Source organism: Bradyrhizobium sp. USDA 376, from assembly GCF_054063675.1.
This window is the reverse complement of record NZ_JBSSGN010000001.1, coordinates 2,306,397-2,361,880: the sequence shown is the minus strand read 5'-3', so window position 1 is coordinate 2,361,880 and position 55,484 is coordinate 2,306,397. Positions and strand designations below refer to the sequence as shown.

The 55,484-nt window shown below is 65.0% G+C and carries 54 protein-coding genes and 2 pseudogenes (2 of these 56 cut by a window edge); 25 read left to right on the top strand and 31 right to left on the bottom strand.

Annotated elements, in window-relative coordinates:
• The 3 genes from ACVJ19_RS11160 to ACVJ19_RS11150 form a co-directional block, all read right to left on the bottom strand.
• On the bottom strand, positions 1-241 hold the 5' portion of the coding sequence (locus tag ACVJ19_RS11160) for an acetyl-CoA carboxylase carboxyltransferase subunit alpha (protein ID WP_453949104.1). The gene continues 722 nt to the left of window position 1, outside the view; 241 of the gene's 963 nt are visible here — the first part of the coding sequence; its start codon is at positions 239-241; the stop codon falls past the left edge of the window.
• A 305-nt stretch (positions 242-546) separates the two neighbouring features.
• Positions 547-1,506 (bottom strand): site-specific tyrosine recombinase XerD, encoded by a 960-nt coding sequence (gene xerD, locus ACVJ19_RS11155; protein WP_453949105.1) that lies wholly within the window; start codon positions 1,504-1,506, stop codon positions 547-549.
• A gap of 17 nt (positions 1,507-1,523) precedes the next feature.
• Positions 1,524-1,670 (bottom strand): hypothetical protein, encoded by a 147-nt coding sequence (locus ACVJ19_RS11150; protein ID WP_035669499.1) that lies wholly within the window; start codon positions 1,668-1,670, stop codon positions 1,524-1,526.
• 171 nt (positions 1,671-1,841) lie between these two features.
• Between ACVJ19_RS11150 and ACVJ19_RS11145 the strand changes: the two genes are divergently transcribed.
• From ACVJ19_RS11145 to ACVJ19_RS11135, 3 genes are all read left to right on the top strand, one after another.
• The gene (locus tag ACVJ19_RS11145) at positions 1,842-2,465 is read left to right on the top strand and encodes a shikimate kinase (protein ID WP_453949106.1); all 624 of its coding nucleotides are present in this window, start codon (positions 1,842-1,844) and stop codon (positions 2,463-2,465) included.
• Complete coding sequence (aroB, locus tag ACVJ19_RS11140; protein ID WP_453949107.1) at positions 2,462-3,604, top strand: 3-dehydroquinate synthase; 1,143 nt, start codon at positions 2,462-2,464, stop codon at positions 3,602-3,604. The genes ACVJ19_RS11145 and aroB overlap by 4 nt, the downstream gene beginning before the upstream one ends.
• A gap of 67 nt (positions 3,605-3,671) precedes the next feature.
• Positions 3,672-5,024: a hemolysin family protein gene (locus tag ACVJ19_RS11135; protein ID WP_453949108.1), complete on the top strand. Its 1,353-nt coding sequence runs from the start codon at positions 3,672-3,674 to the stop codon at positions 5,022-5,024.
• 129 nt (positions 5,025-5,153) lie between these two features.
• On the opposite strand, the gene ACVJ19_RS11130 is transcribed toward ACVJ19_RS11135, so the two are convergent.
• Positions 5,154-5,426, bottom strand: coding sequence for a BolA family protein (locus tag ACVJ19_RS11130; RefSeq protein WP_453949109.1), 273 nt, complete (start codon positions 5,424-5,426; stop codon positions 5,154-5,156).
• 105 nt (positions 5,427-5,531) lie between these two features.
• On the opposite strand from ACVJ19_RS11130, the gene ACVJ19_RS11125 reads away from it, so the two are divergent.
• A complete protein-coding gene (locus ACVJ19_RS11125; protein ID WP_453949111.1) occupies positions 5,532-6,161 on the top strand; it encodes a J domain-containing protein in 630 nt (209 codons plus the stop codon).
• A 366-nt stretch (positions 6,162-6,527) separates the two neighbouring features.
• On the opposite strand, the gene ACVJ19_RS11120 is transcribed toward ACVJ19_RS11125, so the two are convergent.
• From ACVJ19_RS11120 to cobS, 7 genes are all read right to left on the bottom strand, one after another.
• Positions 6,528-6,935, bottom strand: coding sequence for a hypothetical protein (locus ACVJ19_RS11120; protein ID WP_453949112.1), 408 nt, complete (start codon positions 6,933-6,935; stop codon positions 6,528-6,530).
• Between the two features lie 216 nt (positions 6,936-7,151).
• Positions 7,152-8,264 (bottom strand): NADH:flavin oxidoreductase/NADH oxidase, encoded by a 1,113-nt coding sequence (locus ACVJ19_RS11115; RefSeq protein WP_453949113.1) that lies wholly within the window; start codon positions 8,262-8,264, stop codon positions 7,152-7,154.
• Positions 8,265-8,403: 139 nt separating this feature from the next.
• Entirely contained in the window at positions 8,404-9,099 is a 696-nt protein-coding gene (locus ACVJ19_RS11110; protein ID WP_453949114.1) for a hypothetical protein, read from the bottom strand.
• Positions 9,100-9,294: 195 nt separating this feature from the next.
• Positions 9,295-10,365 carry an esterase-like activity of phytase family protein gene (locus tag ACVJ19_RS11105; protein WP_453949115.1) on the bottom strand — a complete coding sequence of 357 codons (1,071 nt, stop codon included), beginning with the start codon at positions 10,363-10,365 and terminating at the stop codon, positions 9,295-9,297.
• Positions 10,362-12,269, bottom strand: coding sequence for a cobaltochelatase subunit CobT (gene cobT, locus ACVJ19_RS11100; RefSeq protein WP_453949117.1), 1,908 nt, complete (start codon positions 12,267-12,269; stop codon positions 10,362-10,364). Before cobT ends, ACVJ19_RS11105 begins: the two co-directional genes overlap by 4 nt.
• Positions 12,266-12,676, bottom strand: coding sequence for a GNAT family N-acetyltransferase (locus ACVJ19_RS11095; RefSeq protein WP_453949118.1), 411 nt, complete (start codon positions 12,674-12,676; stop codon positions 12,266-12,268). Before ACVJ19_RS11095 ends, cobT begins: the two co-directional genes overlap by 4 nt.
• Positions 12,677-12,679: 3 nt before the next feature.
• Complete coding sequence (cobS, locus tag ACVJ19_RS11090) at positions 12,680-13,678, bottom strand: cobaltochelatase subunit CobS (protein WP_172786549.1); 999 nt, start codon at positions 13,676-13,678, stop codon at positions 12,680-12,682.
• A gap of 295 nt (positions 13,679-13,973) precedes the next feature.
• On the opposite strand from cobS, the gene ACVJ19_RS11085 reads away from it, so the two are divergent.
• Positions 13,974-14,633, top strand: a complete 660-nt coding sequence (locus ACVJ19_RS11085) for a DedA family protein (protein WP_453949119.1) — start codon at positions 13,974-13,976, stop codon at positions 14,631-14,633.
• Between the two features lie 193 nt (positions 14,634-14,826).
• Here the strand turns inward: ACVJ19_RS11085 and ACVJ19_RS11080 are convergent, their stop codons facing one another.
• The 3 genes from ACVJ19_RS11080 to ACVJ19_RS11070 all read right to left on the bottom strand — a co-directional run bounded on the left by ACVJ19_RS11080 (position 14,827) and on the right by ACVJ19_RS11070 (position 17,214).
• Positions 14,827-15,072, bottom strand: coding sequence for a PilZ domain-containing protein (locus ACVJ19_RS11080; RefSeq protein ID WP_026312067.1), 246 nt, complete (start codon positions 15,070-15,072; stop codon positions 14,827-14,829).
• Between the two features lie 414 nt (positions 15,073-15,486).
• On the bottom strand, positions 15,487-16,833 hold the full coding sequence (locus tag ACVJ19_RS11075; protein ID WP_456739379.1) for a DUF2235 domain-containing protein: 1,347 nt from the start codon (positions 16,831-16,833) through the stop codon (positions 15,487-15,489).
• A 246-nt stretch (positions 16,834-17,079) separates the two neighbouring features.
• Positions 17,080-17,214, bottom strand: coding sequence for a hypothetical protein (locus ACVJ19_RS11070; protein ID WP_260387632.1), 135 nt, complete (start codon positions 17,212-17,214; stop codon positions 17,080-17,082).
• A 323-nt stretch (positions 17,215-17,537) separates the two neighbouring features.
• Between ACVJ19_RS11070 and ACVJ19_RS11065 the strand changes: the two genes are divergently transcribed.
• The 5 genes from ACVJ19_RS11065 (at position 17,538) to ACVJ19_RS11045 (ending at position 20,537) form a co-directional block, all read left to right on the top strand.
• Positions 17,538-17,834, top strand: a complete 297-nt coding sequence (locus tag ACVJ19_RS11065; protein ID WP_453949120.1) for a hypothetical protein — start codon at positions 17,538-17,540, stop codon at positions 17,832-17,834.
• A gap of 245 nt (positions 17,835-18,079) precedes the next feature.
• Positions 18,080-18,358 (top strand): DUF1488 domain-containing protein, encoded by a 279-nt coding sequence (locus ACVJ19_RS11060; RefSeq protein WP_453949121.1) that lies wholly within the window; start codon positions 18,080-18,082, stop codon positions 18,356-18,358.
• Between the two features lie 130 nt (positions 18,359-18,488).
• On the top strand, positions 18,489-18,920 hold the full coding sequence (locus tag ACVJ19_RS11055; protein WP_453949122.1) for a hypothetical protein: 432 nt from the start codon (positions 18,489-18,491) through the stop codon (positions 18,918-18,920).
• Between the two features lie 59 nt (positions 18,921-18,979).
• Positions 18,980-20,109, top strand: a protein-coding gene (locus ACVJ19_RS11050; protein WP_109866565.1) for an IS3-like element ISRj2 family transposase whose coding sequence is annotated in 2 segments (ribosomal slippage) — positions 18,980-19,232 and positions 19,232-20,109 — 1,131 coding nt in all. Because the reading frame shifts where the segments join, the coding sequence is not laid out codon by codon here.
• Between the two features lie 149 nt (positions 20,110-20,258).
• Positions 20,259-20,537, top strand: coding sequence for a hypothetical protein (locus ACVJ19_RS11045; protein ID WP_453949123.1), 279 nt, complete (start codon positions 20,259-20,261; stop codon positions 20,535-20,537).
• 265 nt (positions 20,538-20,802) lie between these two features.
• Here the strand turns inward: ACVJ19_RS11045 and ftsZ are convergent, their stop codons facing one another.
• The 3 genes from ftsZ to ACVJ19_RS11030 all read right to left on the bottom strand — a co-directional run bounded on the left by ftsZ (position 20,803) and on the right by ACVJ19_RS11030 (position 23,487).
• Complete coding sequence (ftsZ, locus tag ACVJ19_RS11040) at positions 20,803-22,062, bottom strand: cell division protein FtsZ (protein WP_453949124.1); 1,260 nt, start codon at positions 22,060-22,062, stop codon at positions 20,803-20,805.
• A 52-nt stretch (positions 22,063-22,114) separates the two neighbouring features.
• Positions 22,115-22,525, bottom strand: a complete 411-nt coding sequence (locus tag ACVJ19_RS11035) for a hypothetical protein (RefSeq protein ID WP_453949125.1) — start codon at positions 22,523-22,525, stop codon at positions 22,115-22,117.
• Positions 22,526-23,145: 620 nt separating this feature from the next.
• On the bottom strand, positions 23,146-23,487 hold the full coding sequence (locus tag ACVJ19_RS11030) for a hypothetical protein (protein WP_453949126.1): 342 nt from the start codon (positions 23,485-23,487) through the stop codon (positions 23,146-23,148).
• A gap of 336 nt (positions 23,488-23,823) precedes the next feature.
• Between ACVJ19_RS11030 and ACVJ19_RS11025 the strand changes: the two genes are divergently transcribed.
• From ACVJ19_RS11025 to ACVJ19_RS11015, 3 genes and pseudogenes are all read left to right on the top strand, one after another.
• The gene (locus tag ACVJ19_RS11025) at positions 23,824-24,084 is read left to right on the top strand and encodes a hypothetical protein (protein WP_453949127.1); all 261 of its coding nucleotides are present in this window, start codon (positions 23,824-23,826) and stop codon (positions 24,082-24,084) included.
• Positions 24,084-24,378, top strand: a pseudogene (locus ACVJ19_RS11020) (hypothetical protein). Before ACVJ19_RS11025 ends, ACVJ19_RS11020 begins: the two are co-directional and overlap by 1 nt.
• 237 nt (positions 24,379-24,615) lie before the next feature.
• On the top strand, positions 24,616-24,894 hold the full coding sequence (locus ACVJ19_RS11015; protein ID WP_453949128.1) for a DUF1488 domain-containing protein: 279 nt from the start codon (positions 24,616-24,618) through the stop codon (positions 24,892-24,894).
• A gap of 194 nt (positions 24,895-25,088) precedes the next feature.
• Here the strand turns inward: ACVJ19_RS11015 and ACVJ19_RS11010 are convergent, their stop codons facing one another.
• Together ACVJ19_RS11010 and rpmB are read right to left on the bottom strand one after the other, a co-directional pair.
• Entirely contained in the window at positions 25,089-25,457 is a 369-nt protein-coding gene (locus ACVJ19_RS11010) for a hypothetical protein (RefSeq protein WP_453949129.1), read from the bottom strand.
• A 244-nt stretch (positions 25,458-25,701) separates the two neighbouring features.
• A complete protein-coding gene (gene rpmB / locus ACVJ19_RS11005; protein ID WP_212347519.1) occupies positions 25,702-26,010 on the bottom strand; it encodes a 50S ribosomal protein L28 in 309 nt (102 codons plus the stop codon).
• Positions 26,011-26,520: 510 nt separating this feature from the next.
• Here rpmB and ACVJ19_RS11000 point away from each other — a divergent pair.
• The 6 genes and pseudogenes from ACVJ19_RS11000 to ltrA all read left to right on the top strand — a co-directional run bounded on the left by ACVJ19_RS11000 (position 26,521) and on the right by ltrA (position 35,315).
• A complete protein-coding gene (locus ACVJ19_RS11000) occupies positions 26,521-27,375 on the top strand; it encodes a DUF3108 domain-containing protein (RefSeq protein WP_453955112.1) in 855 nt (284 codons plus the stop codon).
• 832 nt (positions 27,376-28,207) lie between these two features.
• A complete protein-coding gene (locus ACVJ19_RS10995) occupies positions 28,208-31,582 on the top strand; it encodes a helicase-related protein (protein WP_453949130.1) in 3,375 nt (1,124 codons plus the stop codon).
• A 10-nt stretch (positions 31,583-31,592) separates the two neighbouring features.
• A pseudogene (locus ACVJ19_RS10990) lies at positions 31,593-31,862 on the top strand (RNA-binding S4 domain-containing protein); the annotation flags it as partial.
• Between the two features lie 132 nt (positions 31,863-31,994).
• Positions 31,995-32,333 carry a ferredoxin FdxA gene (fdxA, locus tag ACVJ19_RS10985; protein ID WP_018643465.1) on the top strand — a complete coding sequence of 113 codons (339 nt, stop codon included), beginning with the start codon at positions 31,995-31,997 and terminating at the stop codon, positions 32,331-32,333.
• A 345-nt stretch (positions 32,334-32,678) separates the two neighbouring features.
• Positions 32,679-33,461 (top strand): CarD family transcriptional regulator, encoded by a 783-nt coding sequence (locus tag ACVJ19_RS10980; protein ID WP_453949131.1) that lies wholly within the window; start codon positions 32,679-32,681, stop codon positions 33,459-33,461.
• A 477-nt stretch (positions 33,462-33,938) separates the two neighbouring features.
• Positions 33,939-35,315, top strand: coding sequence for a group II intron reverse transcriptase/maturase (ltrA, locus tag ACVJ19_RS10975; protein WP_028144467.1), 1,377 nt, complete (start codon positions 33,939-33,941; stop codon positions 35,313-35,315).
• A 275-nt stretch (positions 35,316-35,590) separates the two neighbouring features.
• Here the strand turns inward: ltrA and ACVJ19_RS10970 are convergent, their stop codons facing one another.
• From ACVJ19_RS10970 to cyoA, 7 genes are read right to left on the bottom strand one after another with little or no spacing between them, the layout of a single operon-like run.
• The gene (locus ACVJ19_RS10970; protein ID WP_453949132.1) at positions 35,591-36,124 is read right to left on the bottom strand and encodes a response regulator transcription factor; all 534 of its coding nucleotides are present in this window, start codon (positions 36,122-36,124) and stop codon (positions 35,591-35,593) included.
• Positions 36,114-37,514, bottom strand: coding sequence for an ATP-binding protein (locus tag ACVJ19_RS10965; protein ID WP_453949133.1), 1,401 nt, complete (start codon positions 37,512-37,514; stop codon positions 36,114-36,116). Before ACVJ19_RS10965 ends, ACVJ19_RS10970 begins: the two co-directional genes overlap by 11 nt.
• The gene (locus tag ACVJ19_RS10960; RefSeq protein WP_453949134.1) at positions 37,486-38,334 is read right to left on the bottom strand and encodes an SURF1 family protein; all 849 of its coding nucleotides are present in this window, start codon (positions 38,332-38,334) and stop codon (positions 37,486-37,488) included. The genes ACVJ19_RS10965 and ACVJ19_RS10960 overlap by 29 nt, the downstream gene beginning before the upstream one ends.
• Complete coding sequence (cyoD, locus tag ACVJ19_RS10955; RefSeq protein WP_453949135.1) at positions 38,331-38,711, bottom strand: cytochrome o ubiquinol oxidase subunit IV; 381 nt, start codon at positions 38,709-38,711, stop codon at positions 38,331-38,333. The genes ACVJ19_RS10960 and cyoD overlap by 4 nt, the downstream gene beginning before the upstream one ends.
• Positions 38,708-39,337, bottom strand: a complete 630-nt coding sequence (gene cyoC, locus ACVJ19_RS10950; RefSeq protein WP_453949136.1) for a cytochrome o ubiquinol oxidase subunit III — start codon at positions 39,335-39,337, stop codon at positions 38,708-38,710. The genes cyoD and cyoC overlap by 4 nt, the downstream gene beginning before the upstream one ends.
• A complete protein-coding gene (gene cyoB, locus ACVJ19_RS10945) occupies positions 39,338-41,335 on the bottom strand; it encodes a cytochrome o ubiquinol oxidase subunit I (RefSeq protein ID WP_453949137.1) in 1,998 nt (665 codons plus the stop codon).
• Positions 41,336-41,347: 12 nt separating this feature from the next.
• The gene (cyoA, locus tag ACVJ19_RS10940; protein ID WP_453949138.1) at positions 41,348-42,508 is read right to left on the bottom strand and encodes a ubiquinol oxidase subunit II; all 1,161 of its coding nucleotides are present in this window, start codon (positions 42,506-42,508) and stop codon (positions 41,348-41,350) included.
• Positions 42,509-42,689: 181 nt separating this feature from the next.
• Between cyoA and ACVJ19_RS10935 the strand changes: the two genes are divergently transcribed.
• Positions 42,690-44,018: an MFS transporter gene (locus tag ACVJ19_RS10935; protein ID WP_453949139.1), complete on the top strand. Its 1,329-nt coding sequence runs from the start codon at positions 42,690-42,692 to the stop codon at positions 44,016-44,018.
• Between the two features lie 329 nt (positions 44,019-44,347).
• Positions 44,348-45,601 carry an IS110 family RNA-guided transposase gene (locus ACVJ19_RS10930; RefSeq protein WP_453949141.1) on the top strand — a complete coding sequence of 418 codons (1,254 nt, stop codon included), beginning with the start codon at positions 44,348-44,350 and terminating at the stop codon, positions 45,599-45,601.
• Positions 45,602-45,873: 272 nt separating this feature from the next.
• On the opposite strand, the gene ACVJ19_RS10925 is transcribed toward ACVJ19_RS10930, so the two are convergent.
• On the bottom strand, positions 45,874-47,361 hold the full coding sequence (locus ACVJ19_RS10925; protein ID WP_453949142.1) for a M48 family metalloprotease: 1,488 nt from the start codon (positions 47,359-47,361) through the stop codon (positions 45,874-45,876).
• A 32-nt stretch (positions 47,362-47,393) separates the two neighbouring features.
• Complete coding sequence (locus tag ACVJ19_RS10920; protein WP_453949143.1) at positions 47,394-48,245, bottom strand: thermonuclease family protein; 852 nt, start codon at positions 48,243-48,245, stop codon at positions 47,394-47,396.
• A gap of 324 nt (positions 48,246-48,569) precedes the next feature.
• Between ACVJ19_RS10920 and ACVJ19_RS10915 the strand changes: the two genes are divergently transcribed.
• The 3 genes from ACVJ19_RS10915 to ACVJ19_RS10905 all read left to right on the top strand — a co-directional run bounded on the left by ACVJ19_RS10915 (position 48,570) and on the right by ACVJ19_RS10905 (position 51,436).
• Complete coding sequence (locus ACVJ19_RS10915; protein WP_283023014.1) at positions 48,570-49,775, top strand: ABC transporter substrate-binding protein; 1,206 nt, start codon at positions 48,570-48,572, stop codon at positions 49,773-49,775.
• Positions 49,776-49,892: 117 nt separating this feature from the next.
• Positions 49,893-50,684, top strand: a complete 792-nt coding sequence (locus ACVJ19_RS10910; RefSeq protein ID WP_349630474.1) for an enoyl-CoA hydratase — start codon at positions 49,893-49,895, stop codon at positions 50,682-50,684.
• 2 nt (positions 50,685-50,686) lie between these two features.
• Positions 50,687-51,436 (top strand): hypothetical protein, encoded by a 750-nt coding sequence (locus ACVJ19_RS10905; protein WP_453949144.1) that lies wholly within the window; start codon positions 50,687-50,689, stop codon positions 51,434-51,436.
• 213 nt (positions 51,437-51,649) lie between these two features.
• On the opposite strand, the gene ACVJ19_RS10900 is transcribed toward ACVJ19_RS10905, so the two are convergent.
• From ACVJ19_RS10900 to ACVJ19_RS10890, 3 genes are read right to left on the bottom strand one after another with little or no spacing between them, the layout of a single operon-like run.
• The gene (locus ACVJ19_RS10900; protein ID WP_453949145.1) at positions 51,650-52,468 is read right to left on the bottom strand and encodes an enoyl-CoA hydratase/isomerase family protein; all 819 of its coding nucleotides are present in this window, start codon (positions 52,466-52,468) and stop codon (positions 51,650-51,652) included.
• A gap of 41 nt (positions 52,469-52,509) precedes the next feature.
• Positions 52,510-53,670: an acyl-CoA dehydrogenase family protein gene (locus ACVJ19_RS10895; protein WP_130365954.1), complete on the bottom strand. Its 1,161-nt coding sequence runs from the start codon at positions 53,668-53,670 to the stop codon at positions 52,510-52,512.
• A gap of 18 nt (positions 53,671-53,688) precedes the next feature.
• The gene (locus ACVJ19_RS10890) at positions 53,689-54,753 is read right to left on the bottom strand and encodes an acyl-CoA dehydrogenase family protein (protein ID WP_453949147.1); all 1,065 of its coding nucleotides are present in this window, start codon (positions 54,751-54,753) and stop codon (positions 53,689-53,691) included.
• 246 nt (positions 54,754-54,999) lie between these two features.
• On the opposite strand from ACVJ19_RS10890, the gene ACVJ19_RS10885 reads away from it, so the two are divergent.
• Positions 55,000-55,484, top strand: the 5' portion of a protein-coding gene (locus ACVJ19_RS10885; protein ID WP_453949148.1) for an SDR family NAD(P)-dependent oxidoreductase. It continues 301 nt past the right edge of the window; only the first 485 of its 786 coding nucleotides appear in the window; the start codon lies at positions 55,000-55,002; its stop codon lies off the right edge, out of view.

Below are 55,484 nucleotides of genomic sequence, written 5' to 3'. Positions count from 1 at the left end.
GGCCCTTGATGAAGTCGTTGAAATGCGGCCGCTGCGGATGCCGCGCGACCAGCGTCTTCTGCCACGGCGTCAGGTTCGTGTAGAGGTCCGCCAGCGCCTGCGCCGCCTTGTCCTCGATCCGGCCGACCTCGTCGCTGATGTCGGTGCCGGTGGCGGCGAGCGCGCGCAATTCGTCGACCTTGGAGTCGAGCTCGGCGACGGGCTTTTCGAAGTCGAGATAGCTGCGCATCTGGTCTTGCATCAACTCAGTATAGGGGGACGGGGCGAGGCGTCGAAGCGGATTTGGAGCCGAGGAAAGAAGTGTAGCGTCTTCAACGAGTTGGCTTGTGTGCTCGTGGCAGCCGGCCAAATCAGTCGTGAGGCCCCGGCTCTTTCTGCGGAGATGTGGCCGAAGTCAAGGCGGTTTCCTTCACCTCTCCCGCTTGCGGGAGAGGTCGGCGCGAAGCGCCGGGTGAGGGTTTTCTCCCCTTGGGGGTTCTTCGTTGTGGAGACACCCTCTCCCCAACCCTCTCCCGCAAGCGGGAGAGGGGGCGCACCTCCCGCGACCTACTTCTCCGCCAGCGGGTGCAGGTCGCGCACCAGGCTCTTCAGCCGCTCCTCGACCACATGGGTGTAGATCTGGGTCGTCGAGATGTCGGTATGGCCGAGCAGGGTCTGCACGATGCGCAAGTCGGCGCCGTTGTGCAGCAGATGGCTGGCGAAGGCATGGCGCAGCACATGCGGGGAGACCAGCCGGGCCTGCAGGCCGGAGGCCACCGCGAGCTCCTTCAAATCGCGGGCGAAATGCTGCCGCGTCAGATGTCCGCTCTCGCCGAAGGAGGGGAACAGCCATTTCGAGGCGGCGAGGCTGTCTTTCTTCTTCTCCGTCTTCGCAGCTTCCGTCGTGCTGAGATAATCCGCCATCGCCTGCCGCGAGGCGTCGTTGAGCGGCACCAGGCGTTCCTTGTTGCCCTTGCCGCGTACCACGATCATGCGCGCGTCGCGCTTGGCCGCCGAGCGCGGCAGCGCCACCAGCTCGGAGACGCGCAGGCCCGTGGCGTAGAGCACTTCGAGCAGGCAATAGAGCCGCAACGCCCGCAGTCGTTTCGACGGTGATACCTCTTCCGCCTCGCTCAATTCCTTGGCGCGGCGGAGCATGCGGTCGACATCGGCGATCGACAGCACCTTCGGCAGGCCGCGGCCGCGCTTCGGGCCGGACAGGATCGCCGCGGGATCGTCACCGCGGATGCGCTCGTTCAGCAGGAAGCGGTAGAGGTGCCGCATCGCCGACAGCCGGCGCGCGACACTGGTGGATTTGAAGCCGCGGGTGTCGAGGTCGGCGAGGTAGTCGCGCAGCGTCTGCGTTTCCGCGTCTGCGAATGTATGGCCGACGCGGCCGAGAAACTCCGAGAAATCGGTGAGGTCGCGGCGATAGGCGTCGAGCGTATTGGGCCCGGCGCCTTGTTCCGCCGCGAGCATGTCGAGGAACAGGCCGGTGAGCCTGCTGTCTGAGGGCTTTGCACGCATGCCCCGGAGCCTAGCTGCTATTTCTTGAGAAACTTATCCGGTGGGATCGTCACGGTCATTTCCCGCGGCTTCGGGTTGACGAAATTCGCCAGCGCGAAGACCACGCCATAGACGATGCCGGCGATCACGGCGACAACCGTCAGGAAGCGGAACAGGCTGGGCATCGTTCTGGGGTCTCTGTAGGGGCTTGGCGGGCAAATTAACCAATGAAATCATCCAACATGTTCGCCGTTTCGTGGCAAGAGTCCACTGGCGAGGCCCCCTTCGGGGTCGTATAGGTGGCCAAAGCGTGCCGCCTTTGGCGGCAGATTGAGCGAGATTTAGAGCTGAGATTTATGTCCGACGCCGCGTTGCCGATTCCCGCTTCGCCTGAGGCCGACATCCTGTCGGCGCTCGGGGCGCGCTCGATCGTGCTCGTCGGCATGATGGGGGTGGGTAAATCCACCATCGGCCGCCGCATGGCTATCAGGCTCAAGCTGCCCTTCGTCGATGCCGACACCGAGATCGAGGCGGCGGCCGGCATGACCATACCGGAGATTTTCGAGCGCCACGGCGAGGTGCATTTCCGCGACGGCGAGGCCCGGGTGATCGCGCGCCTGCTCGAGGGCGGCCCGGTGGTGCTGGCGACCGGCGGCGGCGCCTTCATGCGCGAGGAGACGCGGACCCGCATCGCCGCCAAGGCGATCTCGATCTGGCTCAGGGCGGACCACGACGTCATCATGCGCCGCGTGCGCCGCCGTGCCGACCGCCCGCTGCTCCAGACCGCCGATCCCGAAGGAACCGTGACGCGTCTCCTGACCGAGCGCGAGCCGATCTACGGCAAGGCCGACCTCACCATCGCCTCGCGCGACGTGCCGCATGACAAGATCGTCGAGGAGTGCATCGAGACGCTGCACGCCCATCTTTGCGGCGAACAGTCCGCCCCACCACCTGCCGACGTTGCGAGTGCGATAAGATGACTGCGCCGTTGAAACATTCCGATCCGGTCAATGTCGACGTCGCGCTCGGCGATCGCGCCTATGACATCGTCATCGGCCGCGGGGTGCTGTCTTCGCTCGGCGAGCGCGTCGCCGCCTTGCGCCCCGGCGTGCGCACGGCCATCGTGACCGACCGCACCGTTGCAAAACATTGGCTCGAGCCGACCGAAGCATCCCTCGCAGCTAGCGGCATTCCGACCTCGCGCATCGTCGTCGAGGAAGGCGAGATCTCGAAAACCTATGCGGGGCTGGAAAAGGTCAGCGAGGCCCTGATCGCCGCGAAGATCGAGCGCAACGATCTCGTCATCGCGCTCGGCGGCGGCGTGGTCGGCGATCTCGCCGGCTTTGCCGCGGCGATCCTGCGCCGCGGCGTCGATTTCGTGCAGGTGCCGACCTCGCTGCTGGCGCAGGTCGATTCATCCGTCGGCGGCAAGACCGGCATCAACTCGCCGCAGGGCAAGAATTTGCTCGGCGCCTTCCACCAGCCGGTGCTGGTCATCGCCGACACCGCCGTGCTCGACACGCTGTCGCCGCGCCAGTTGCGCGCCGGCTATGCCGAGGTCGCCAAATACGGCGTGCTCGGCGACGAGGCCTTTTTCAGCTGGCTGGAAAAGAACCATTCCGACATCTTCAAGGGCGGCTCGGGGCGCGAGCACGCGATCGCGACCTCCTGCCGCGCCAAGGCCGGAATCGTCTCACGCGACGAGCGCGAGACCGGCGAGCGCGCGCTGCTCAATCTCGGCCACACCTTCGGCCATGCGCTGGAGGCCGCGACCGGTTTCTCCGACCGCCTGTTCCACGGCGAGGGCGTCGCCATCGGCATGACGCTGGCGGCGCAGTTCTCGGCGAAGCTCGGCATGATCGGCGAGGCCGATGCAGCGCGGGTCGAGCGGCATCTCATTGAGGCGGGCCTGCCGACCCGCCTGCAGGATATCGCGGGATTTGCCCAGGAAGGGCTCGCCGACGCCGACGCGCTGATGGCCCTGATGGCGCAGGACAAGAAGGTCAAGCGCGGCAAACTCACCTTCATCCTGCTGGAGGCCGTGGGCCGCGCGGTGATTGCCAAGGACGTCGAGCCGGCGCCGGTGCGCGACTTCCTGAAGGCGAAATTATCGCAGTGATGGCAGGATCGTCTCGATCTGCCGCCCGAGAGGCGGCGCGGAAGGTCAAGGCGGTCGCGAGGCAAACATGAGTTCGATCTCGATCAATCTGCTGCTTGCGGTCCTCCTGCTCGCCGCCAACGCGTTTTACGTGGCGGCGGAATTTGCTCTCGTGAAGAGCCGCGGCTTTCGCGTTAAGGCGATGGTCGAGCAGAACCGCTTCGGCGCGCGTTTGCTGCAGGCCATGATGGGGAACATCGAATCCTATCTCGCCTGCTGCCAGCTCGGCATCACCATGGCCTCTCTCGGGCTTGGCTGGATCGGTGAGCCGACCGTGTCTGCGCTGCTGAGCCCGATCCTCCGTCCCCTCGGAATGCCGGAGGCGACGCTGCACTTCACCTCGTTCATGGCGGGTTTCCTGGTTTTCTCCTCGCTGCACATCATCATCGGCGAACAGGTGCCGAAGACGCTTGCGATCAGAGAGCCGATGCCGGTCTCGCAGTGGATTGTCTATCCGCTTCATGCCTCCTACCTGGTGTTCTATCCGCTGAGCTGGTGTCTCAACACAGCTTCGAGCGCGATCTTGCGCCTGATCGGAGTCCAGGAGTTTTCGCAGCACGAGATCCTGACCGATTCCGAGATCGAGGGTCTAGTCGAGGAATCCGCCGTGCACGGCAAGATCGAGAGCGGTGAGGCCGAGTACATTCACAACGTCTTCCGCCTCGGCGAGTTGACCGTGTCCGATGTGATGGTTCACCGCACCGCCATGGTGATGATCAACGCCGACCTGCCGCCGGAGGAGTTGGTGCGGGAGGTGCTGGCCACCGAATACACCCGCATTCCGCTGTGGCGCGACAAGTCGGAGAACATCATCGGCATTCTGCACGCCAAGGATCTGTTGCGGGCCATCCGCGCGTCGGAAGGCGATACCTCGCGCATCGACGTCGCCGCCATCATGCTGCCGCCCTGGTTCGTGCCGGAAATGCGGCCGATATCCCAGCAGCTCAAGGCGTTCCGCCGCCGCAAGACCCATTTCGCGCTCGTCGTCGACGAGTATGGCGAGGTTGAAGGCCTCGTGACGCTCGAAGACATTCTGGAGGAGATCGTCGGCGATATCTCCGACGAGCACGACGTGGTAGTCGCCGGCGTGCGTCGCCAGCCCGATGGCTCGGTCGTGGTCGACGGCTCGGTGCCGATCCGCGACCTCAACCGCGCGCTGGACTGGCATCTGCCCGATGAAGAGGCAACCACGGTTGCCGGCCTCGTCATTCACGAGGCGCGCTCGATCCCCGACCGCGGCCAGAGCTTCACCTTCCACGGCTTCCGCTTCCGCGTTCTGCGCCGCGAGCGCAACCGCATCACCGCGCTCCGTATTTCACCGGTGCCGCGCGAGGCCGAGATGGAAGAACCCAGGCCGAGACGGGCCGGGACGTCGTTCTAGTTGTGCTTACATTGCCAACTTGCAGCGTCATTCCGGGGCGCCCGAAGGGCGAACCCGGAATCTCGAGATTCTCAGGGGCGCAATTGCGCCCCATAGTTCGATGCTTTGCATCGCCCCGGAATGACGGAGCTAGCCGCCTTCCCCCGGCGCCTGCGCGTGGATCGCGAGGGCGTGCACGCCGCCGGAAAGTTCCGCGGCCAGCGCCGAATTTATCATGCGATGGCGCTCGACCCGGGTCTTCCCTTTGAAGGCATCAGACACGATATAAACCCGAAAGTGCGTCTCGCCGCTCGGCCGATGGCCGGCGTGGCCCTCATGCAGATGTGACTCGTCGATGACCTCGAGGCTTTCCGGCGTGAAAGCTTCCTGCAACTTGTTGCTGATAGTGTCTTTCATAACCATGAGTGCCATTAAGGCGTACGATCGCGCCCCGTCAATGCCCGGGGTTTCATGCTAAATGCAATGTCAAGACTTGAAGGTTTTTGCATTGCGTAGTCAAAGTCAGCCATGCCGATCGATTCATCAAAGTTCTTCGACTCCATCCGCGTGAAGCCGCGAGGCAAGCAGCCGGAGGTGAAGCCGCGCGACACCGTGGTCAACTGCGAGTGGGCGGGCTGCGCGAACAAGGGCGCGCACCGCGCGCCGAAGGGGCGCGAGAACCAGCGCGAGTACTGGCACTTCTGCCTCGACCATGTGCGCGAGTACAACCAGAACTACAATTTCTTCTCCGGCATGAATGCCGACGCCGTCGCGCGCTACCAGAAGGATGCGCTGACCGGCCACCGCCCGACCTGGAAGATGGGCGCCAACGGCGGCAAGAAGGGTGCGGAAGAGATCGACATGGCGTCCGATCCTTTCAGCATGTTCAGCGAGATCAACGGCCGCGCCAACTGGCGGAAGGGCCCGGACGCCCAGCCCAAGGCCGAGACGCGCAAGGTCATGAATGCCGAGCGCAAGGCGCTCCAGGTCATGGGTCTCGGTCCCGACGCCACGCTCGCCGACGTCAAGAGCAAGTACAAGGCGCTGGTCAAGCAGCACCACCCCGACGCCAACGGCGGCGACCGCTCGACCGAAGACCGCCTGATCGAGATCATCAAGGCGTATAATTATCTGAAGACGGTGGTGCGGGAGGCCTGAGGCCTCGCGTAGCGTTCTCTCGGAGGAGCGGAAGTCGCAGCCACACCCTCGGTGTCGTCCCGGCCTAGTGCGCAATTGCGCACGGGGGGCCAGGACCCATAACCCCAGGGAGTAGTTTGGCGAAGACCCGTAGTGAAGATCTTCCTGCGGTACCAGCACCTACATTCAACGATAGATCACGCGGTATGGGTCCCGGCTTTCGCCTGGCGAAAGCCAGGACCCATTACCCCAGGGAGGGGTTTGGCGAAGGCTGGTTGTTCGGGATTAGCACCATTCGCAATCGATAGATCACGCGGTATGGGTCCTGGCTTTCGCCAGGACGACGGCGGAATATCAGGCGCGCTCTGCGTGCCCCTCACCTTCCCCCTACTTCCGCATCCGCGCCTTGGCGCCGGCGACGATCTGCATGGCGACGCCGGCGGTCCAGCCGAACAGGACGAGCCAGGTCCAGACCATGTGCGGGTCGAGGCGGAGCACGATGACGGCGACGGAGGCGAGCGCGGTGAGCGTGGCGCAGAGCGTGCCGGCCGAGCTCAAAAATTCCGCGGCGTCGATGGCGCTGTGCGCGTCGTCGAAGGGCATCTGCGGTGTGTCGATGCCGAGATAGAAGCCGACCGCACCGAGCGCCATCATCAGCATCAGGAACCCCTGCGTGGTCAGCGGTGCGATCGCCGATCCGACATAGGCGCCGACGAACAGCCCGCACGCAGCCCCCGCCATCGCGAGGCCCACGCGCTCGAACACGTGGGCAGCTTTACGAACACCAAACCGCATGGGCAGCCTCCGTGAGGCGTTGATTGCGCAGAGGGTAGGCCAGTTTCGGGGGGCGTGGAAGCTGAAGAGGTTTACGGATGCGTGAGGGGTAACTCTTACGGGGGCGCGACGAGCTTCGCTCGCGCATGAGATTCTCGCCGCACCTGTACCCCCTCACCCGGATTGCGCTTGCGCGCAATCCGACCTCTCCCCGCAAGCGGGGAAAGGTGAAGAGAGTCACCGCGCCCCGAACGTGGTCTTGCCGAACAGCGCCTTCTGCGTCGAGGGCTGCGAGCGCCAGTATTGCGGCGGGGCCTCGACTTCGCCGCCGAGCTCGGCGGCGGCGTGCCAGGCCCAGCGGGGGTCGTAGAGCATGCCGCGGGCGAGCGCGACCATGTCGGCCTTGCCGGATGCTACGATCTCCTCGGCGTGCTTTGCCTCGGAGATCAGGCCGACGGCGATGGTCGTCACTCCCGTCTCGCGGCGGATCGCTTCCGCGAACTGCACCTGATAGCCGGGGCCGAGCGGAATCTTCTGCAGCGGCGAGACGCCGCCGGATGAGGCGTCGATCCAGTCGATGCCGCGCGCCTTCAGCGCTTTGGCGAATTCGATGGTCTGCGCCAGATCCCAGCCGCCCTCGACCCAGTCGGTCGACGACACCCGCATGCCCACGGGCTTGTCGTGCGGGAACACGGCGCGCACGGCGTCGTAGATTTCGAGCGGAAAGCGCATGCGGTTTTCGAGCGAGCCGCCATACTCATCGGTGCGCCGGTTCGAGATTGGCGACAGGAACTGATGCATGAGATAGCCGTGCGCGCCGTGCAGCTCGATGGCATCGATGCCGAGGCGGTCGGCGCGCCTGGCGCAGTCGACGAAGGCATCGCGGATGCGTTTCAGGCCCGCACTATCCAGCGCGAGCGGGGCGGCCTCACCCTCCTTGTGCGGCAGCGCCGAGGGCGCCACCGTCTGCCAGCCGCCTGCGCTCGCCGGAATCAGCTGGCCGCCGTCCCAGGGCCGCGCGCTACTGGCTTTGCGCCCGGCATGGGCGAGCTGCATGCCGATCGCGGTGGAGGAATGCTTGCGCACCGAGGTGAGGATCTGCTTCAGCGCGGCCTCGCAGGCATCGCTGTAGAGCCCGAGGCAGCCCGGCGTGATGCGGCCGATCGCCTCGACATGGGTCGCCTCGATGCAGAACATCGACGCGCCCGACAGGCTGAGATTGTTGATGTGGGTGAAGTGCCAGTCGGTGGCGACGCCGTCGTCGGCCGAATACTGGCACATCGGCGACACCACGACGCGGTTCTTCAACGTCAGGCCGCGCAGCTTGATCGGGGAAAACAGGGCGCTCATGCGGGGAGTTCCAGAGGATGGGGGATGAAAGCGATTGCATGAAGTCTAGTCGCGGAAGCGCGAATTGCCAGTTGCGCAGGCGGCATACCCGCCCGCACGCCGTGCATTTGCGCAAATGTCCCGGTCGCAGGCCGGCCCGCTACCGCTCGAAAACCCCGAGCCTGAGCTTGCCGACGCGGTTGCGATCCCCGCGCCCGAGCGTGACGGTGGCGTGGGCGGCGAACTCGATCGTATAGCGGCCGTCCTCCATCTTGGTCAGGCTGCCGAGCTCGCCGAGCCTGTCGGCAAGCGCCTTGTCGTCCTCGACGAACAGACGGTAGTCGTTGAAATCGTAGCGGCGCGGTCCCCGCCACTTCACGGTTGGAAAATAGGTGCGCATGTCGCCGTCGGTCTTGACCACGACGGTACGGCCCGCCGCCTTGCGAAACAGGTCCGGCGTCTCGATCAGCCGCGCGCGATGACCCTCGATCGCATAGATGTTCAGCGTCATGATGTGACGCTCGGTGCGGAAGGAGACCGCGACATAGCGCGAGTCGGGCGACCACTCCGCGTAATAGGCATCGGAGGCGGTGTCGAGATTGTTCTCGTGGCTGATGTTGTCGAGCACGGCCAGCCGGCGATGCTTCGGCTCCGCCATCAGATAGGCGTGAAATCTGTCATGTGCGCCGTCGCCCTCGCCATGGACGGCGATGGCGAGCCGCTTGTTCGGCGCCCAGCCGCCCGTGATGATGCCGTACTCGCCCTTGGCATAGGTGTGCTCGGCCGTGGCGTGCGCCTCGGGCAGTGCTGCAAGCATGACGAAGAGTGCGGCAACGATGGCGCGGAGGAGTTGCATGACGGTTTGTCGCGGCATAATGCGCGGACGTTCACTTCATCGTCGTCCTGGCCTAGTGCGCGATTGCGCACGGGAGCCAGGACCCATTACCCCAGGGAGGAGTTTGACGAAGACTCGTCGTTGGTACTTCAACCGGCCACACTCGATAGATCACGCGGTATGGGTCCCGGCTTTCGCCAGGACGATGGCGGAGAACTACTCCACCAGCGTGAACTGCAGCAGCAGGGTGCGCTGGAGCATGGAGAAATTGTCGTCGGAGACGAGGGTCAGCACGGTCTCTCCCTCCGCGGTGACATGGGCGTCGATGCCTTCCATGTTGTCGATCTCCTGGCCGAGATCGGCCTTGAACAGCGCGGGGCCGTCGACCAGCGCGCCCGGCACGATGGATTTCAGGGGGATCGAGCGGATGCGGATGTCGACGCCGGTGAACCAGGAGAATTTGCGTTCGAGGATCAGGAGCTCGCCGGAGGGCAACAGCACCGCATCGCTGATGTCGAATTTCTCGGTGCGGCGGACGCTGAACTGGCCGGGCGTGGGGCCGCCGATCAGGAATGCGACTAGGTTGCCGTCGGCGTCGAGCCCGCGCTCGGAGAACGCGATCAGGCTGCCGGCGAGAGGCTGGCCCTTCGGGACCAGGACCAGCGCCTCCAGCCCCTTGTTGTGCGGCAGCTTGCGCAAGCCCGGCGGCACCGGGATCGGCTCGCCGCGGGCGCGGACGCCGCCTTTGGCGAAATCGTAGCGCAGGATCTGGTTGACGCGCTCGAGCCCGACATAGACTAGATTGCCGTCGCGCGTCAGCGATTCCGAATCCCACCACATGCGCTTTTCGGTGATCGGCCGCCCCTCAGCGCCCAGCAGCGGCGCGGCCTCGACATCGTCGAGCCCGGCCATCTTGCCGCCGGAGTAACGGATGCGGCCGGTGAACCAGCCGCCCTGGTCGGAGATCGCGAGGAAGCGCTCGCCCTTGGCATCGAGCCGGATGCCGGACAGGCCGCCGAAGCCGCGAAAGGGCGAGGTCAGCACCAGGCCGCTGCGATATTCCAGCGAGCCGAAGCGCGTGCGCGAGCGGTCGCGCGGCTCGAAATTCGGGATGGGGCGCGCGTTGACCTCGAGGCTGGCAGGCGCGGCAACGGCATGCTCGACCTGGAGCGGGCGCGGCGGCGGCTCGCTCGTGGCTTGCGCCTGCGCGAGGCGCGAAAATGCAAGAGTGGAAAATCCCGCCGCCGCGTGGCCAAGAAAGCTGCGGCGGGATGGATGCGTGCTCACGAATGCAGTTTGCGTCGCGGGCGACCGGCCGGCTGGGTTGGTGCGGTGTTGGTCTCGCTGAACAGTTCAGCGAGCTTCTCGGTGATGGCGCCGCCGAGTTCTTCCGCGTCCACGATCGTCACCGCGCGGCGATAATAGCGCGTGACGTCGTGGCCGATGCCGATCGCGATCAGCTCGACCGGCGAGCGGGTCTCGATCTCCTCGATGATGTGGCGCAGGTGCCGCTCGAGATAGTTGCCGGGATTGACCGACAGCGTGGAATCGTCGACCGGCGCGCCGTCCGAGATCATCATCAGGATCTTGCGCTGCTCGGGCCGGCCGAGCAGGCGCTTGTGCGCCCAGTCCAGCGCCTCGCCGTCGATGTTCTCCTTCAGCAGCCCCTCGCGCATCATCAGGCCGAGATTCTTGCGCGCCCGGCGCCAGGGGGCGTCGGCGGATTTGTAGATGATGTGGCGGAGATCATTGAGACGGCCGGGATTGGCCGGCTTGCCGGCGGCAAGCCACGCCTCACGCGATTGCCCGCCCTTCCAGGCGCGCGTGGTGAAGCCCAAAATCTCGACCTTGACGCCGCAACGCTCCAGCGTGCGCGCGAGAATGTCGGCGCAGGTCGCGGCGACCGTGATCGGGCGTCCGCGCATCGAGCCGGAATTGTCGAGCAGCAGAGTCACCACGGTGTCGCGGAACGTCGCCTCCTTCTCGTGCATGAAGGAGAGCGGGTGATAGGGATCGGTGACGACGCGCGACAGGCGCGCGGGATCGAGAATGCCCTCTTCGAGATCGAACTCCCAGGCGCGGTTCTGCTGCGCCATCAGGCGGCGCTGCAGCCGGTTGGCGAGACGGGCGACGATGCCCTGCAGATGCGCGAGCTGCTTGTCGAGATAGGCGCGCAGGCGCTCCAGCTCGTCATGGTCGCAGAGATCCTCGGCGGCGATGACCTCGTCGAACTTGGGCGCGAAGGCGTGATATTCCGGACCGCGCGGCTCGTTCCTGCCATGTGCGTTCGGACGCGTCGCCTCGCCCGGCGTCTCATCGTCGCCGAGCTCGCCGTCGTCGAAGGTGTCGGAGGTCGAGGCCTGCGCGCTTTCCATCGCGCTCTCGCTCATCTCCTCGGATGATGCCTGCGCCTGGTCGGCGCTCATCTCCTGCGCGGCATCGGAATCGGGCGAGCCTTCGGCACCGGACTGATCGTTGTCGCCGTCCTGGTTCTCGTCGTTGTCCTCATTGTCCTCGCTGTCGGCGTTGCGCTCATCGCCGAGCTCGAGCGCCGACAACAGATCATGCACGGCGTCGCCGAACCTGGCCTGGTCCTCGACCACGCCGTCGAGCCGGTCGAGCCGCCTGCCGATCTTGTCTTCGAGGATGGGACGCCAGAGATCGACCATCTTCTTCGCGGCCGTCGGCGGTGCCATGCCGGTGAGGCGCTCGCGCACCAGCATCGCCAGCGCATCGGCCAGCGGCGCATCGGCGCGGTCGGTGATCTCGTCGAACTTGCCGCGATGGAAATGGTCGTCGAGCATCGCGGTGAGGTTCTTGGCAACGCCCGCCATGCGGCGCGCGCCGATCGCCTCGACCCGAGCCTGCTCCACCGCCTCGAACACGCCGCGTGCCTGCGGATTGCCGGGCATCAGCTTGCGGTGAACCTTGGGATCGTGACATGCGATCTTGAGCGCGATGGAATCGGCGTGGCCGCGCACGATGGCGGCGTCACGCTTGGTCATCTTGCGTGCCGGCTCCGGCAGCCGCGCCTTGCCCGGCGCAAGGCCCGGGCGCTCGGCGGCGAAGGAGACGTCGAGCTCGGGCGACTTGGCGATCGCCTTGAGGCAGGAGGCGACCGAGCGCTTGAACGGCTCGGTCGGCGCTTCCTTGCTGCTGCGGAATTTGGAATTGGATGATGATGTGCTCATAGCGACTTCGTAAACGAATGGCGCGTCACGCCGCCGGGATAGCCGTCGATGGTGCCGAATTCCTCGTACCCTTGGGAACGATAGAAGCCCGGCGCCTGGAAACTCATCGTGTCGACATGGGCCCGGATCGCGCCGAGCCGTCTTGCCTCGTCCTCGATCGCCGCGATCAGCTTCGAGCCATGACCCTTGCCGCGCTGCTTCTGGTCGATCCAGAAATACTGGATGAACAGAACCGTGGACCAGAGGCGCCCGACGATGCCGCCGACGATCTTGCGGCCGTCCTTCAGCGAAACCGCGATGCTCTTGACCTTCTGCTTTCCAAACTGCTCGTCGTTGTAGGCGCCGAGCCCGGCGAGCACAGCCTTCTTGGTAGTACCAATGGTGCGCTCGACGGTGATGGTTGGCATGGCCTAGCTGAGCGCCACGTTGACTGCCGATTCCGGCAGCTCCGCGTTGAAGCAGCGCTGGTAGAACTCGGCGACCAGGGGACGCTCGAGCTCGTCGCACTTGTTGAGGAAGGTGACGCGGAACGCGAAGCCGATATCGCCGAAGATGTCGGAGTTTTCCGCCCAGGTGATCACCGTGCGCGGGCTCATCACCGTCGACAGATCACCATTGGCGAAGGCGTTACGGGTGAGATCGGCAAGGCGGACCATCTTGTTGACGATGTCGCGGCCTTCCTGGGTGCGATAGTGCTTGGCCTTGGCCAGCACGATCTCCACTTCCTCGTCATGGCTGAGGTAGTTCAGCGTTGTGACGATCGACCAGCGGTCCATCTGGCCCTGGTTGATCTGCTGGGTGCCGTGGTAGAGGCCGGAGGTGTCACCGAGGCCGACCGTGTTGGCGGTCGCGAACAGGCGGAACGCCGGGTGCGGCTTGATCACCTTGTTCTGGTCGAGCAGCGTCAGGCGTCCCGAGACTTCCAGCACGCGCTGGATCACGAACATCACGTCCGGGCGGCCGGCGTCGTATTCGTCGAACACCAGCGCGACGTTGTTCTGCAGCGCCCAGGGCAAAATGCCGTCGCGGAATTCGGTGACCTGCTTGCCGTCGCGGACCACGATGGAGTCCTTGCCGACGAGGTCGATACGGCTGATGTGGCTGTCGAGGTTGACGCGCACGCAGGGCCAGTTCAGGCGGGCGGCGACCTGCTCGATATGGGTGGATTTGCCGGTGCCGTGATAGCCGGTCACCATCACGCGGCGGTTGCGGGCGAAGCCGGCGAGAATGGCGAGCGTGGTGGCGCGGTCGAAGCGATAGTCGGAATCGACTTCGGGCACGTGAGGATCGACTTCGGAATAGGCCGGGACTTCGAGATCGCTGTCGATCCCGAACACCTGGCGGACCGACACTTTCATGTCGGGCTGACCGGAAACTTCCTCAACTTTGGACAGGGCGGCGGTCGTCATCAATCCTCCGAGGTCCCGGGCGATCCCGAGACCAGTTATTGCACGTTGGCTGCGGCTGGGTGCGGCTGCGAACCTATCAGAGACAACGTGCCGGCAGAAGCCCGCCCCTCAATCAAAGTTCCGTTGTCTTTTCATTTAGATAGGTGAGAAACGCAGTTTTTGGAGGGCTGCCTTGCGAATCACGCTCGAATTTCGGGCGGGGTAACGGGGCTGCCCACGCGAATGGCACTTTCGCCGCCTCTGCCTACTTATGTAGGGTCCGAACCGAAAAGCCCCAGCCCGCCATAGAGACGACGTGACGTCCTTCCTCGATCCCCTCATCGCCTTCGTCTCGGCCCATGCATGGCTGGCCTATCTGACCCTGTTCCTGGCGGCGCTGCTGGAAGCCGTGCCGGTGGTGGGGTCGGTGATCCCCGGCTCGACCATCATCCTGGCGCTGAGCGCCCTGGTTCCGGGCGGCGAGCTGAAACTGCCATGGGTGCTGCTGGCGGCCGCCCTCGGCGCGATGCTCGGCGACGGCTCGGCCTACTGGATCGGGCACCGGCGGCAGCGCGAGATCCTCAACACCTGGCCGCTGACCAACTATCCCCGCGTGGTCGCCGAGAGCGAGAGCTTCTTCCACCGCTTCGGCACCTGGGCCGTGTTCTTCGCCCGCTTCGTGCCGCCGATCCGCGCCTTCGTGCCCGTGACCGCCGGCGCGCTGGGGATGCCGCCGGCAAGATTCTATACGGTGAACATCCCGGCGATCCTGGTCTGGGCGCCGGCCCATGTGCTGCCGGGCGTGCTGGCGGTGTCGGCGCTGCACGAATATGCCGGGCTGCATCATCATGAGCATGTCGGCAAGCATATCTGGATGCTGACCGTGGTCGGGGTTGCGATCATGGGGGGCGTGGCGGTCTGGATCTATCGCCGGCGGAATGGCGGCGGTGCCGCGGCGGCCAAGCCGCGGGGTTAGAGCCCCTCCTCGCGTCGTCCTGGCGAAAGCCAGGACCCATTACCCCAGGCAGTGGTTTGGCGAAGACTCGTCACTCGGCACTCCCACCGTCCGCGACCGATAGACCTCGCGGTATGGGTCCTGGCTTTCGCCGGGCTTTCGCCAGGACGACGATTGAGTGTGTGGTAGCGCTTCGGCCGACCACAGGGGACCTCTAAAACACCACGCCCACCCGCGTGCCGCGCTTCCACGCGATGCGGCAGCGCTTCTTGGTGTTGACGTGCAGCAGCTCGAATCTATCGGGGATCTGCACCTGGCCGCCGAGATCGACGCAGGCGCCGCCTGGCGAATAGTCGATCAGCGTGCAGGGGATCACCGGCGCGCGCGGGTCGGTGATGATCTTGGCCTGGCGGGACACCAGGCCTGCGGGTTTCACGCGGGCATATTTACGCGGATGCATTGGCACATCTCCTCCAACTCCGCTGTCGGCATGATCCGGAAAAGTGTGAAGCGGTTTTCCGAAAGATCATGCCGAACCAAAAAGGCTCGCGGCGGGCTCTGTGCAGGATGATGCGAAAGAGTTGATGCGATCCGACTAAGGTCTGCGGGAGAATTTTAATGAAAAGTAGCGGGGACTGGAGAAAGCGGCGGTAGCGGGGTGCGGAAAGCGCCGCCTCAATCTCCGCCGTCGTCCTGGCGAAAGCCAGTACCCATTACCCCAGGGAGGAGTTTGGCGAAGACTTTCCGTTCGGTACATCTGCCTTCCGCAATCGAGAGATCACGCGGTATGGGTCCTGGCTTTCGCCAGGACGACGACTGAAAGTGTTGCGCGAGCCTCCCACCACAACCGTGATTGCGAGCCCACCGCCCCACCTCACCCCGTCACCCCCTCATCCACCCCAGCTCCCGCCGCCACATCCACCCCCGGCGGCACCGGCATCGGCACGGTCACGTAAGCCTTCGGCATGTTCACCGGCCGGTAGTCCGGCTCCACCGCCATCCGCTTCAGCACGCTCTCATGCACATGCGCGCCTTCGGGGATGACGCGCGGCTCGCAGTCGGGGATGTAGAAGCCGAAATAGACCTTCCTGTCAGGCCATTCCTTGTACTTCGCGCTCTTCGGCAAGTATTCCAGCAGCCGCCAGGCGGCATTCATCGAATTGTGCAGTTCGCCCGTCTTCCCCGTATAGGCCGGCTCCACGTATCTAAACGGCGAGTTCTTGCGCTGGACGCCCCAGGCGAGCTGGTTCACGGTGCGCGGGTTGAAGTTCAGCCCGGCCTTCCCGGCCTCCTCGATCATCCAGATCAGCGGATATTTGGACTCGCCGCTCTCCGCCTCCGCATAGCCGCCGCCGACGTCGCAATGCACGCCGGCGAACCACACCTGCAGAATGTCCTGCGGCACCTTCTTCTCGTCGGGCACGTAGCGGTTGCTCCAATAGTCCTGCGGCTCCCGGTACTGTTTCAGGCGGAACATGCAGCGCCGCTCGTCGATCGCGATCGCCTGCCGGAAGATCTTGACGCTTGGATTGCGCAGCGTGAAGGCAAGCTCCTCCAGGCTGAACAGAAAGAAGAAATTGTCGCGCCGCGGCACGATCACGCTCGCCACCGTGTCCCAGACGCCGATGAAGTGGATGGTCGGCCAGCGCGTCGAGGTGATGCGCGCGAACTGGGCGGCGAGGTCGAACACGTCCTTCGGCAGCGGCCCGCTCTCGTCGGTCGCGATGTCCTTGAGGTCCTCGACGTCGTTGCCGCGCCCGGTGCCGGAATATTGCTTGTAGGCGACGAGGCCGCTTCCGGCGAGGTTCGCCTGCTCCGGCGAGATCAGGCCGATCTTGTGGATCAGCCCCGCCAGCACGCGAACCGTGTAAGCACCGCGCGAAAAACCGAACAGATAGATCTTGTCGCCCGGCGCATAATGCTCGATCAGGAAGCAATAGGCACTGAGCACGTTGTCATCGAGCCCGTAGCCGGTGGCGAGCCCCAGCACCAGGTTGATGTTGGCCTTCCAGCGGTGCCACGTCGTCGGCTCCGTCACCGTGCCGACCCCGGGATCGTAGAACACCAGCTGCCGCGGCTGCGTCTTGTCCGTCTTGCGCAGGCAACGATAGAGCTTCAGGACGTTGGAGATGTTCTCCGAGATCTCGTTGCCGGTCCCGTCACAGCAGATGACGAGGTTTTTCGGCTCTAGCTTGCGGTCGGTGTCGCGCGCGTGCTCCACGGGATGTGCCTCCGGGTGATGCTACCGGGGCGAGTATAGCGGAAAAGCGCGACGGAGAAGAGACGATGGTGGTTGCCGGGACGACGGTGCGCTCCCTCGCCCCGCTCTTCGCGGGGAGAGGGTTGGGGTGAGGGGCCGCCTCCACAAAAACGGTGGCAGAGTGACTCGCGGAGAGTCCCCCTCACCCGGAATTTGCTGCGCAAATCCCGGCCTCTCCCCGCACACGGGGAGAGGCGAAAGAAACCGCTACTTCTTCTTCGCCGGCCCGAAATCCGGCTGCCAGGCCGCCTCCTTGCGGCTTGGTGCCGCGGCGATCACCTTGGCTTTGTCCTTCTTCGGTTTCTTGGCTTCGCGATTGCTGCGTTGCTGTCCCTTGGCCATGACGTCCGTCTCCTGTGGAGGTTCGAATTCGTCCAGTTGCGCGGCGGGCGCGCAAATGACCTTCAGTCACCGGTCGATGTCGTTGAACGCGCGGTGGTGCGACAGCGTACGCCTGCGCCACGCCGATAGCGAGCCATAAAGCCGACGCGCGCGCGGATGCCGCGGCAGAAAGCGTTGGCTATTGCCGATCAATGAGCGCATGCTTTGCGCCAGCGGGCGTCGGTTTGGGCCACACTTCGCGAAAGGCAGGCCTGCATGACCATCTGCTCAAGGCGTGAAACCATCACCGCGGATGCGCAGGCGTCCGACGCGAGCGCCCGCCAATGACTGACAAGCCCGTCGACCTCGACAAGCACCGCGGCATGGCCGCCCAGAAGGCGACCGACCTGCGCCGCGTGCTGGCCGAGGTCGAAAGCCACGTCCGGGAGCTGCGCGAGCGCGAGGCCGATCTCGAGAACCGCCTGATGACGGTGCCCGCCGCCTCCTGGTCCGAAGCCGCGGTGAAGGCGCGCTATCTGCTCAACCTCTATGCCGCCAGCCTCCCCGTCGAGGACACCCGCCACCGCGCGCTGGTGTCGGCGCTGTTCGACGATTTCGCAAGGCTTGGCGGGGAGGGCTGAAGGCCGGCAGCAAGCCGCTTGCGGCAACGATGGTGAGCGCATGGAAAACAGCCGTCGTCCTGGCGAAAGCCAGGACCCATAACCACGAAAGTGAGTTGTTACGGAGACATGCGCCACAGCGCGCTTCGACAACATTGACCGGGGTAATGGGTCCTGGCTCCCGTGCGCAATTGCGCACCAGGCCAGGACGACGTGTGGGGGTGTGTTCGCGCGCCTCAAGCGGCCATCGCACCAAGGAGCCCGTCATGTCACTCACCAGCGGCCGCTACATCGGCCTCGAATACGACCGGATGATCGTTCTGTTCTCCATGCAGGACGGGTCGCGGGAGATTGGTTGCGCGATCTCGACCTCGGCGATGGACGACCTCGAACGCGGCCCGAAGGTCGCTCCCGAGCATCGCGAAGCCCAGTTCACCCGCCTGCGCGACCGCATCGAAGCCTGCGCCGCCAGCAAATACCGCGCCTGCGAGTTCGAAGGCACCCCGCCCGGCATCGTGCTGCGGAGCATCGATTTTCGAGGGTAGGGGAGGGCCTTACCGCGACCGTCTCATCGCCAAAGCGCGTAGCCGGCACCCAGCCCCATAGGCAGCGTCTGTTGACATTAACCGTCTGTTAACCATGCGGTTGCCTAATGTTGACGATGGGGGGATCACCATGTCGGCCCATGTGACGCGACCGAGGTTGATGCCAGTTTCGGCCGATCCGGCCATCCGGTCGGTGGCGAGGCTGGCGGTTCGCGCCAGGGCCGTCCTACAGGGCAACGCGCCTGTCCTACGGAGCAAAGCCATGTTCGGAAAGGACGACTTAGTGGACAATCTCAGCCGCGATCTCGATCGCGCGCGCGGAAGACGAGATGCGCTCGCATCCGAAGCCACGACCCTGGCGGCCCAGATCGCCGAAATTGAAGCCCGTCTTTCGGAGGAAAAGAAAAGGCGGGAGCGTGAGCGCGTCTTGAGCGAGGTCGAAGCGATCAAGACGCGAATCAAGCAAGCCGCCGGCGCGTTTGCGCCTGTCGTCGATGGTCTCTCGAGGGCGGTCGAGCAGGCTGCGGCGGTTGAGAGCTGGCCCCGCAAATTCGGACAGTAGCTTGAGTGGATTTTCTGCCTGACAGCGGCGAGGATTCTTGCTGCGAATCAGGAGCGAAGATGACGAAGAAGAGCCGCCGGACGCATTCTCCGGCATTCAAGGCGAAGGTTGCTTTGGCTGCGGTCAAAGGAGACAAGACACTGGCGGAGCTGGCGCAACTGTTTGATGTTCATCCGAACCAGATCACGATCTGGAAAAACCAGCTCCTGGAAGGCGCCGCCGGCGTGTTTGGGCATGACAAGACATCGGCCGAGACGCCGGTCGATTTGAAGGCGTTGCATGCCAAGATCGGCGAGCTGGCGTTGGAAAACGATTTTTTGTCCGGCGCGCTCACCAAGGCGGGCCTGCTGAGCGCAAAGCGATGATCGACCGCGGTCATGATCTTTCTATCGTGCGCCAGGCGAAGGTCCTGAAGCTGGCTCGCAGCACGGTCTACTATGAACCTCGGCCAGTTTCGGCCGAGGACCTTGCCTTGATGCGTCGGCTCGATGAGCTGCATCTCGATTATCCCTTCGCGGGAGCGCGTATGCTGCGATCGTTGCTGCGGCGGGAGGGGGTATACGCCGGTCGCCGCCACATCGCGACGCTGATGAAGCGCATGGGGATCGAGGCGGTCTATCGTCGCCCGAACACGAGCAAGCCGGCTCCGGGTCACAAGATCTACCCGTACCTGTTGCGCGGATTGAAGATCGAGCGGCCCGACCATGCGTGGGCAATGGACATCACCTACATTCCGATGCGGCGTGGCTTCGTCTATCTCGCGGCGGTCGTCGATGTGTTCAGCCGACGGGTCCTGGCCCATCGCGTCTCGATCACAATGGAGGCGGCCTTCTGCGTCGAAGCGGTCCAGGAGGCGTTGGCGAAGCACGGCAGGCCCGCGATTTTCAACACGGACCAGGGCAGCCAGTTCACCAGCCTCGAGTTCACCGATGTGCTGCTGGACGCGAAGATCGCCATCAGCATGGATGGCAAGGGCGCCTGGCGCGACAACGTGTTTGTCGAGCGGCTCTGGCGCACGGTCAAATACGAAGAAGTTTATCTCCGCGCCTACGACAGCGTGTCCGAGGCGCGAGCGTCAATTGCCAAGTATCTGGCCTTCTACAATCAGGGACGCCCTCACTCGAGCCTTGACGGGCGCACGCCCGACGAGGCTTACTTCGGCACGCAAGCTATGGTGATGGCCGCATGACCGTCGCCGACGATTTTGTCGTCGCTCTGGTCGGGCTACGCCCTCCCGACGCAACGACAAAATCGTAAAGCCCCGCGTTCAGCATAACCCGGCAGGAATCCACTTAAATCCAGCGGGGCGCTGTCCAAACAACCGGGGCCAGCTCTGTTGTGCCCGAGGCGCGCGAGCTCAATAGTTTCCTGGTGTCGGTGGCGACCGAGATCGACAGCGTGCTCGATCCCCTGCTCCGCGAACTGGATCAGCGCGCGGATGCGGTGCGAACCGGACAGGCAGCGCTGGACCTGCCGAGTTCGGCCATTGAAGCGCCGCCCGTCGAGCTGCCAAAGGACACCAACGAGCGCCTGCTTCGTTTTCCGGCGTGGCTGTCCCGCGACAGGGAGACGGACAAGAAGGACACCGCCGAGAGCCCGCGCAGCACGGCGGCTTGAAGCATCGGCGCAGATGGCTTCTTGGTGACGGCCAGAGCAAGCGCCTCGTCCTTCGAGACGACCGCTTCCAGCGGTCTCCTCAGGATGAGGCTAAGCAGCATTGGCTCCGTTGAAATTGCCGCCGCGCACTCCGCCCTCATCCTGAGGGCCCGCCATCGGCGGGCGTCTCGAAGGATGGGCTGCGGGCGATCTATCCGCCTCGCTTCTTCATATGCGATAGCCCTGCCCGCAAGCGGGAGAGGGAGCGCACCTGCTTCGCCACCGTTCAGTTGGCGGCGCGGCGCAGGAAGGCCGGGATATCGAGAGCGGCCTCGTCGGGCAGATTGCGCGCGGGGGCGCGGCCGTAAGGATCGAGCGGCTGAAGCGCCGCCTGCGGCGCATAGTCCAGACCCGGCCTTGCCGGTGGCCCCACGGGGTGGTGCGGCTGCGGGCGGAGCGGCGGGCTTCCCGCTTGCGGAAGGGGGGCACTGCGCTCGATGCGATCGGCGATGCGACGGCCGTCGTTGCGCAGCCTGCCGGCGAGCTGCGTGAGGGCGGTTTCCACCGGCAGCGCCTGCTGCGCCGGATCGAGATTATCGATCCCGGTCGCCACCACCGAGACGCGGACGATGCCTTCGAGGCTTTCGTCAAACGACGCGCCGACGATGATGTTGGCGTCCGGGTCGGCCTCGTCGCGAATGCGCGTCGCGGCTTCGTCGACCTCGTACAGCATCAGATCCTTGCCGCCGGTGATGGAGATGATGAGGCCGCTGGCACGCTTGATCGAAGGATTCTCGATCAGCGGATTGGAGATCGCGGCCACGGCGGCGGCGAGCACGCGCTTCTCGCCGGAAGCCTCGCCCCGTCCCATCATGGCCTTGCCCTTCTCCTTCATGACGGAGAGGACGTCGGCAAAATCGAGATTGATCAGGCCTTCCTTGACGATGAGGTCGCTGATGCAGGCCACGCCCGAATAAAGCACCTGGTCGGCAAGGGCGAAGGCATCGGCGAACGTGGTCTTCTCGCTGGCCACCCGGAACAGGTTCTGGTTCGGGATGATCAAGAGGGTGTCGACCGTCTTCAGCAGCTCCTCGATGCCGGCTTCGGCAAAGCGCATGCGGCGCTGGCCCTCGAAGTAGAACGGCTTGGTGACCACGCCGATGGTGAGAATGCCGAGCTCGCGCGCGATCCTGGCGACGATAGGTGCGGCCCCGGTGCCGGTGCCGCCGCCCATGCCGGCCGTCACGAACACCATGTGCGCGCCGGTCAGGTGATCGCGGATCGTGTCGATGACCTCCTCGGCCGCGGCGCGTCCCAGTTCGGGCTGCGAGCCGGCGCCGAGGCCTGCGGTGACCGTTGTGCCGAGCTGGATGAGGCGCGTCGCCTTCGACATCGCCAGCGCCTGCGCGTCGGTGTTGGCGACGACGAACTCGACCCCCTGCAGCCCGGCCGTGATCATGTTGTTGACGGCATTGCCGCCAGCGCCGCCGACGCCAAAGACGACGATGCGGGCCTTCATTTCATGGATATCGGTATTGCCTGCCATTTTTCCCTCGCGATTGGTCCGGCAAGCCGGGGATCAAAGAAAGTCTCGACTGCTACCTGCGAGCCGCGCGATCAGCTTGCACGATCGCAGCGGCCAGATGTCCCAATCGACGCGCGGCGTATCCCGCGATCGCCCCGCCAGGGCGGCGATCGTTCCGCAGCGCCGTCACTTCGTCTTCCAGTCGTGCCGCCCACGCATTGGCGGCCGTCGTCTCGGCGGCCGCCTGCGTCAGCTCGACGGCGAGGCGATCGGCACGCTCGCGCTCGCGCTCGAACACGGCCCTGTAGGCGGTTGCGACGTCTTCGAGCCGCGCGATCTCCGCCTTGAAGGCCGCGATCTCTAGAGCGTTTTCGAGCGAAGTGGATACCGGTTCGCGTGAAGAAAACGCGTCAGAACAGGAATCTGGAGCCCCGTTCCGACTCCGTCGGAACGGAAATGGCTCCAACGCCTCGATCCTTGCCATGGAGGCATCGACGGGGTCTGCCCGGCGGCCCTTCCGTGGGCGGGGCGTGTACCGGAGCGCGGAGAGATCAACGCTCACCAGGGCTTTGCCGTCGTCCGAGCGCGAGCGCGGCAGGCGGCGGCGTCTCGCCAGCGACCGCGCGGCCTCGCGCGAGATATCGAGGCGGACACTGAGATCGGCATACGTCAACAACTCAACGCACATCGGCGCTTCTCCTGGAGCGAACCGGGAAGGCATTTCGAGCTAATGGTGGCTGGACGATTACCGCAGGCTAGGGTGCGTTGGTTAATGGATGGTTAACGCGCGCGCGGTGCTGTTTACGGGTGGTGTTGCCGTGCCGGCCTTGGGATCGGAGTGCCGACCCCGGGATCGCAGGGCAGGAGGGCAGGCAATCGCATATGGGAGCCATTTCCCTGTGGCCATCCTTCGAGACGCCCGCCGTAGGCGGGCCCTCAGGATGAGGACCGAGTGCGCGGCGGTAGTTTCAACGAGCTCCGATGCCGCTTAGCCTCATCCTGAGGAGACCGCGAAGCGGTCGTCTCGAAGGACGAGGCGCGCGCTCAGGTCGCGCAAAATGCCATAGCCCTACCGAACGCGGGGAGAGGCGAAAGAAGAAGCCCCTACTTCTTCTTCGCCGGCCCGAAATCCGGCTGCCAGGCGGCGTCCTTGCGGCTCGGCGCGGCGGCGATCACCTTGGCCTTGTCCTTTTTCGGTTTCTTGGCTTCGCGGTTGCCGCGTTGCTGTCCCTTGGCCATGTCGCTCTCCTGTGGTTCGAGTTCGCCGAGTTCGTCCGCTTGCAGCACGCGCCCGCGCGGCGTGCAGACCTTCACGTCGATGGCGCCGTCGCGCAGAAATTTTCGCGCCAGCCGCAGCGCGAGGCTGGCGCTGCCGCGGCCGAGATTGGCGCAGCCATATTCGTTGGTGGCGCTGACGAGATAGGGCACGCGAATGGCCCTAGCCATGGAAGATGGCCGCCGCGCACACCAGCAGCAGAAGGAACAGCGGAACGATCACCGGCGGCACGACCCATTCGGAAAGGCGAAAATTCGACATGCTCGCTCCTTGCTGAAACTTGCGGCGGGAGCGCACGTGACCCTCAGTCACCGGTCGAAGCCGTTGCGAGATGTGCGGTGATGCGATGGAGCCTACGCCTGCATGGCGACAATAGCGAGGGCTAAAACGCCGCGTGCGCATCACCGCGCGGCACCGACAATAACGCTGGCTATTGCCGCGCAACGCGCGCATGGTCGCTCTCGCCAGCGTCCGATGGGGCTCCTCTTTTCGAAAGGCAGGTGCGCATGACCATCCGCTCGCGGCGCGAATCCGTCACATTCAGGCATCCGTTCCACATCCGCGGCATCGCGCGCGAATTGCCGGCGGGCGCCTATGAGGTCGTCACCGACGAGGAGATGATCGAGGGCCTGTCGTTCGCGGCCTGGCGCCGCGTCGCCACCATGATCACGGTGCCCGCCGAGGGCGGGCGCGGCGGCACCACGGAGATGCATTCGATCGGCTCGGTCGACCTCGCGGACGCTCAACGCATCGATGCGAGTCGCTGATGACCGACATTCCGGTCGATCTCGACAAGCATCGCGGCATGGCCGCGCAGAAGGCGACCGACCTGCGCCGCGCTGGCCGAGGTCGAGAGCAATGTCAGGCAGCTGCGCGTGCGCGAGGCCGATCTCGAACACCGCCTGATGACGGTGCCCGCGGCCTCCTGGCCCGAGGCCGCGGTGAAGGCGCGCTACCTGCTCAACCTCTATGCCGCGAGCCTGCCCACCGAGGACACCCGCCACCGCGCGCTGGTGGCCGCGCTGTTCGACGATTTCGCGAGGCTGAGCGGGGAGAGCTGAAGGCGGTTCCGGTCGCTTGCGGCAACGACGGCTTGCGCGTGGAAAACAAGTGTCGTCCTGGCGAAAGCCAGGACCCATAGCCACCGAACTGAGTTGTTGCGGATAATCGTGCCACAGCTGGCTTCGACAACAGTTGACCGGGGTAATGGGTCCTGGCTTTCGCCAGGACGACATTGAGGTGAATTGCGCGCCTCACGCGATCATCGCGTTGCCAGGCAACCGCGAAAGGACTCCCCCATGACCCTCACGAGCGGCCGCTACATCGGCCTCGAATACGATCGGATGATCGTGCTGTTCTCCATGCAGGACGGCTCGCGGGAGGTCGGTTGCGCGATCTCGACCTCGGCGATGGACGATCTCGAACGCGGCCCGAAGGTCGCCCCCGAGCAGCGCGAAGCCCAGTTCACCCGCCTGCGCGACCGCATCGAAGCCTGCGCCGCCAGCAAATACCGCGCCTGCGAGTTCGAAGGCACCCCGCCGGGCATCGTGCTGCGGGGCATTGATTTTCGGGGGTAGGGGAGGTGGGCGTGTGGTCGTCGGCTCCGTCACCGTGCAGACGCCGGGATAGGGAGCACCCTGACGTCAGCGGTGGAGCGGCGGCACAGCCCGCTTTGGCGGTGCAAAAATACGGCAAGATACGACCAAAGGTTGCACGAATCGCAACTTTGGGTAAAAGTACGATTTATTTTTTGACAAGCGTACAGGCGTATCTAAAAGGCGGTCGATTGATTCTCAACTTTGCCACGGAAGAGGTGAGGGACATTTGCGAGAAGCGAAGCGTAGCCGCCATAAACCGTTTTGCCGTCCTCGCTCTCTGATTTGTAGGCAGGGACGAAGGGAAGAATAAAGTCTAGCTTGTTGTCCTTGGACAAGTACCAAAGCAACTCGCCAAGCGCGCTGAACGGCTTGCCTCGAGTTTCGGTACGACTCAATCGTGCGCGCGGCTTCATGATCTCGACTGTCACTCCACGCAGCTCGGTGTTGCTCCCTCGCGTTGCGCCGTCGACTTTCGGCGCCGCGAGTAGCCGCGGATATAGTTGGAGAAGAGCATCATCGAGAGTGTCGACGGTAATTTCCATATCGGATCGAAAAATTGGTTGCTGCAAATCGGCTTTGAAGGCCGCCGTTCCGTCACGGGGCGCGACTCAAAATAGGAGGCAACTAAAGGATGCTTAACGAATAAGTCGCACGCAAGTGCACTTTCGTCGATGCGCCGGGCCCCAGCAACAAAAACGGCCGGATCTTTCGATCCGGCCGTCACGCAAAACTCTACTGGCTAAGCTTACGCCACGCGACTTAGCCCCGCCCTAACGGTAAATTGTCTTAGCTGGCCTTCTTGACCGGCGCGGTGGTGCCGACCTTCTTCTGGATGGCGCGCTTCAGCTCGAGGGCGCGCGGCGACAGGGCGTCGGCGTTGGCCTTGAGCAGGAAGGCATCGAGGCCGCCATTGTGGTCGACGCTCTTCACCGCGTTGGTGGAGACGCGCAGGCGCACGTTGCGCTCCAGGGCTTCCGAGATGAACGTCACGTTGACGAGGTTCGGCAGGAAGCGGCGCTTGGTCTTGATGTTGGAGTGGCTGACCTTGTGGCCGACGAGGGGGCCCTTGGCCGTCAGTTCGCAGCGGCGAGACATGTCACAAATCCTTAAGTTCGAGCCCCCAACGTTTTGCGGCCGCCATCCGGGGCGCCACGGGGGCAAATTCTCTGTCCTTGCAGGGAGCGGGCGGACGTATAGGGGGGAAGGGGCGGGACGTCAAGGTTTTGGGCGGGGTTTCGTGTCCCGCGCCAGCGGCGGTGCGCTCCCTCCCCCGCTCGCGGGGGAGGGGTGGGGAGAGGGTGCTTCCGCGGCGGGACAATAGCGAGTGCCCCCCAGAGGAGAAAACCCTCACCCGCGCCTGCGGCGCGACCTCTCCCGCAAGCGGGAGAGGTTATCCCGCCCCGGGGCGCAAGGTGCGCCCCCGCGACGCACCCCGATCACTAAAACGGCAATGATTGAAACGCCTTACCATCACATAAAGGGCGCATTCGCACCCGAGATATCCGGTGGAGTTCCCGGTGTTTTGCACTTGGGGCGGATTGTTTGCCGCGATTTTTGGCTTAACTAACAGGCCTGACGGCCCCACTGGATGGCTTCGTGAAGACCCTGACCCCTTACCTGCCCCGGCCGCGTGCGGCCGGCCGGCTGGCTTTCGCGGCCCTGTGCGGGCTCGTCCTGGCGTGGGGGGCCGAGCCTGTGGCCGCGCAGGGCAAGCTCGAGGCGCAATATGAGGCGACGCTGGCGGGCATTCCCGTCGGCAAGGGCGCCTGGAACATCGACATCCAGGACGACGTGTTCGCGGCCGCGGCCTCCGGCGGCACCACCGGGCTTTTGAAGTCGTTCGCGGGCGGGTCCGGCACCGGCGCCTCGCAGGGCCGCGTCGTCAACGGCGCGCTGGTTGCGACCGGCTACCAGGCCTCCACCACCACCTCGAAGAAGACCGAAGAGATCCACATCACCCTCGACAAGGGCAATGTGAAGGAGTTCGGCATCGTGCCGGAGCCGCCGGTCGACCCTGACCGCATCGTCGTCACCGACGCGCATCGCCGCGGCGTCTGGGACCCGATGACTGCTTCGCTCTTGCGCGTGCCCGGCACCGGCGACCCCGTGACGCCCGAGGCCTGCCACAACGCCGCCCCCGTGTTCGACGGCCGCATGCGCTACGACTTAAAACTCGATTTCAAGCGCATGGAGACGGTGAAGGCGGAGAAGGGGTATCGCGGCCCGGTCGTGGTCTGCGCGCTCTATTTCGTCCCCGTCGCCGGCTACATCCCCGACCGCCCCGTGATCAAATACCTCGCCGCCCAGCGCAACATCGAGATCGCGTTCGCGCCGGTCGCCGGCACGCGCATCCTGGTTCCGTTCTGGCTGAAAGTGCCGACGCCGCTCGGCCCGGCGATGCTGGAAGCCACCAGCTTCATCACCTCCCCCCAGCCGCCAAGGGTGGCGAAGACGCAGTAGGCCCTGTTTCCGCGGCCCGTCTCTTCGACCGTCACCCTGAGGTGGCCGCTTCGTCAGCGGCCCTCGAAGGGCGACAGCCCGGCTGTTCCCGCGAGGACAAACCTGCATGCCGCCGCATCCGGGCCGTCCATCCTTCGAGGCTCCCGGCGCGATGCTGCGCACCGCGCCACTCGCACCTCAGGATGACGGGGCTATGGATTTCAGCGAGCTATCTCAAAAGCTTACCTGCTGCCGCCCCACCAATCCCCGCTCACCCGTTTCTACTGTGCATGGGGTTGTTTTCGCAGTTTTTGTTTTGGCGCCCTCTGGTCCGGGAATCCATTTGACTCCTCCTCGATTCTGATTCGACTCGACGCCGTCCCCAATTTTAAGGAACCCGCCCTCGAAACGCCGCTTGTGCGGCAGGGCAAAACTCCATCTAGTGCGCGCCTAAGACGAGTCCCGCGACATGTGGCGTGAACGGAACGGGACTCAACGGGGAGTCAGCGATTCGGCCGCGATTCGTTCTAGAGTCGTTCCGAAGCTTAAAAAGAACGGAAAAAGCGTCGCAAAGTGAAACAGTTGCGCGAGGTTTGGGGAGGGTGGTCCTGTTGCTCCCGTCACCCTGAGGAGGCCGCTTCTTCAGCGGCCCTCGAAGGGCGACGGGCCGCACTGGTGCCACGAGAGCGGGTTAGGCAGGCACCCGGGCCGTGCATCCTTCGAGGCTCACCCAGCGGCGCAAATGGCGCCGCAGGGCTCGCACCTCAGGATGACGGGACTGAGTACCGTTGCGCCTCACCCCCCCAAACAGCACTGACATTCGCCCAAATCGGCACTACCTAATCCCCCAGACATGGCCTTCTCTCCCTCCCCCTTCGCCTCCGAGCGCGCACCCGGCGCGGGCGTCACCGCGGTGCTCGGGCCGACCAATACGGGCAAGACCCATCTCGCCATCGAGCGGATGCTGGCGCATCCCTCGGGCGTGATCGGGCTGCCGCTGCGCCTGCTCGCGCGCGAGGTCTACAACAAGATCGCCGACCGCGCGGGCGTGGAGAGCGTCGCGCTGGTGACGGGCGAAGAGAAGATCAAGCCGAAGAACCCGCGCTATTGGGTCTCCACCGTCGAGGCGATGCCGCGCGACCTCGATGTCTCCTTCCTCGCCGTCGACGAGGTCCAGATCGCCTCCGACCTCGAGCGCGGCCATGTCTTCACCGATCGCATCCTCAACCGCCGCGGCCGCGACGAGACGCTGCTGCTGGGCGCTGCCACCATGCGCCCGATCATCGAGCGCCTGTTGCCCGGCGTATCCATGATCACGCGCCCGCGGCTGTCCACCCTCGAATTCGCCGGCGACCGCAAGATCACGCGCCAGCCGCGCCGCACCGCCATCGTCGCGTTCTCGGCCGACGAGGTCTACGCCATCGCCGAGCTGATCCGCCGCCAGCATGGCGGCGCCGCTGTGGTTCTCGGCTCGCTGTCGCCGCGCACGCGCAATGCGCAGGTGGCGATGTTCCAGAACGGCGACGTCGATTATCTCGTCGCCACCGACGCGGTCGGCATGGGCCTCAATCTCGACGTCGATCACGTCGCCTTCGCGTCCGACCGCAAGTTCGACGGCTACCAGTTCCGCCGCCTGACGCCGTCCGAATTTGCGCAGATTGCGGGGCGCGCGGGCCGGGCCACGCGCAACGGCACCTTCGGCACCACGGGCCGCTGCGCGCCGTTCGAGCCCGAGCTCGTCAACGCGCTGCAGAACCACACCTTCGACGCCGTGAAGATGCTGCAATGGCGCAACGCGAAGCTGGATTTCTCCTCGCTCGGCGCGCTCCAGGTGTCCTTGAACCTGGCCCCCGGCCATGAGGCGCTGACGCGCGCGCCGATCGCCGAGGACATGCGCGTGCTGGATCATGCCGCCCGCGACGTCGAGGTGCGCGATATCGCACATGGCAAGGCCGCGGTGGAACGGCTCTGGGAGGCCTGCCAGGTCCCCGATTACCGGAAACTGTCGCCGGCCGCCCATGCCGAGCTGGTGACCACGCTGTACGGCTTCCTGATGCGGAAAGGCTGCATCCCCGATTCCTGGTTCGCCGCCCAGGTCGAGCAGGCCGACCGCATCGACGGCGACATCGACACGCTGTCGGCCCGGATCGCACAGATCCGCACCTGGACCTTCGTCGCCAACCGCCCGGACTGGCTGAAAGACCCCGAACGCTGGCAGGGGATCACGCGGGAGGTCGAAAATAAATTATCGGATGCGCTCCATGAACGCTTGACTGAGCGTTTCGTTGATCGTCGGACCAGTGTATTGATGCGCCGCCTGCGGGAGAACACGAGCTTGAATACTGAAATCGGCAAGACCGGCGAAGTCATCGTCGAAGGCCATGTCATCGGCCGCCTCGACGGCTTCACCTTTGCACCGGATGCGGCGGAGGCCGGCTCCGATGCGAAAGCCTTGCAGGCTGCAGCGCAAGCGGTGCTCGCCGGCGAGATCAACACGCGCGCCGAAAAACTGGGCAACGCGCCGGACGACCAGTTCGTGCTGACCTCGGAAGGCATCATCCGCTGGACCGGCGACGCCGTGGCGCGGCTGTCCGCCGCAGAGGACGCGCTGCATCCGCGCATCCGCATCATCTCGGACGAGCGCCTCACCGGCGGCCCCCGCGAGAAGGTGCAGGCGCGGCTCGACCTCTGGGTCAAGACGCATATCGAAAAGCTGCTCGGGCCGATGTTCGAGCTCAGCAAGGCCGAGGACGTCACCGGCATTGCCCGCGGCATCGCCTATCAGCTGGTCGAGGCGCTCGGCGTGCTCGAGCGTCCGAAGATCGCGAACGAGCTGAAGGATCTCGATCAGCCCTCGCGCGCCGTCTTGCGCAAATACGGCGTCCGCTTCGGCGCCTACCACATCTATTTCCCCGGCCTGCTCAAGCCCGCCGCGCGCGCGCTCGCAGCGCTGTTGTGGGCGCTGAAGCAGGACAATGTCGATCTGTCCGCGCTCTCGGGCGCGCAGCATCTGGCATCATCCGGCCGCACCTCGTTCCCGGTCGACAAGGCTCTGCCGCGCGATGCCTATCGCGTGCTCGGCTACAAGCAGGCCGGCGAGCGCGCCGTGCGCGTCGACATCCTGGAGCGTCTTGCCGATCTGATCCGCCCGGCGCTGGCCTGGCGCGAGAACTCGCCCGGCGAAAAGCCCGCCGGCGCGTTCGACGGCCGCAGTTTTGTGGTGACGCAGGCGATGACCTCGCTCACGGGGTCGGCTGGTGAGGACTTTGCCTCCGTGCTGCGCGCGCTCGGCTATCGCATGGAGAAGCGTCCGCCGCTGCCGGTGAAACCGGTGGCGCCTGCTGCTGAGACGGTCGCGGCCGAGACGCCGCCCGCCGAGGGCAGCGCGGAGACGTCAAACGAGACCGCCGCGGAGGCCGTTGCAGGCTTGCCGGAGGAGGCGACTGTGTCCGCCGAAGCGGTCACCGTCGAAGACGCGCCGGGCATGGAACAGCACGACGAGCCCCCCCATGAGGAGCCGGCGCTCGAAGCTTCTCCCGAAGCGCCCGTCACGCCCGAAGACGCTCCCGGTATCGCGCCGCCGGCCGAAGAGACCGCTCCGCCAACGGAGGCTGCCGGCCTTGAAGCCGCGCCCGCTGAAGCGGCCGCCGTTGAAGCTGCCGCATCGCCCGATGCTGCCGCACTGGTCGAAGCCGCTGCCACGCCCGCCGAGCCCGAGCTGGTCGAGGTCTGGCGTCCCGGCGGCCGCCACGAGGATCGCAAGCCGCGCCACGAGCGCCATCGCCACCAGCGTCACCATCATCAGCCGCGCCCGCAGTCCGGTGCCGAAGCCGGCAGCGTGCCCGCGGAGGGCGAGGCCGCGCAAGCCGCCGAGGGGGCGAAGCCGGGTGAGCGCCATCGTCATGGCGGGCATCGCAAGGATTTCCGCAAGGGCCGCGAAGAGGGCGGCGATCGTCGCGAGCAGCGCAGCGACAACAATCGCCGCTTCGAGGGCAAGGATCGTGATCGCGGCAAAGGCAAGCCCGGCGATCGCGACGGCGGCCGCGAGCACCGCGGCGGCCGCGACCGCGACAAGGGCCGCGATCGTCGCGACCGCGAGTCAGGTCCCTCGCTGCGGCCCTACGCCTCGAGCGCGAATCCGCGCGAGCGTGATCGTCCGATCGATCCGAACTCGCCGTTCGCAAAACTCGCGGCGCTGAAAGAGCAGCTGTCCGGTCGGAAGGAGTGATCCCACGACCGAGCGGCAGCGTCTCGACAAATGGCTGTGGCACGCGCGGGTGGTGAAGGCGCGCACCTCGGCCGCTGAGCTCGTCGAGAGCGGCCATGTCCGCATCAACGGCGCGCGCGAAACCTCGCCGGGACATGCGGTCAAGCTCGGCGACGTCCTCACCATCGCGCTCGACCGCACCGTGCGCGTGTTGAAGGTCATCGGCTTCAACGAGCGCCGCGGCGATGCCGCCTCGGCGCGCGTGCTCTATGAGGAGCTGAGTGAAGCGAAACGCAATTAATTGCGCTTCGTATTCATTTCTTGGTCGATCAAACACACAAAGCCGTCATGATCGGGCCTTGCCGACCTTGCGGCGCCGGGCCATCCGCGCTACGCAAGCCGCGACTTCTAAAAGAGCTTTTCGGAGCGTTGGATGACTTACGTCGTCACTGAAAACTGCATCAAGTGCAAGTACACCGACTGCGTCGAGGTCTGCCCGGTCGACTGCTTCTACGAGGGTGACAACATGCTCGTCATCCATCCCGATGAGTGCATCGACTGCGGCGTGTGCGAGCCGGAATGCCCCGCCGACGCCATCAAGCCGGATACGGAACCGGGGCTGGAAAAGTGGCTCCAGGTCAACGCCGATTACGCCAAGAGCTGGCCGAACATCACCCAGAAGAAAGAATCACCCGCCGACGCGAAGGAATTCGACGGCATGGAAGGCAAGTTCGAGAAATATTTTTCTCCGAACCCCGGCTCCGGAGACTAATCCGCGCCCAAACTTAACCCTAATACCTTCGTTGCGGCCGAAAACCAGCCCTCAAGACCCCTAAATCATTGATTTTTGCGGGAAATGTGCTATATTGGGCACATTAAGCTGAACCCCCGTCAGCCCAGTTGGCCCCGCCGGGTTCCCGTGAAACCAAATGTCGAACAGGGGCGTGGCAGTTTCCGCGCGCAGGCTGTGTCACAGAAAACGCGTAAAAAGAGTACTTCAGCGAGGGCTTCCCATAAGGAGGCCAAAAAAGTCGCCGCGGCCAGCCGTAGCGCATCCAAGGGTCGGACCGCGACGAAGGCGCCGGCTGCAAAGTCCTCGAAGAACAAAAGAAGCGCAATGCCTAACAAGACTGCCAAGCCGGCCGCGAAAGCGACCGTTTCCAAGCCTGCGGTTGCCAAGGCTCCCGCTGCCAAGCCCGCGCCGAAGGCCCCCGTTGCTGCTCCTGCCAAGGCTGCCGTTGCCGCCAAGCCGGCCGTGAAGCCCGCTGCTGCGCCGAAGGTCGAGGAAAAGAAGGTCGTGACCCAGCGTCAGGGCTTCAAGGCCAACGAATTCGTCGTCTATCCCGCCCACGGTGTCGGCCAGATCCTGGCCATCGAGGAGCAGGAGATCGCTGGTGCGAAGCTCGAGCTGTTCGTGATCAATTTCATCAAGGACAAGATGACGCTGCGCGTTCCGACCGCCAAGGTCGCCAACGTCGGCATGCGCAAGCTGTCCGAGCCGGCGCTGGTCAAGAAGGCGCTGGAGACCCTCAAGGGCCGCGCCCGCGTCAAGCGCACCATGTGGTCGCGCCGTGCCCAGGAATACGAAGCGAAGATCAATTCGGGCGACATCGTCGCGATCGCGGAAGTCGTGCGCGACCTCTACCGCTCGGAGTCGCAGCCGGAGCAGTCCTACTCCGAACGCCAGCTCTATGAAGCGGCGCTCGATCGTCTGTCCCGCGAGATCGCGGTGGTGCAGCACTCGACCGAGACCGAAGCGGTCAAGGAGATCGAGGCCCAGCTCGCCAAGAGCCCGCGCCGCAACGCCAAGGCGGAAGCCGCCGAGGGCGAGGCGGATGCCGAGGGCGATGCCGACGATACCGATGGCGACGACACCACCGTCGCCGACGAGGCCGCGTAAGCGTCTCGCGTCGATTGCAAGAGATCAAAAGCCCGGCCGGAAGGCTGGGCTTTTTGTTGTGTGCCGAGTATGAGCGACAGCTTGGAGGTGGAAGTCCTCTATCCAGCCTGATGGCGGCGAAGGATTAGCGAAGCGCAAGGGCGTCATCGTGAGGTGGGGTCTGAAGAAAGCGTGGAGCAAAGCCGCGGCCCGATGGACAAACACCGGATAACGAGGCCTACCCGGCCGGACGAGCGAGCAATTGATCGCGAAGTCCAAGGTCATCAAAGGTCGGGGTGGTAAATTCGGCGGGCGTGCGGTGAAGGCGGTCGGTCTTACCTCGGGAGGTCTGCGCTGTGTCTCGGCAACGAGACTGAGACCGTCGCAAGACGGCCTGACCGCAGCGCAGAAGTCAGCCGAGGGCGTAGTAGGCGGCAGCGCGCCGCTGAAGGCCTGAACGGTGGAAGTGGTCAGTAGAGCGGCGATCTCGTGCGAGCCATGCGGCAGAAGAATCAGGTCGAGCTGAACTTGAGCCCCGGAGCGGAGGGTGAAGCCCGAAGCGCCGGCGCCCGAGAGCCTGAAGCGCGTGCGGCGGAAGTCTGTCTCGAACGCCCGGCGGTCGCAGGACCGTCGATGGAAGACGTTGTCGAGAGTGAGAATCTGAAGGCAGCGTTGGCGCAAGTAAAGCGCAACAAGGGCGCGGCGGGCGTCGACGGGATGACCGTCGGCGAGCTGTCAGCCCACCTGAAGGAGCACTGGCCTGCGATCCGAGCCCAGTTGCTTGACGGCACCTACAAGCCACAGCCGGTGCGGCGGGTGGAGATACCGAAGGCGTCGGGCGGCCTGCGGCCGCTCGGCATTCCGACGGTGCTCGACCGCTTGATCCAGCAGGCGGTGATGCAGGTGCTGCAGGCGGATTGGGATAGGACGTTCGCCGAGACGAGCTTCGGCTTTCGGCCGGGGCGCTCGGCACATCGGGCGGTGGAACGGGCGCAGGCGTACATTGCGGCCGGCCACAGCATCGTGGTGGACATCGACCTGGAGAAGTTCTTTGACCGGGTCAACCACGACATCCTGATGGGACTGGTTGCCAAGCGGGTTGCTGACAAGCGCATCCTGAAGCTCATCCGCGCCTTCCTGAATGCGGGTGTGTTGGAAGGAGGGCTGGTCAGTCCGACGGAAGAGGGCACGCCGCAGGGCGGTCCGCTCTCGCCGCTGTTGTCGAACCTGATGCTGGATGTGCTGGACAAGGAACTGGAGAAGCGCGGCCACCGCTTCGTGCGTTACGCCGACGACTGCAACATCTACGTGCGCAGTCAGCGGGCGGGCGAACGGGTGCTGGCTGGCGTCGAGAGGTTCCTCGAAAAGCGCCTCAAGCTCAAGATCAACAAAGCGAAGAGCGCGGTTGCCAAACCGAGTGTTCGCAAGTTCCTGGGCTTCAGCTTCACCGGCGGGCAAGAACCGCGGCGGCGCATCGCGCCGCAGGCACTCGCCCGCTTCAAGGCGAAGGTTCGGGAGCTCACGCGACGCACGCGTGGTCGATGCCTCGTGCAGATCGCCAAAGAACTGTCGACCTACCTGATTGGGTGGCACGGCTACTTCGGCTTCTGTCAAACCCCGTCGGTGTTGCGCGTGCTTGACCAGTGGATCAGGCGACGGTTGCGCGCCGTTGCCTGGAAGCAATGGAAGTATGGACCCGCTCGCTTTGCCGAGTTGCGACGCCGCGGCGTCGGCCGGGATCTGGCGGCGCAAACCGCCGGCAGCCCACGTGGCCCTTGGCGGCTCGCGAACAGCCCCGCGCTCACCATTGCTCTGCCAAACGGCTTCTTTGCCTCACTCGGCTTGGCTTCCGTCGCGGCACGGCGACCCGCATAATCCGCTGAACCGCCGGATACGGACCCGTATGTCCGGTGGTGTGGGAGGGGCGGAGCCGCGAGGCTTCCCCCTATCCCGATTGGGCCGTGGAGTGATGATGCGGTCGTCGGCTCAACAAACGCGGTGTCGTCCCGGCGAAGGCCGGGACCCATACCCCCAGGGAGAAGTTTGACGAAGAATGGTCGTTCGGTACTTCTACCGATCGCAACGATAGATTCCGCGGTATGGGTCCCGGCCTTCGCCGGGACGACGAGAGGAGAGAGACGCGCCTGGTCCTACTTCACCGGCCGCTTCTCGAGCTTCCTTGCCAGCGTGCGCCGGTGCATCCCGAGCCGCCGCGCCGCCTCCGAAATATTGAAATCGGTCTCGATCAGGGTCTGGTGGATGCGTTCCCATTCCAGCGTCTTGATCGAGGTCGGCCGCGTATCGAGCGCGACCTCGGCGTTGCCTTCGGCCTTGTGGAAGGCGGCCTCGATGTCATCGGTGTTGGAGGGCTTTGCCAGATAGTGGCAGGCGCCTAGCTTGATCGCCTCGACGGCGGTGGAGATGCTGGCAAAGCCGGTCAGCACCACGATCAGCATGTCAGGGTCATGCGTGTGCAGCAGCTCGACGCAGGCAAGGCCCGAGGCGCCGCCGAGCTTGAGATCGACCACGGCATGGCCGAAGGAGCGCTCCTCCAGCACCTTGCGCACCTCCTCGATCGAGGCGGCGATCACGACCTCGTAGCCGCGGCGCTCGAACGAGCGCTTCAGCGTGCGCGCAAAGCCGGAATCGTCCTCGACCACGATGAGCGAACGGTCAGGCGTCAAAGCTGCCTCCGATCGCGAGCGTTGCGAGCGGCAGCGTCAGGCGGACGGTGGCGCCGCGTTTCCTGTGGTTCTCGGCGGTCACGCTGCCACCCAGCTTGCGCACCACGTTCACCACCAGGAACAGGCCGAGCCCGCCCCCGGCGCGGCCCTTGCTCGAATGGTAGGGCTTTCCGAGCTGCGCCAGCATCTCCGGCGCAAAGCCCGGTCCGCGGTCGGAGATCGACAGCACGAGATTGTCGCCCTCGCGCTCGGCCACAAGCTCGACCCACTCGCGCGAGACCTCGTAGGCATTGTCGAGCACGTTGAAGATGACCTGCTTCAGCGCGACGTCCGAGACGATCGCGACGTCCTCGCCAAACGTGTTGACGAAATAGAGCGTGCGCGCCGAACGGGCGTTGCGCCATTCGTCGACCAGGGCAGTGACGAAAGCCGTCACCGTCGTCGGCGAGGAACCTTCGCCGCGGGCCTCGCCGGCCGACACCAGGATCCCTGTCACGATCGACTTGCAGCGCTGCAGCGAGGTCTCCATCTCCGCGAGGTCCTCGGCGAGCTCCTGCTTGGCGGCAAGATCCGGCATGCGGCGCCAGTCGCTGAGGATGACCGAGAGTGAGGCGAGCGGCGTGCCGAGCTCGTGGGCCGCGCCGGAGGCCAGGAGGCCCATGCGGACGATGTGGTCCTGCTCGGCCGCATGCTGGCGCAGCGCCGCCAGATGCGCGTCGCGCTCGCGCAAATTCCTGTTGATGCGGGTCACGAACACGACGAGCAATACGGCGTTGAGGATGAAGCCGAGCAGCATGCCTGTGACGGTGAGGCTGTAGGTCTCGCTGATCGGGTTCGGCGGCAGCTCGAGCGGCCGATACGCCAGCGTCAGCCAGACAAAGCACGCACAGGTCAGCGCCACCAGCGACCAGGTCGATCGCCCGTCGAGCAGCACGGCGGCGAGCGTCACCTGGAGCAGGAACAGCGAGGTGAAGGGATTGGTCGCACCGCCGCTGAGGTAAAGCTGTGCGGTCAGCGCGGCGACGTCGAGCATCAAGGCGACCAGCAGCTCGTTGCTGGAGATCGCGGCGCGATGGCGCACCCAGACCAGGCTCGAGACATTGAGCAGCACCAGCGCGCCGATCACCGCGCCCATCCGCTCCAGCGGCAGCGGGATGCCGAGCCAGAAATGCACGCCGCCGATCGTCACGATCTGGCCGACCACCGCGGTCCAGCGCAGCTGGATCAGCAGCGCCATGTTCTTGCGGTTGGTCTCGTCGTCGGTGGGCGCCGCGCCGATCAGCTCGCTGCGCGTGTCCGCCTGCGATTGTAGTGTGACGGCCAGCCCGCCGCCGTGGGCGAGCGTCTGCGTTCTTCCGTCGTCAGGCCTGTTCGACGATCGTTCCAGCATCTGATCCCGTCCTGCGGGCGGAGGCATCAGGGCCGCCGGCCGGTTCGTGGACGAAGCGCCTGCGGCGGAACAGCCCGCCGCCGAATGTGACGAAAAGTTTACCGGCCAGCATGAAAGCCAGGGCAAACCACGTCAGCGCATAGATCAGGTGGTTATTGGGAAAGCGGATCACGGTCAATCCGCCGATGGGCCCGCCGGCGGTTTGTGATCCGGCGTCGGCATCGACGAAAAAGGGTGCGACCTCGTTGAGGTTGCGTGCCGCCGCGATCGCGGCGACGTCCCGCGAGTACCAGCGGTTGTGCTGGGGAACGTTGTTGCGGAGGAAGCCGCCTTTCGGCTCGGTGATGCGCAAGAGGCCGGTGATCTCGACCTGGCCCTCGGGATTGCCGGCCTGACGCGCCGATGCGTCGCGCCGCTCGGACGGCACGAAGCCGCGGTTGACCAGAACAAGCGTGCCGTCGCCGCGCTGAAGCGGCGTCAGCACCCAATAGCCGGGGCCTTCCTCGGTCACGGCCTGAACCAGCGTCTCGCGGTCATGCAGGAAGCGGCCGGTGACGCTGACGTGCCTGTATTCGTCGCTTGCGGCGGTGACTGTGGGCCACGCCGCGGGTGCCGGGATCGGCTCGGCCGGGGCATGGACGCGCTGCTCGACGCGGTCGATCAGCGCCAGCTTCCAGGCGCGTCGCTCGATCTGCCAGACGCCGAGGGCGATCAGAAGTGCAAAGGCCGTGAGTGAGAGGACCGTGAGCCACAGGCGCGGACGTGCAGCCTTGCCGCGCGTCCGGTCTGCCTTGTTCGTCACGGTCCGGGTCTCGTTCACTTCATTCCGCTCATCTGGTGCATCGGCATCATGTTGCTGTTGAGGTGGTTCATCACCCACAGCGAACCGGACAGCGCGATCACCACCATGACGATGGTGAAGATCAGCGCCATCATGGTCCAGCCATTCTCGGACTTGGCGCTCATGTGCAGGAAGTAGACCATGTGCACGACGATCTGCACGATTGCGAAGGCCATGATGACCAGCGCGGTGATCTGCTTGTTCGGCAGCGCGCCGCTCATCACCAGCCAGAACGGGATCGCGGTCAGCACGACCGAGAGCACGAAGCCGAGCATATAGCTCGAGAACGTGCCGTGGGCATGGTCGTCGCCGTGATGATGGTCGTGCGCGTGGGCGGCGTGGGTATCGGTGCTCATCGCAGAACTCCCAGGAGATAGACGAAGGTGAAGACGCCGATCCAGACCACGTCGAGGAAGTGCCAGAACATCGACAGGCACATCAGGCGGCGGCGGTTGGCCTCGATCAGGCCGAACTTCCAGACCTGCACCATCAACGTGACCAGCCAGATCAGGCCGCAGGAGACGTGCAGGCCGTGGGTGCCGACCAGGGTGAAGAAGGCGGACAGGAAGGCGCTGCGCTGGGGCGTCGCACCCTCATGGATCATGTGAGCGAACTCGGTGAGCTCGATGCCGATGAAGGCGAGGCCGAACAGGCCGGTGATCGCCAGCCACATCTGGGTCTGGGCGACCTTGTTCTGCGCCATCGTCAGCATGGCAAAGCCATAGGTGATCGACGACAGCAGCAGCATCGAGGTGTTCACCGCGACCAGGTCGAGGTCGAACAGGTCCTTCGGTGCCGGGCCGGCGGCGTAATTGCCGCCGAGCACGCCGAAGGCGGCGAACAGCATCGCGAAGATGAGACAGTCGCTCATCAGGTAGATCCAGAAGCCCAGCGAGGTGCTGTAGCCTTCCGGATGCGGGTGCTCGTCGGCGAGATAGAAAACCGGCTCGCCGGTTTGCGAGGGATTGACAGCGACAGTCATTTACTTGGCTCCGGCGAGCAGTTTGGTGCGCGCGTCCTCGGTCCGGATGACATCTTCAGCCGGAATGTCGAAGTCGCGGTGATAGTTGAAGGTGTGTCCGATCCCGACGACGAGCATCGCGATGAAGCTCGCAGCGGCCAGCCACCAGATGTACCAGATCAGGCCGAATCCCATCGCGGTGGCGAGGCCGGCGAGAATGACGCCGGTGCCGGTGCTGCTGGGCATGTGGATCGGCTTGAACCCGGTGAGCGGACGCTGGTAGCCGCGCCTCTTCATGTCCCACCACGCGTCATTGTCGTGAACGACGGGGGTGAAGGCGAAGTTGTAGTCCGGCGGGGGCGAGGAGGTCGCCCATTCCAGCGTGCGCGCATCCCAGGGATCGCCGGTGACGTCCTTGAGCTGCTCGCGTTTGAGGAGGCTGACCGCGAACTGCATCAGCATGCTGAGGATGCCGAGGAAGACCAGGAAGGCACCGATCGCGGCGATGACGAACCAGATCTGCAAGCTGGGATCGTCGAACACGCGCAGGCGGCGGGTCACGCCCATCAGGCCGAGCACGTAGAGCGGCATGAAGGCGAGGTAGAAGCCGACGACCCAAAACCAGAACGACAGCTTGCCCCAGAACACATCGAGCTTGAAGCCGAACGCCTTCGGGAACCAGTAGTTGATGCCGGCGAACGCGCCGAACACCACGCCGCCGATGATCACGTTGTGGAAGTGCGCGATCAGGAACAGGCTGTTGTGCAGCACGAAGTCGGCCGGCGGCACCGCGAGCAGCACGCCGGTCATGCCGCCGAGCACGAAGGTCAGCATGAAGGCGACCGTCCACATCATCGGCAGCTCGTAGCGGATGCGGCCGCGATACATCGTGAACAGCCAGTTGAACATCTTCGCGCCCGTCGGGATCGAGATGATCATCGTGGTGATGCCGAAGAACGAGTTGACGCTGGCGCCCGAACCCATCGTGAAGAAGTGGTGCAGCCACACCAGGTACGACAGGATGGTGATGACGACGGTGGCGTAGACCATCGAGGTGTAGCCGAACAGTCGCTTGCCGGAGAAGGTCGAGGTGACTTCCGAGAAGATGCCGAACGCGGGGAGAACCAGGATGTAGACCTCGGGATGGCCCCAGATCCAGATCAGGTTCACGTACATCATCGGGCTGCCGCCGAAATCGTTCGTGAAGAAGTTGGTGCCGACGTAGCGGTCGAGCGAGAGCAGCGCGAGCACGACGGTCAGAACCGGGAAGGAGGCGACGATCAGGATGTTGGTGCAGAGCGAGGTCCAGGTGAACACCGGCATCTTCATCATGGTCATGCCGGGGCAGCGCAGCTTGACGATGGTGCAGATCAGGTTGATGCCGGATAGTGTCGTTCCGACGCCTGCGACCTGTAGCGCCCAGATGTAATAGTCGACGCCGACATCGGGACTGTAGCCGATGTTCGACAGCGGCGGATAAGCCAGCCAGCCGGTGCGGGCGAATTCGCCGATGAACAGCGAGGCCATCACCAGCACGGCGCCGCCGACCGTCATCCAGAAGCTGAAATTGTTCAGGAACGGGAACGACACGTCGCGCGCGCCGATCTGCAGCGGCACGACGTAGTTCATCAGGCCGGTGACCAGCGGCATCGCCACGAAGAAGATCATGATCACGCCGTGGGCGGTGAAGACCTGGTCGTAGTGATGGGCGTTGAGATAGCCTTCGGAGCCGCCAAAGGCGAGCATCTGCTGGCCGCGCATCATCAGCGCGTCGGCAAAGCCGCGCAGCAGCATCACGATGCCGAGGATCATGTACATGATGCCGATGCGCTTGTGGTCCACCGTGGTGAACCATTCGCGCCAGAGGTAGCCCCAGAGACGGAAATAGGTGAGGCCGGCGAGCAGCGTGGCGCCGCCGAGCGCGACCACCACGAAGGTGCCGACGACGATCGGCTCGTGCAGTGGCAGCGACTCGAGGCCGAGCCGGCCGAAGATGAGCTTGAGAAGATCAGGAGACATGCGCGTTCTCTATTAGGAGTCTGACTTCGGACGCTGTCCGAGGAAGAAGGACGAGGACTTCAGCGGCGTGAAACTCGGCCGCTTCAGGCCGGCGCCGAGCAGCGGCGCGGTGTCGACGGGGGCCGTGATGGAGGCGGTGGTCCTGCCCTGCGGGGCATCGGGCGTGCAGGTACCGGCGACGAAGCTCGGCTCCGGCCCGAGCGCGGTGCCGCGACGGGCATACTTGTCGTAGGCCAGCGGCAGGGTGTTGTTCAGGCCCTGATGGCCGGCGCCGCCCTTGGCGTCGATCGCCATCATCTCGCTCTGGCACATCTTGCCGGTCTCGACGCACATGTTGAGGATCAGGCGGTAGAGATCGGAATCGATCGTGCCCCAGCGCCGAACCGGCTCGTTCTGGCTGGGCTTCTCGAGCTGGAGATATTCGGCGCGGCCGAGCGAGCCGCCGGCGGACTTGGCCTGCGCGATCCAGGCGTCAAAGCCCTTGTCGTCGAGGCCCTGGAAGTTGAAGTGCATGCCGGAGAAGCCGGCACCGCTGTAGTTCGCCGAAAAGCCCTTGTAGGTGCCGGGATGGTTCACCACCGCGTGGAGCTTCGTCTCCATGCCGGGCATCGCATAGATCTGGCCTGCGAGCGCGGGGATGTAGAACGAGTTCATCACCGAGGAGGCGGTGATGCGGAATTTGATCGGACGATCGACGGGAGCGGCGAGGTCGTTGACGGTGGCGATGCCGTAGTCCGGATAGATGAAGAGCCATTTCCAGTCGAGCGCGACGACGTCCACCTCGAGCGGAGCCTTGGACTGGTCCAAGGCCTGCTCCGCCTTGATGCGGCCGAGGGTGCGGTAGGGGTCGAGCAGATGAGTGCCCATCCAGGTCAGCGCACCCAGGCAAATGATGATCAGCAGCGGCGCCGACCAGATCACCAGCTCGAGCTTGGTCGAGTGGTCCCATTCCGGCTCGTAGCGGGCCGAGGTGTTGGACTGGCGATAGCGCCAGGCGAACAGCACCGTCAGCGCCATCACGGGGACGACGATCAGGAGCATCAGGACGGTGGAGATAATGACGAGGTCGCGCTGCTGGGCAGCGATGTCGCCGGCTGGCGCCAGCACGACGTAGTTGCAGCCGCTGAGCGCAACTGCCAGGGGTAGTAGCGCCAGGATCTTGAGACGAGACACGGGCCGAGCCTTTGAGAATGAGTTTCCTTTGCGGGGCCAACGGGTAGCTGCGACGCAGCAATCCGGACATTGGACAATTTGTCCAATGTTGCAGTGCGGAATGTTGGGCCAGACAAGGCCAGATTGCCTGGCTCCCCGCCGGGCGGTCGGCTTTGGTTTTCAGGACGTTAAGGGCGCACGAATGGCGACGGCACAGACCCCCGCAATGGCAGACCTCCACTCGGGCGAGCACGGCCACGACCAAGCCAGTCCCGGCGAGATCGCCATCGGCGTCATCATCGGGCGCACCTCGGAATTCTTCGACTTCTTCGTGTTCGCGATCGCCTCGGTGATCGTGTTCCCGCGCCTGGTGTTCCCGTTCACGAGCGAACTGACCGGTACCCTCTATTCCTTCATGATCTTCGCGCTGGCCTTCTTGGCCCGGCCGATCGGCACCGTCATCTTCATGACGGTCGACCGGGAGTACGGCAAGACGGCCAAGCTGGTCTCCGCGCTATTCCTGCTCGGCACCGCCACCGTCGCGCTCGCCTTCCTGCCCGGCTATCACGAGATCGGCGTTGCCGCGATCTGGCTGCTGGCGCTGGCGCGCATCGCGCAGGGTCTGGCCTGGGGCGGCGCCTGGGATGGCATGGCCTCGCTGCTGGCGTTGAACGCGCCGGCCTCGCAGCGCGGCTGGTACGCGATGGTGCCGCAACTCGGCGCTCCGCTCGGGCTGATCGTGGCGAGCGCGCTGTTCGCCTATTTCGCCGGTAACCTCTCGGCCGACGACTTCTTCGACTGGGGCTGGCGCTATCCGTTCTTCGTTGCGTTTGCCATCAACGTCGTGGCGCTGTTCGCGCGCCTGCGCATGGTGACGACGGAGGAATATGCCTCGCTGTTCGAGACCCGCGAACTGCAGCCCTCGCGCATCTCCGACACCGTCGCGCGCGAAGGCCACAACATCATGCTGGGCGCGTTCGCGCCGCTGGCGAGCTTCGCGCTGTTCCACATGGTCACGGTGTTTCCGCTGTCCTGGGTGTTCCTGTTCACCCGCGAGAGCCCGGTGCGCTTCCTGATCATCGAGATCGTCGCCGCCGTGTTCGGCGTCGCCGCGATCGTGGCCTCCGGCGTCATCGCCGACCGCGTCGGCCGCAAGTCGCTCCTGATGGGATCGGCGATCGCGATCGCGATTTACAGCGGTTTCGCGCCGCAGCTGCTCGATGCCGGCGCGTTCGGCGAGACCATCTACATGGTGATCGGCTTCATCCTGCTCGGCCTCTCGTTCGGCCAGTCCTCGGGTGCGATCGCCTCGAACTTCAAGCAAATGTACCGCTACACGGCCTCGGCGCTGACTTCCGACATGGCCTGGCTCTTCGGCGCCGGCTTCGCCCCGCTGGTGGCGCTGCTGCTTGCCACCAATCTCGGCGTCATCGCCTCGGGCGCATATCTGCTCTCCGGCGCATTCTGGACCCTGCTCGCGCTCTGGCTCAGCGGCCAGCGCGAGGCCGGCGACATGGACGCGGGCGCTTAATCGAGCGCGGAGCTCGTAGGGTGGGCAAAGGCGCGTAGCGCCGTGCCCACCACCTTTCAGTGATTGCGATCGGGAATGGTGGGCACGCTTCGCTTTGCCCACCCTGTACCCTTTTGGGGTTCGCATCCAGTCGAAGGTGTAGACTGGAACACGGGCCGATCCGCCGGGAGCAGCCTTGCCCACCTGTGTCTTGAACACCGACGTAGGAGCCGCGCCCCGGCAGAGCGGCCGCGGTCGAGATCCAGTAGGAGGTTCGCGCCGAGAGCGCCAGTACAGGGATCGATCAGGATCGCGGTGGCCCGCTTTTTGAGAGCAAGGAGGTCCCAACAATGCTCGAAGATGTACGCTGGTTCGTCGGGATCGATTGGGCAACGCAGAGCCATAGCGTTTGCCTGCTGGATACCGAAGGAAGACAGGTTGCTCACTGCGAGTTCGCCCATGAGGGTGCGGGCCTGACGGAGTTGCGCGACTGGCTGCTGCAGAAGACCAACGCCGCACCGGGGCAGATCGCCGTGGCGATCGAGATGCCGCACGGCCCGGTGGTGGAGGTGTTGCTCGAACACGGGTTTGCGGTGTTCGCGATCAATCCCAAGCAGCTTGACCGCTTCCGTGATCGCTTCACGGTGGCTGGTGCCAAGGATGACCGCCGCGATGCCCATGTGCTCGGAGCTTCGCTCCGCACGGATCGCGCGGCGTTCCGTCGGCTTGTGGTCGACGATCCCACGATGATCGAGCTGCGCGAGTGGTCGCGCTTGGCCGACGAACTGCAGCAGGAGCGCACACGTCTTGCCAACCGGCTGCGCAAGCAGTTGTGGCGATATTATCCGCAGGCCACCAAGCTGACCGACGATGTCGCTGACGAATGGTTCCTGGCGCTTTGGCAGATGGTGCCGACGCCGGCCCGTGCGGCCAAGGCCAGCGAGAAGGCAATTGCACGCGTTCTGAAAGCCCATCGCATCCGCCGCCTTGATGCGGCGGGGGTGCTTGAAACTTTACGCGAGGCCCCGCTGCTGTTCGTGGCACCCGGCACCACCGAGGCCGCCTGCGCACACATCCGCAGCTTGGCGGCACGACTGCACCTGGTCAATCAGCAGATCAAGGAGGCGCATCAGAACCTGGACCGTCTGTGCGTCGCAATCGAAGGCGAGGAGAAGGCCTCGGGGCAGAGCTCGGAGCAGTGCGACGTGACGATCCTTCGCTCCTGGCCAGGAATCGGCAGGATCCATCTCGCCACACTGCTCGCCGAGGCCGCAGAGCCTCTGCGCAGGCGAGATTATCATGCTCTGCGCGCCTTGGCAGGGGCCGCGCCGGTGACGCGGCAAAGCGGCAAGCAACGCTTCGTGATCCGTCGCCTCGCCTGCAACAGGCGGCTACAGAGCGCCGTCCATCACTGGTCGCGGGTCGCCATCCAACACGATGAGGCCAGCAGGCGACGCTATGATGCCTTGCGACAGCGAGGACATGGCCACGCGCGTGCTCTGCGCACTGTAGGGGATCGCTTGCTCTTTGCCTTGTGCACGACGCTCAAGCGACACACCCCATACGAGGCGGACTATAGCGCAAGGACCTCCACTAAAGCCTGAGCCTCATTCCTTTGTTCGGCCGGTGTGACCATTCCTTCGTCCCGACCTGCCGATCGCCACAGCGCCGCGCGCAGACGCTGTCCAGGAGGCCGTCGGCACCGGCAACGCCGGCGCGAAGCGTCCTGGACGGCGGCGAGCACGGCGCTATGCTCGCCCATCAAGGACGTCTACCTCTTGACCACGGGTAGGAGGTCCTACGGCAGCGAATTTGCGGCTCCAGATCCCGGGTTCGCGCTCAGCGCGCCCCGGGATTGACGTGCGCTTAGCGCACGTCAATCCGCCACGATCTTCACGCGATCCCGCACCTTTACCTGCGCGGTGCGGTCGAGGCCGTTGAGCACGCGGAAGCGCTCGGCGGGGTGATCGACGCCGGCCATGCGGTGGGAGAGCGATTCCACGGTGTCGCCGGGCTGCACGGTGATGACTTTGATGCGCAGCGGGCGCGCGGCCTGGATCTCGTCGAGCGTCAGGCGGCGGAAGGAGTTGACGGTCTCGCGTGCGTTGCGCTCGCTCTCGGTCGACTTCTGCCGTGTCGCGAAGATGAAGCGGTAGACGTCGCTGCCGAAGCGCAGCGCATAGACCTTGAACTGCCACTGCTCGCCCTTGGCGGTGGCGGACGCGCCCGGGAAACCGTTGATGGTGAGGTCCTCGGTCGAGGCCTTCTCGACGCCTTCCATCCAGCCGGAATTGAGGTAATCGCCGAGCGACTGCTCGGCCGGCACGCGCACGACGTCGAAGCGCATCGCCTGCGAGCCGCCGTCGCGCACGCCGATCACGGCCTGCGCGGTATTGTCGAGCGTGAAATTATCAGGCGCCTGGAAGGTGAAGCCGAGTTTCGGATGCAGGAAACGGCGGCCGCGGACGAAACCTTCGCTGGGATCTTCGCCATAGACGAGGTTGTCGATCGCGGCGAGATAGCTCTCGCGGTCGCGCTCGGCGCCCTCGGGCGCGGCGTATTGCCGTGCGATGGTCTGTGCGTTCTGCACGCGCTCCGGCGTTGCCGGATGCGACGAGGTGAAATCCTGCGCGCGCGGATCGAGCGAGCTCTTGCCGGCCTTGAGCTCGGCATTGCGCTCCATCGCCGAAAGGAAGCGTGCCGCACCATAGGGGTCGAAATGCGCTTTCGCGGAGATGCCGACGCCGATGCCGTCGGCCTCGAACTCCTGGTTGCGCGAAAAACTCGCCATGGTGAGCTTGGTCTTGGCGAGCGCGAGCGCGGTGAGGTCGGGGTCGTTGCTCATGTCGGTGACGACACGGGTGACGATGGCGGCCTGGCGCGCCTGGTCCTCGCGCATCGCGGCGTGCTTGGACAGCACATGCGCCATCTCATGGCTGAGCACGGAGGACAATTCCGAGGTGTCGCTAGCCAGCGCAAGCAGGCCGCGCGTGACATAGAGCTGGCCGTTCGGCAGCGCGAAGGCGTTCACCGCGCCGGAATTGAGAATGGTGACCTTGTAACCCTGGTCGGGACGGTCGGACGCGGCGACCAGCCGGTCGACGGTCTTGCTGACGAGCGATTCGAGCCTGGGGTCGTCATAGGCGCCGCCATAGCTCGCCAGGATGCGCTCGTGCTCCTTCTCGGTGGCGGGGGTCTGCGCGACGGCCGGCTTGGGCTTCGGCATCGCGACGGTCGGCGGGGCGGCGGCGGTCTGGAACCGGTTCATGTCGCCGCAGCCGGCGAGAAGCCCGCCCAGCGCAAGGCACAGCGCGGCCGGCGCCGCCCGCAGGCGGCGTTCACTCCGTACGTGCCGTTCTAGCACCCCATTCACGTCGCTTAACCCGTGCCCGGCCGTTAAGGCCTTACCCCAGTAGGCTCATTTGCGCCCAGCAATTCAACCTGTCCCAAGAGACGCACATCGATCCGCGGCCCTGTCGTCCCCTCAACCCAGCCCCGGACCCGAATACGTCGATACTCCAGGGACTTAGGGGGAATCCCGGCGCTTTCGAACGCCGGTAGCGTGCGCTTTGAAATAGTCACGGCAAAGCCGCGTGTCCAGTTCCGTCCGAAGTTGAGGTAGGTCATTGCCCCAGCTTGCCGGACCGACAGGACTTTGCCCTCGACCACCATAAAGCGCCCGATCCCCGCCAAAATATCGTCCGGACTTTCCGCGTTTTTTATGGCCGATGGGTCAGCCCAGTTGCCCATTTTTTGGCGCCTCGCCTGCGCTTCCGACGCCATCAACGTGGCCGCGCAGTCATTGTCGGCGATTTCGGCCGATGCGATGGCCTCGCCCCGGGCCAGCAGCGTGGCCTGCACCGAGCTGTCGCTTTCGCCGATGAAGACCAGCGCACCCTGGCGGCCGTAGCGGTCGGGCGTATCGTCGGCGCTTCGCAGCGTCACGTCGCGGCCGGCGAGCAGCGATGTCAGCGTCTGCCTCGTCGTCGCCGTCGGCTCGATTCCGGCGAGACGGATCTCGCGACCGTCGTCGAGGCGCAGGGTGCGGGCGTCGACGACGGCGACGACGCGGCCTTCGCCTTGCGACTCGAACTGGCACGGTGCCGCGAACGCCGAGTTACCCGCGACGAGGAGCAATGCGACGATGAAGTGAAGCCGTTGCGTCACGTGACCCGGAGAGGTTGTGTTACGCGACAGTCTTAACTCAAGCGTGGCGGGTCGCGAAGAGGCTTCCTTGCACTCAGTCATCGCGCGCGCAACTGTCGTAGGGTGGGCAAAGCGACTTGTCCGCCGTAGCTCGAGGAGCGTAGGCGGAAGCGTGCCCACGTCTTTGGCCAACAGCGCACGGGCGGTGGGCACGGCGCGAAGAGCGCCTTTGCCCACCCTGCGGCAACGACGATGCGGAAACATCTTGCATCATCACACCATTCCGTTTTGCGGAAAACGCGCGCGGCAATGGCGCGCTCTCAACGCCCCCGTGCTTGCTGCTCTCCCGCGCATGCGGCATGATTGCGGCAACAACGATAACCAAGCCGCCATCAGAGCACGGCGCGATAAGGGAGGTCTTTTTCGATGAAGAATATTTTGTCCGGCATTTTTGCCGCTGCGTTTGCCCTCAGTGCGAGCGCCGCGCAGGCCCAGGACAAGCCGCCACTCAAGATCGGCGGCATCCTCGACATGTCGAGCCTGTATGCCGACATCACCGGTCCCGGTAGCGAGACCGCGGCGAAGATGGCCGTTGAGGATTTCGGCGGCGAGGTGCTGGGACGCAAGATCCAGGTGCTGGCGGCCGACCATCTCAACAAGGCCGATCTCTCCGGCAACATCGCCCGCGACATGCTCGACAATCAGGGCGTCGAGATGATCTACGACGTCGCGGCCTCCGCGACTGCGCTCGCCGCCGGCGAGATCGCGAAAGCGCGCAACAAGATCATCATGTTCAACGGACCGGGCTCGATCCGTCTCTCCAACGAGGCCTGCGGTCCCTACACCGTCCACTACGTGTTCGACACCTTCGGCCAGGCCAACGTGACCGGCCTTGCCGCGGTGAAATCCGGCCTCGACACCTGGTTCTTCCTCACCGCCGATTACGCCTTCGGCCAGGACCTGGAGAAGGACACCAGCGCCGTCGTGACCAAGACCGGAGGCAAGGTGCTCGGCAGCGTCCGCCATCCGCTCAACACGTCGGATTTCTCGTCGTTCCTGCTTCAGGCGCAGGCCTCGAAGGCCAAGGTGATTGGCCTTGCCAACGCCGGCGGCGACACTGTCAACGCCATCAAGCAGGCGGCCGAGTTCGGCATCACCAAAGGCGGTCAGAAGGTCTCGCCGCTGCTCGCCTTCGTCACCGACATCGACTCGATCGGGCTGGAGACCGCGCAAGGCCTGCTGCTGGCGGAGGCGTTCTACTGGGACATGAACGACGAGACGCGTGCGTTCTCGAAGCGCTTCATGGAGCGGGTCAAGCGGCCGCCGACCTCGGCGCAGGCCGGCGTCTATTCTTCCGTGACGCATTACCTCAAGGCGGTGAAGGCGGCCGGCACGACCGATGCCGCCGCGGTGATGAAGGTGATGAAGGAGACGCCGATCAACGACTTCTTCGCCAAGAATGGCAAGATCCGCGAGGATGGCCGCATGATCCACGACATGTACCTGTTCGAGGTGAAGAAGCCGTCCGAGTCCAAGGGCCGCTGGGACGACTACAAGCTGCTCGCCACCGTGCCCGGCAGCGAGGCGTTCCAGTCGCTGGAGCAGTCGCGCTGCCCGCTGGTGAAGAAGTGACGCGAAGCGTCATCCTGGGGCGCGCGTAAGCGCGAACCCGGGATCTCGAGGTTCCGGGCTCGATGCTTTGCATCGCCCCGGAACGACGGAGATATAAAACAACAAGGGAGACGTCCTGTGAGCAACGACATGGTTCTGCAGAAGCTCGAAGGCGGGCTGCTCACCATCACGATGAACCGCCCGGAGCGGAAGAACGCGCTCAACCCCGACATGGTGCGCGGGCTGGTCGAGGCGGCGCGCCGCGCCGCTGACGATCCTGACGTGCGCGCGGTGCTTTTCAAGGGCGCCGGCGGCAGCTTCTGCGTCGGCGGCGACGTCAAGTCGATGGCGGAGGGCCGCGCGCCGCTGCCGTTCGAGCAGAAGCTCGCGAATTTGCGCCGCGGCATGGAGGTCTCGCGCATCCTGCACCAGATGCCGAAACCGGTGGTGGCGCAGCTCGACGGCGCCGCGGCCGGCGCGGGCCTGTCGATGGCGCTGTCCTGCGACCTGCGCATCGCCAGCGAATCCTGCAAGATCACGACCGCCTTCGCCAAGGTCGGCTTCTCCGGCGATTACGGCGGCACCTATTTCCTCACCCAGCTGCTCGGCAGCGCGCGGGCGCGCGAGCTCTATCTGATGTCGCCGGTGCTGACCGCGAAGGAAGCGCACGCGATCGGCATGGTGACGAAGGTCGTGCCCGACGCCGAGATCGATGCGGCCGCACACGAGCTCGCGCTGTCGCTCGCCCAAGGGCCCTCGATCGCGCTCGGCTACATCAAGCGCAACATCAACAATGCCGAGCATCTGGCGCTGGAGGATTGCTTCGACGGCGAGGCGATCCATCACACCCGCTGCGGTGACACCGCCGATCACAAGGAGGCGGCAAAAGCCTTCGTCGAGAAGCGCAAGCCCGCCTTCAGGGGCGAGTGACGATGTCCGCTTATGTGCGATTGCGCCAAATCTGCCTGGTCGCGCCGCAGCTCGAGCCCGTGATCTCCGACATCGCGCGGATCATGGGTATCGCTGTCTGCTACCGCGACGGCAATGTCGCGAAATACGGGCTGGAGAACGCGCTGCTCCCGGTCGACACGATCCTGCTGGAGGTGGTGGCGCCGTTCAAGGACGGCACCACGGCCGGCCGCTTCATCGAGAAGACCGGCGGCCGCGGCGGCTACATGGCGATCTTCTGCTGCGATGATCCCGACGAGCGCGGGCGTCATGCCAATGCACTCGGCGTGCGCACCGCCAACGTCATCGACCACGCGCCCTATCATGGCGTGCAGCTCCATCCCCGCGACTGCCGCGCCGCCTTCATCGAGTTCAACCACACCGACGGCAGCGACGACATTCTGGGCCCATATCCGCCGGCGGGGCCGGACTGGCAGAAATTCATCCGCACGGACGTGACGCAGGCGCTGACGGGCGTCGAGATGCAGAGCCCGGATCCGCAGGGGCTCGCGGAGCATTGGGGCAAGATTCTCAGGGTCGCGCCAATCGATAGCGAATTGAAGCTGCCCAACGCAAGCTTCCGCTTCGTCAAGGGCGCCAGCGAGATCATGAGCGCGCTGGAGTTTCGGGTGACTGATCCCGCGAGCGTGCTGCATGTCGCAAAGGCGAAAGGGCTTGCGGTGGCGGGCAATGAGTTCCTGCTGGGCGGGGTGACGTTCCGACTTAGTGCCTGAGTTCGCGCCTTCGTAGCCAGTCCCCTTACGTCGTCCTGGACAAGCGAGCGGAGCGAGCGCTGATCCAGGACCCATTACCCCAGGGAAGAGTTTGACGAAGACTCGTAGTTGAGAGCTTCGCGCTACAACCTCTCCCTGGGGTAATGGGTCCTGGCTTTCGCCAGGACGACGATTGAGAATGTCGCGATGCTTGAGTGATCCGGCGAAGCGCGATTACTTTCCCCTAAAATTCGCCGCGCGGCGTTCTTCCGTCGCCTTCACGCCTTCCTTGAAATCCTCCGTCGCGCGCAATCGCGTCTGCTCGGCGAGCTCGTGATTGGTCGCGGCCATGACGCGGTCGGCGAGGCCATTGCGCAGCGTGGCGCGCGTCGAGAGCAGGCCGAGCGGGGAGCATTCGGCGATCTCGCCGGCGAGCTTCATCGCGGCGGCCTTTACCTGGTCCTGCGGCACCAGCTCGTTGGCGAGGCCCCATTTGTAGGCCTCTTCGCCGGTGACGCGGCGGCTGGTGTAGAACATCAGCTCGGCGTTGTTCTTGCCGATCAGCTCCGGCAGCGTCACCGTGAGGCCGAAGCCGGGATGAAAGCCGAGCTTGGTGAAGTTGGCGGAGAAGCGCGCTTCCGGGCAGGTGACGCGGAAGTCGGCCGAGACCGCGAGGCCCAGGCCGCCGCCGATGGCTGCTCCTTGCACAGCCGCGACGATCGGCTTCTTGGCGCGGAAGATGCGCACGGCCTGGATATAGAGGTGGCTGATCTGGCCGAGATTGTCAGCGGGATCGCCTTTCTTGGCTTGCTCGGCCTCGCGCGCTTCCTGCGCCTGCCGCGCGGGGTCGCCGAAATTTGCGCCGGCGCAGAACGCCTTGCCCTGTGCCGACAAGACGGAAGCGCGGATTTCGATATCGCGATCGAACTCGTCGAGCGCATCCGCGATCTGGTTGATCAGCGAGATGTCGAAGAAGTTGAGCGGCGGGCGGCGGATTTCGATGGTGCCGACGTGCCCGACTTTTTCGACGCCGATGTCTTTATACGTGCTCATGATGGTCCTCGATTGAATTAGCGCAAGCCAGGTCCGCGCGACTAGCGCAAGCCAAGCCCACGCGCGATGATGCCGCGCAGCACCTCGGTGGTGCCGCCCTGGATGGTGAGTTTCGGCGCGGTCTTGATCGCGAAGTCGAGCTGCCGCTCCAAGGTCTCGCGATTGGTCGCGGTCTCCTCGACGAAGGCGGCGAGATCGCGGACGCGGTGCGGAAGCTGCTGCTCCCAGACCGTGCCGATGTCCTTGACGATGGACGCTTCGACCACCGGCTCCTTGCCGGCTTCCAGCATGCCGGCGACGGAGACCGACATGCGCCGCATGGTATGGAGCTGGGCGACGAGGCGGCCGATGCCTTCGGCGCTGCGCGTGTCCGGGTTGGGGCCGACCGCGCGCACCAGCTCCGTCAGCACGTAATAAGTCTCCAGGAAACGCTCGGGGCCCGAGCGTTCATAAGCGAGCTCGCTCGTCGCCTGCTTCCAGGCCCCGTCCACTTCGCCCAGCACGTGATCATCAGGGATGAAGTGATCGGTGAACACGACCTCGTTGAACTCGTACTGCCCGGTGATCTGGCCGATCGGGTTCACCTTGATGCCCGGCTGCTTCATCTTGACCAAAAACTGGGTCAGGCCGTGACGGCGGTTCTCCTTGGTCGGCGGCGAGGTGCGGAAGATCGCGATCATGTAGTCGGCGATATGCGCCGACGAGGTCCAGATCTTGGTGCCGTTGATGAGATAGCCGCCGTCGGTCCTGGTCGCGCGCGTCTTCGCCGCGAACAGGTCGGAGCCGGAATTCGGCTCGCTCATGCCGATGGCAAAGCAGATCTCGCCGCGGCAGATCCGCGGCAAAATCTCCATCTTGATGTGCTCGGGCGCGTATTTCAGCAGCACCGGCCCGCTCTGGCGGTCGGCGACGAAGAAGCGCCGCGTCGGCGCATTGGCGACGCGCATCTCCTCGGTGACGACGTAGCGTTCCAGGAAGGAGCGCTCCTGGCCGCCATATTTTTTGGGCCAGGTCATGCCGAGCCAGCCCTTGGCGCCGACCCGGCGGGAAAATTCCGGCGCGTCGGTGTCTTCGCGATTGGGCTTGTTCGGATCGAAGGTGCCGGCGGCGATTTCCTCGGCGAGGAAGGCGCGCACTTCCTTGCGCAACTGCTCGCACTTTTCGGGCAGGCGGATTGGATCGAAACGGAGGGCAGCGGTCATTGTTGTCTCGTCCCTTGATCAGCGCGACGCCACGAGCGGCCACAACTCATCGGCGCCTCTGGTGGCGACCAGCTTGCCGAGCTCGACGGCCCATTGGCTCTCCGAGCCGAAATCGTCGCGCCAGGCCAGCGCCCGCAGCGAGTAGCGGTGCAGGATGTGCTCCATGGTGAAGCCGATCGCGCCATGGACCTGATGCGCGATGCTGCCGCCTTTTTCGGCTGCTTCCGCGCAGCGGATTTTTGCCGAGGCGGCTTCGAGATAGACCTCGTCGTTGAACGATCTTGCGTTGGCGATGGCGTCGGCGGCCGAGGTCGCGGCCGCGAGCGCGGCAGCGGACTCGCCGGCGAGCCGCGCGAGATTGTGCTGCACAGCCTGGAATTTCGAGATCTTCTTCTCGAAGGCGACGCGCTCGTTGGAGTAGCGCACGGAGATGTCGAGCATGGATTCCAGCGCGCCGGCAATCTGCAGACTGCGCGCGACACCGCCCATCAGCATCAGATTGATCTGCTCAAAGCCCTTCGGTGCGGGCTTGATGGTGATCGGCTGCACCTTGTCGAGCGTGATGGTGTCACTGTGATCATAGCCGACATTGAGGCCGGATTCGATCCGCGCCCTGGTCGCATCGACCAGCGCGATGACCGCGCCATCCTTGCCGTGCGCCAGCACCGCAAAATGTTTCGCCGCCTTGGCAAAGGGCACGCCGCGGGCACGGCCGGAGAGCGCGCCATCGGCATCGAGTGTGATGCGGTCCTTCGGGCTCGCCGGCACGACCGTCATCTCGCCCTCGGGCGAGGCGATCTTCGCCTGTGCGAGCAGCCAGCCTGCGAGCATGGTCTCGGCGAGGGGAACCGCGACCGCGAAGCGGCCGGCGGCGTTCAGCAGGGCAAAACCATCGGCGAGGCTCGCGCCGGAGCCGCCGAGACCGTCAGGCACCCACGACAGCGGCAGGCCGGCTTCGCTCAGCGCCTGCCACAGCGGCGCCTGCCACGAATCCTTCTTGTCGTTGTTGATGGTTTGCGGATCGGCGAGATCGGCGAAGATTTTCTCCGCGGTCTCGACGACGATATTGTCACTCTCCGCCACAGCGTTCCCCGTGTTTTGCCATTGGCGCATCCGGCCTGATGAGCTGGCGCGCAGTCTCTTCTTGCGCCCGATGATCGGAAAAAGCCATGGCCCTGACAAGCGTTGATCGCAGGTCCATCTGCGGCGCCGGCATGGGGACAAGAGCCGGTCTGGATTAATTCCGCTTAGCGGAGTTTGCTCGATTTGCAGGGCGCGGCAAACTCGCTAAACAGGACGCCACGTCAGATACAGGGGAAGGAAATCCGGATGGCAAAAGACGGTTTGTGCGCAATCGTGACGGGATCCGCATCAGGGCTGGGTGCAGCGACGGCGGAAATTCTCGCCCGGAGCGGAGCGCGGCTCGTCATCAACTATTCGTCGAGCCAGAAGGAGGCCGAAGCCACGGCGGAGACTTGCCGCAAGGCGGGCGCGGCGGAGGTGGTGGTCGCGCAGGGCGACGTCTCGAAGGATGAGGATTGCCGCAAGATCGTCGCGGCAGCCAGCGGCTGGGGCCGGCTCGACATCCTCGTCAACAATGCCGGCACCACCAAGCATGTCGCCCATGCCGATCTCGACGGCTTGTCGGCTGAAGATTTCCAGCGGCTCTATGGTGTCAACACCATCGGCCCGTTCCAGATGGTGCGCGCCGCGCGCAGCCTGCTCGAGGCCGGTGCGAAGGCCTCGGGCCGGGCGTCGGCGGTCGTGAACGTGTCGTCGGTCGCGGGCATCAGCGGCGTCGGCTCGTCGATCGC

What these genes read in the sequence shown, in the direction of transcription:
- cyoC (WP_453949136.1), bottom strand. Translation starts at nt 39,337, where the DNA reads ATGACTGTCGCTGTCAATCCCTCGCAAACCGGCGAGCCGGTTTTCTAT.
- ACVJ19_RS11115 (WP_453949113.1), bottom strand. Translation starts at nt 8,264, where the DNA reads ATGAGCGCCCTGTTTTCCCCGATCAAGCTGCGCGGCCTGACGTTGAAG.
- cobT (WP_453949117.1), bottom strand. Translation starts at nt 12,269, where the DNA reads ATGAGCACATCATCATCCAATTCCAAATTCCGCAGCAGCAAGGAAGCG.
- ACVJ19_RS10930 (WP_453949141.1), top strand. Translation starts at nt 44,348, where the DNA reads ATGCTCGAAGATGTACGCTGGTTCGTCGGGATCGATTGGGCAACGCAG.
- fdxA (WP_018643465.1), top strand. Translation starts at nt 31,995, where the DNA reads ATGACTTACGTCGTCACTGAAAACTGCATCAAGTGCAAGTACACCGAC.
- ACVJ19_RS11130 (WP_453949109.1), bottom strand. Translation starts at nt 5,426, where the DNA reads ATGGTTATGAAAGACACTATCAGCAACAAGTTGCAGGAAGCTTTCACG.
- ACVJ19_RS10935 (WP_453949139.1), top strand. Translation starts at nt 42,690, where the DNA reads ATGGCGACGGCACAGACCCCCGCAATGGCAGACCTCCACTCGGGCGAG.
- ltrA (WP_028144467.1), top strand. Translation starts at nt 33,939, where the DNA reads ATGCGGCAGAAGAATCAGGTCGAGCTGAACTTGAGCCCCGGAGCGGAG.
- ACVJ19_RS10995 (WP_453949130.1), top strand. Translation starts at nt 28,208, where the DNA reads ATGGCCTTCTCTCCCTCCCCCTTCGCCTCCGAGCGCGCACCCGGCGCG.
- ACVJ19_RS11070 (WP_260387632.1), bottom strand. Translation starts at nt 17,214, where the DNA reads ATGGCCAAGGGACAGCAACGCAGCAATCGCGAAGCCAAGAAACCGAAG.
- ACVJ19_RS11015 (WP_453949128.1), top strand. Translation starts at nt 24,616, where the DNA reads ATGACCCTCACGAGCGGCCGCTACATCGGCCTCGAATACGATCGGATG.
- aroB (WP_453949107.1), top strand. Translation starts at nt 2,462, where the DNA reads ATGACTGCGCCGTTGAAACATTCCGATCCGGTCAATGTCGACGTCGCG.
- rpmB (WP_212347519.1), bottom strand. Translation starts at nt 26,010, where the DNA reads ATGTCTCGCCGCTGCGAACTGACGGCCAAGGGCCCCCTCGTCGGCCAC.
- ACVJ19_RS11080 (WP_026312067.1), bottom strand. Translation starts at nt 15,072, where the DNA reads ATGCATCCGCGTAAATATGCCCGCGTGAAACCCGCAGGCCTGGTGTCC.
- ACVJ19_RS11120 (WP_453949112.1), bottom strand. Translation starts at nt 6,935, where the DNA reads ATGCGGTTTGGTGTTCGTAAAGCTGCCCACGTGTTCGAGCGCGTGGGC.
- ACVJ19_RS11145 (WP_453949106.1), top strand. Translation starts at nt 1,842, where the DNA reads ATGTCCGACGCCGCGTTGCCGATTCCCGCTTCGCCTGAGGCCGACATC.
- ACVJ19_RS11010 (WP_453949129.1), bottom strand. Translation starts at nt 25,457, where the DNA reads ATGGAAATTACCGTCGACACTCTCGATGATGCTCTTCTCCAACTATAT.
- ACVJ19_RS11025 (WP_453949127.1), top strand. Translation starts at nt 23,824, where the DNA reads ATGACCATCCGCTCGCGGCGCGAATCCGTCACATTCAGGCATCCGTTC.
- ACVJ19_RS10920 (WP_453949143.1), bottom strand. Translation starts at nt 48,245, where the DNA reads ATGACTGAGTGCAAGGAAGCCTCTTCGCGACCCGCCACGCTTGAGTTA.
- cyoB (WP_453949137.1), bottom strand. Translation starts at nt 41,335, where the DNA reads ATGTCTCCTGATCTTCTCAAGCTCATCTTCGGCCGGCTCGGCCTCGAG.
- ACVJ19_RS10895 (WP_130365954.1), bottom strand. Translation starts at nt 53,670, where the DNA reads ATGACCGCTGCCCTCCGTTTCGATCCAATCCGCCTGCCCGAAAAGTGC.
- ACVJ19_RS11110 (WP_453949114.1), bottom strand. Translation starts at nt 9,099, where the DNA reads ATGCAACTCCTCCGCGCCATCGTTGCCGCACTCTTCGTCATGCTTGCA.
- ACVJ19_RS11035 (WP_453949125.1), bottom strand. Translation starts at nt 22,525, where the DNA reads ATGGCAAGGATCGAGGCGTTGGAGCCATTTCCGTTCCGACGGAGTCGG.
- ACVJ19_RS10900 (WP_453949145.1), bottom strand. Translation starts at nt 52,468, where the DNA reads ATGAGCACGTATAAAGACATCGGCGTCGAAAAAGTCGGGCACGTCGGC.
- xerD (WP_453949105.1), bottom strand. Translation starts at nt 1,506, where the DNA reads ATGCGTGCAAAGCCCTCAGACAGCAGGCTCACCGGCCTGTTCCTCGAC.
- ACVJ19_RS10965 (WP_453949133.1), bottom strand. Translation starts at nt 37,514, where the DNA reads ATGCTGGAACGATCGTCGAACAGGCCTGACGACGGAAGAACGCAGACG.
- ACVJ19_RS11135 (WP_453949108.1), top strand. Translation starts at nt 3,672, where the DNA reads ATGAGTTCGATCTCGATCAATCTGCTGCTTGCGGTCCTCCTGCTCGCC.
- ACVJ19_RS11150 (WP_035669499.1), bottom strand. Translation starts at nt 1,670, where the DNA reads ATGCCCAGCCTGTTCCGCTTCCTGACGGTTGTCGCCGTGATCGCCGGC.
- cyoD (WP_453949135.1), bottom strand. Translation starts at nt 38,711, where the DNA reads ATGAGCACCGATACCCACGCCGCCCACGCGCACGACCATCATCACGGC.
- ACVJ19_RS11060 (WP_453949121.1), top strand. Translation starts at nt 18,080, where the DNA reads ATGTCACTCACCAGCGGCCGCTACATCGGCCTCGAATACGACCGGATG.
- ACVJ19_RS10915 (WP_283023014.1), top strand. Translation starts at nt 48,570, where the DNA reads ATGAAGAATATTTTGTCCGGCATTTTTGCCGCTGCGTTTGCCCTCAGT.
- ftsZ (WP_453949124.1), bottom strand. Translation starts at nt 22,062, where the DNA reads ATGGCAGGCAATACCGATATCCATGAAATGAAGGCCCGCATCGTCGTC.
- ACVJ19_RS11030 (WP_453949126.1), bottom strand. Translation starts at nt 23,487, where the DNA reads ATGGCTAGGGCCATTCGCGTGCCCTATCTCGTCAGCGCCACCAACGAA.
- ACVJ19_RS11055 (WP_453949122.1), top strand. Translation starts at nt 18,489, where the DNA reads ATGTCGGCCCATGTGACGCGACCGAGGTTGATGCCAGTTTCGGCCGAT.
- ACVJ19_RS11065 (WP_453949120.1), top strand. Translation starts at nt 17,538, where the DNA reads ATGACTGACAAGCCCGTCGACCTCGACAAGCACCGCGGCATGGCCGCC.
- ACVJ19_RS11125 (WP_453949111.1), top strand. Translation starts at nt 5,532, where the DNA reads ATGCCGATCGATTCATCAAAGTTCTTCGACTCCATCCGCGTGAAGCCG.
- ACVJ19_RS10980 (WP_453949131.1), top strand. Translation starts at nt 32,679, where the DNA reads ATGCCTAACAAGACTGCCAAGCCGGCCGCGAAAGCGACCGTTTCCAAG.
- cobS (WP_172786549.1), bottom strand. Translation starts at nt 13,678, where the DNA reads ATGACGACCGCCGCCCTGTCCAAAGTTGAGGAAGTTTCCGGTCAGCCC.
- ACVJ19_RS11095 (WP_453949118.1), bottom strand. Translation starts at nt 12,676, where the DNA reads ATGCCAACCATCACCGTCGAGCGCACCATTGGTACTACCAAGAAGGCT.
- ACVJ19_RS10905 (WP_453949144.1), top strand. Translation starts at nt 50,687, where the DNA reads ATGTCCGCTTATGTGCGATTGCGCCAAATCTGCCTGGTCGCGCCGCAG.